This window comes from Verrucomicrobiota bacterium, assembly GCA_038744685.1.
Taxonomy (GTDB): Bacteria; Verrucomicrobiota; Verrucomicrobiia; order Opitutales; family Puniceicoccaceae; genus Puniceicoccus.
The window spans coordinates 1-56,527 of the sequence record JBCDMB010000006.1; the positions used below are offsets into that span (position 1 = coordinate 1).

A 56,527-nucleotide genomic window follows, 5' to 3' on the forward strand; every position below is an offset into this window, starting at 1 on the left:
GAATCCGCCTGACATCTCAGAAAGCATCCTCAGTTGGACGGGGGAGGAGTTTTTGAGAAACGGCCAGCCAGTTGATTTACCCTACCAGATCATCTCCGAACAAAATTCGGGTAGCGGAGGAACTTATGGCTCGTGGTACCTTAGTCCACTCGAGATGGACATAGAACCTGACGAAAACATGGTCGGAGTTATCGGGGACATAGTTCCATCCGTTAATCCTGACAGCGTAGTAAAACATTTTGTCACACCAAAGAGGTCCAATGAGCTGAATCAGGAGTATGTAATCTTGAAGGCAACAAAGGGCATTACGGCAGATATGATAACCCCTGGACATGCCAAACAAATCCTTGAGTGGGAAGGTGGTGAGGAGGTTCCCGGCGAGCCCTTGAAACGCAGGGTAAAGCGCGATGAAGCTGGTAAAACCGAGGTAAGGATCAAGGTGAAGCAAAGCGGCGGTGTTGCAGCGGAAGTGTATGTATGGACCGTATGGGCTAATGGGCAAAAAGTAGCGGATCATCCTATCCGAACAAGATCTGTTCCGGACATCATAACAGGAGATTTTACAGTTGGCCCCGGCGTCGAAGTTTTTGGGGGCTATGACTTCAATTTCTCGATTATTCCGAAAACGATTATCACGCACTCGGATGACGAGCGTCCCGATTTGAGTGGAGAAAATACCCACAACGGAACAGAAATTGAACCGCCGGGAACAGGAACAGAGCATTTCATTAAGGGTATGATTGCTCCTCTGGAAAACGGGGTTAGCCTAAAATGGGACGTAAGCCGTCGAGCTAGGGTTAAGATTCTTAATCCCCATCGGTACCCAGTGGAGAGATTAGATATTATCCCAGGATTCTTGTGGGATAACCAACCGATTGAAGAAGACATTCCTGTTACATTTCCAGACGATGAAAGAGTCGGAAATGACGACGGAGATACCGGTGATGAAGATAATAACCCCTATCAATCTACTGATAGATCGATGCTAGCTCATGGAATTGGGGAAATCAGCTCCTTCGATATTCCAGTCAATCCTTTCCGAAATTCAACAGGAAGTGATGGAGATACTTTTGAAATCAGATACCATTTCGGCGAATTTAGTAGACTCCTGATCGGCAGTGATTGGTATCGGATTTCTGACTACCTTGATTGGCGGATTCATTTCAAAATAGAAAAGGAAAACGGGGTCTGGATTGATGACGGTTCTACCAGGGCTTTAGACAATGAAGGGTTTTAAATATGGTTAATTTGAAAATCGTTTTCTTTGTCTTACTCCTTCTGAATGTGTGCCTTGGAGAAATATATCAGGTCCCGATTCGTTCTCGAGAAGATCTCAAGAACTCGCCTGATGAAAATCAACGACTCTTGTTTGAGGCCATGGATCGCGAATCGATTGAAGAGATCTATGATCGTGCAGTTATTCTCATAGACTCTGGGCAGTCAGGTCTGGTCGCATCATATCTCTATGACATATCTGACAATGTCATACAAGGGCTTGTCAGGGCACTCGGTGACAGAAGACAGTATCATGAAGTCCCTGGGATGATAGATTTTTACGATTTCATTTCATCTGTATCGTTTCGTGGAGGTTCAGAAAGTAAAATCCTCAGGTTAAGAACAATCAACGTTACCGAAGAAGCACTGGTTGAACTAACGGGAGTATCGCTAGAACCAGAATGGACTACAGAGAGGAAGCTTGCCGAATTCCGGGAATACTTAGCAAGAAGCGAAGAAGAATCTGCAGAGTATCCAGAGCAAACGTTTCAGGAACCAGTGACAGATTCGCTACCTTCTCCGACGGACGCCGAACGGGAGGCAGCAGTCGAAACAGATGTTGCCCCGGAAACAGATCGCGCCAAAGACAGGTACGTCTGGGTCATCGGAGGAATTATTCTCTTGGGGGCCTTTTTCATCCTATTCAAAGTCATCAGAGGCAAGTTCATGTCTTAACTCTTCCGGCACACTGTTTTGTCGAATCGCTCCTCTATTTTTTTCGCTCCTCGCAGCCCTGCCCTTGCCAGATCCGAATGGAGGATAACCTTGAACGAGCCAATCGAATGAATAGGAATATCCATGGATACGTTTTGGCGGCTAAAGAAGAATCTGGAAGCCTGTCCTGGTTGCTTACGAAGGCTTCGACGAACTCGGCGAACTTGGATTGCTGTGAGCGGGGTAGACGGTTCGCGTGCCGGAAAACCTTGTAGAGTCTGCACAGATGTTCGGTCTTTACTATTCACATAATCCTGACCCGAATCCGCACCTCCACGTCCCCGCCTGATCCCCACCCGGGCACCCCTTTCGATATTAGCGGCCTCCACTTTCGTCCAAAGACTTTATGTCCAATGCCGCCAGTCTCCTTCCTGCCAGTCTCAAGTTCCTTCGGAAGGGGCGGGGTTTGACATAAAGTTGTATTGGCCGAGTCATCGGCAAAAGTAGGGCGCCTTTTTCGGACTAAGCCGGGTTGAACCGTTATGCGCTTACTAGGTTCATGGGAAAGTCCGACTAACTCTTCAAGCGGTCCAGTTTGCCGGAGTCACGTCACTATTATTCAGGTTTCCTTGATGAAAGTCGCAATCAGGGCCGAATTTTTCACGTATGCGTCGATGTTAGAGCGACGGTGATCGATACAAGAGAGTTTGATACATTCCTTGATTCACCTGAGTTCTTTAATCAGAATAGCTTTATCGAAGATGGGCAGACGGTCTCAGTTCAAGATGCTAGGAACGGCTCGGAGTAGGGGCATCAATGCAATGCATGCGAAATGGCTATTATGTCTTAGTGCTCTGATCTTATTTGGCTGCGGAAATAACGGGCTGAGGGAACCGCAGACAGAGGTCGAAGGCACCATTGAAGAAACAACTGAAGTTCACGATGATCAAGTTGCTCTAGAAAGCCCAAATATTGATGTTCCTGAAATCGATCCTTTTTTTGCTGATGTCTTTGATTCGGCCGGCTACATGGAATCCAGGAATCGATTGCAGGTCATAGGAGAGGAATACCTTAGTCTTGTAGAGGATGATTTTGAGCGAGCTTCAAATGAATTGATTTATTACAGATCAGCGTTGTCTCGTGAGAATGAGCTTAGCAGCTGGCTGTTAGCTTCTAATATCGAGGACACGTTATCTACTTCGATTATCAAAAAGCTTGAATTGGGTGAGCTATCATTAGCTACGGCTCAATCTCTTATCGAGAGATATTTGGAACGGTTTTATTCGGTAGAGGGGCTTGCGGAAGCTTTCGATGAAGAATTAGGCATTCAACTGGACCATAGATTCAAGGCTGTGGAGACGGATATCTTAAAAAATCAAATTGGAATTAAGCAGCCCCGAGATGCAACGCTCCCACAGCGCTATGCAGCTCTTTTTCATCATGTAAGCGTGATCACAGGAGGTATAGATGAACAAGTTACTCTAGATTGGGCAGGAAACACCCATGGGATAGTAGTCCTGACGGACTTGTTTGATACTCACAAAAACACCGTTATGGCATCGATTTATTTAGAATATCTAAGTGGTGGAGGATCACCCATTGATCAAAACCGGCAGTCTCTTGAGAGCTTTCAAGAAGCGATCAGCACAAAGCTTAGTTCAACAAGACTCGTCGAGTTTAGTGGCCTTGGTTTTACCAAAATCACACCTCAAGATATGACTACTTTCCTTTTGGAAATATAACCGCGTCCCGAACCGCCCCCTGAACCGCCCCCGAGACCTCGGTTATCTTCAGTGGCCCTTGCTCCCGTTTCGCCACGCCTATTACTCTGCATTGCGGCGAGAGACTTTGAGCAGGCGGGTACGAGGGGCGGTCATTCCTTTATCCAACTTCCTGCTTCGCTATCTTCGAAAATCCATCCTCAAGGTCGCTGCCACTCGGCTCTTGATAGACCGCAAGGTCAAAGCGTGGAATTGCCGCAATCAAGTGATCAAAGATATCCGCTTGTATCGTTTCGTAGAGCTCCCAGTCGGTAGTATCCGTAAAGACATAAATCTCCAAAGGGAGGCCCTGGCCGTCGGGCGCCAATTGGCGAAAGAGGAACGTCATATCTTTACGAATACGTTCATCATTTCGCAAATACGCTTCACAGTAGGCACGGAAACAACCGATATTGGTCAACCGACGTCCGTTTACCGCCATTTCTCCGTCTACCTCATTCTTCGAGTTCCACTGATCGATCTCTTTAAGACGGTCGGCAAGGAACGGACGCAAAAGCTGGATTCGCTCCAAATCAGCCTGGAGTGTGGCGTCCACAAAGCGAATGCTGCGCATATCGATTCGAAGAGCCCGCTTGATCCGTCTCCCCCCGGACTCAGACATACCCCTCCAGTTGATAAACGACTTCGAGATAAGATCGTAGGCGGGAATGCTGGTAATCGTCTGGTCGAAATTCCGCACTTTCACAGTGGTCAACGAGACATCCATGACGTCGCCATTGGCATTGTTCGCTGGCATCTCGATCCAGTCACCCGGCCGAACCATATTGTTCACTGAGATCTGGATCCCAGCGACAAAGCCGAGAATTGCATCGCGGAAGATCAACATCAGGACCGCGGTTAGGGCACCCAAACCCGAAATGATGTAGATTGGTGTTTTTCCGAAGAGGACAGACACGACGAAGACCAAACCCATTAAATTCGCGATGAGCTTCGTCGCCTGAATAAAGCCTTTGATCGGCAAGCCTTGGGCCCTAGATGATTTTAAAACGAGGGCGTGAATCGCATTCAGGATTCCATCAAAAACAAATAGGGTGATGAAAATAAGATAAACGGATACCGCCGTTTTGATCCCGTCGAGGATGGCTCCCTCTTCAAAAAACAATGGTGCCATGAAATGAACGACCAGTGCCGGTAGCACGTGAGACATCCTCGTGATCGCTCCAGAATCCAGTAAAACATCGTCACGTTTTGTTTTCGTTCGATGAATCACACCGCGGAGAACTCGCGCGATTACTTTGCGGGCCACCCAGTTAACGAGGACAGAAACGGCAACGATAATGAGTAGCTTCGCTACCACCATTACAGTGCCGGAGGACTCGAGGTTCTCCACAATGGGTAGCTCTGCAACGAACAAAAGAGACGGGAACGGGGTCATCGGTGGGGAACTGACAAAGAGGCACGCTCGCTAGCGTCTTTACCCTTCAACACTCGACGCATTTGCTCGAAGGTCCTCAATCCGGATAAACCTCAGCGCCGCCTCGTGAGTCGCTTCTAGAACTACCGGAGGAGCTTTCCCTGCTTCAAAGGCTTCCTGCCAGCGGCTGGCGCAGACGCACCACCTGTCCCCTGGCTTGAGACCCGGGAAACCCATGTCCGGAAACGGAGTCGATAGGTCGTTTCCCCGCGAGCGGGTGAAATCCAAGAACTCATCAGTGATCACCGCGCAAACCGCATGAACACCGCCGTCCGACGGAGTCACATTGCAACTGCCATCCCGCAGAAATCCGGTCAACGGGTCCATACAACAGGGGATCAAGGCTTCCCCGAGCACGTTGCGACTGACCTCGGCGATCATCGGATTAACATCCCTTTCTCCTTAGGAAGAACTCTCCAAGTCTTCAGCTTCGACTTCCAGCCCAAGACCCGCTACCTCGGAAACTACCTTTTGGAACTGTCGATCATACCACAATTCCTCGAAAGGGATATTGGTATTAATCCGAATAAAATACTGCTCCCCGGTACCCAACACGTGGGATCGAAGTAGGTCTCTCACATAAGAGTAGGGAGTCGGAAACGCATTTCTGCGCTGTCCATATTGATAGGACTTACCGCCTACAAGATGCCAGTAGTGAACAAATTGCTCGTTTCCCTGGATCTCGAACGCCCTCCACTCCGAAGGCAAAAGTGCCTTGTTCTCGACTTCCTTCTCAACCTGATGCTCTTTATCCAACATCGTCCATCCGTTTTCCGTCCAACACCTATCAGGAGTGTGAGAGGATACTTCAAGGATCGATGCTTTCCCAGGAGACCAATAGGCAACATACACCTCGAAGAATTCGTCACCATCTCCACGGGTGTAGTTCCTGTAGACGAAATCTTCGAGGTTCAAAATCCTCGCAGCTCGATCCCTTATCGATTCTGTCGCACCCAACTCCTTGTTTGTGACGGTCCACCCATCCAACTGTTCGGGAACATAATCGCCGACGTGTGCCCCTCTCCCGGGCTCTGGTTCCAAATTGAAGGGATTGTAGAACTGAAAAAGGACCAGCAACGCCAAAACGACAAAGCCAATGTATGGGAAAATCTTTTTCATGAGGACTGGAATACGGAGCTACGAATACGAAAAACGTTTACCAAAGCGATGATGTGGATAAAACGTCAAAACACAGTATGAAAGCACCCGCCTTTTTTTCCATTCTTCTTTTCGCTTTTTTAGTCGGCTGTTCTAGCACGCCTACTCCGCCTGTTGACCCTTCTGATCTGTCCAATTCGATCCATCCCGCCGCCACGCCTTTTGGAAACAAAGTCATCCATCTGAATGTGCCGGATCGCCTTACGATGCTCCAAATGCGCCAAGCCATTTTGAACGCCGCTTTTGAGGACCGCTGGGTCGTCTTGGCAAATGGTATGGAAGGAGAGAGCGGCGTCGTGCAAGTGCACAAAAAGACCGTTTTCGCGGACACTGTTTTCACTTTCCTCTTCCAACCAACAACGATTGACGGCTATTCCGACTCCTATTCCCTCGATGCGGTAGGCACCCCCACAAAACGCTACACACCACCCTCCCGAATCGACTCGATCCGTAAGCAAATCAAAGAAAATTTGATGGGTCTGATGGCTGGTTATTGACCCTCCAGAGGTCTCTGTAAGGCTCTTTCCAGAAGAAGGGAAAGGTCACCTGGTCAATTCGGTTTGTCGTCGTAGAACTCAATCGTTCCATGCGTCACTTCCGAATTTTCAGGTAAGGGAAGATGGCTGCCAACTGTCTTGCTCCGAAACGCAAAAATGGTCCTGAGTTGCCTGCGGATGAGAGGGTGCACTAACCTCCCGAAAACTCCAAAAGGTAGTTCATACTCCACTTCATCTTTCATCCTGGTCCCGTGATCACACGCTTCGAACCGATGAGTGTGGAGCCATTTACGGTATGGGCCTTTCAACTGCTCATCGGCAAATTGGTAAGGTGGTTCCCAAGAGGTAATTCGGGATCTCCAGTGGTTGGGGACTCCGCCAATCTTGATGCGGTAATCGATAATTGTCCCTTCTTCCATCGCTATCGGGAGAGGGGTTAAGATTTGAAACCCCAAACCAGCTAGCGTGATCTTTTCCAGATTAGACGCATCCGAAAAAAACGGAAAAACCTCAGCGATCGGGAGGGGGATTACCGCGTCCGTAAAGAGAAATGGCATGGTTTTGCAAAGAAAAACCCGCCCGCCCTTCTCGGGCGAGCGGGCCTTAAAAACCAGGATGCTCAGTATTTTACAGAGCAGCCATAGGGCCTCGTCGTCCCATTCGGAATTGGCTCTCCGGCCATCGAGGCGTCAAGGGCGTTGGCAACGAAATTGTTGGCTTGAGAGGGATCCCTGCCGCGTGGTTGGTCGTCAATGGCACCCTGATAGACCAGCACCCCGTCAGGATTGATCACATACATGTGAGGAGTGGTCTCAGCCGAGTATAAGCGCCCGACATCGCCAGTTGAATCGATCAGAACGGCTGCAGGGGTGGCTTCGTAGTCAGCAGTGATCTCGTTTGCTTTCTCAGGCGGGTAGTAACCCTGTTTGCCTGGAGCAGATGAAACGATCGAGAGCCACACTACTCCCTTGTCGCCATACCGGTCTTGGAGACCCTGCATGTTGCCTGATTCGTAGTGGCGAACGACAAAAGGACACCCGTGGTTGAGCCATTCCAGCACCACGGTCTTTCCAGCAAAATCGGAAAGCGAATGCTGGACACCGTTAGTGTCCGTAAGAGTAAAATCCGGAGCCTTTTGCCCGGTGGCCACGCTCGCACTCAGCGAGCCTGCCAAAACGAAAGTTGCGAGTGCAATAATTGTGTTCTTCATTAGTCCATGTGGTTTAGAGGTTGAGAAATCCGTAGATCTGAACAGGAACTTGAATTCCGAACAAACTCAACCGGAACGCACCGATTACCGAACGCCATGGATACCGAAAAAAACTCAGACCCTATCTGGGACAAGATCCGCGTTGACGCCCAGGAGATTATCGATAACGAGCCCGTTCTTGCTCACCAAGTTCAGGAAATCGTCCTGGACCGGTCCAGTCTTGAAGAGGTCCTCAGCTATCGGCTCGCCGAAAAGCTCACGTTCCTGTCCCACTGGGAATTTCACCTCGAAGACGTTTTTCTCGAGGCAATGACCACCGACTCCCTCATCGGTGTTTCGATGCGAAAAGACATTGAGGCCATTTTTGACCGTGATCCTGCCTGCCGGAACCATATCACGCCGGTTCTCTACTACAAAGGATTCAAGGCGATCTGCTGCCACCGGGTGTCCAACTGGCTTTGGAAAAACGGTCGACACCAGTTGGCCCTGCACCTCCAAAGCCTGACATCAGAGTTCTTCAACGTTGATATTCATCCAGCAGCTGAAATCGGCTCGGGAATCCTTCTCGACCACGCAACCGGTTTCGTGGCGGGCGAAACCAGTCGCATCGCCGACAATGTCTCGATTTTGCACGCAGTGACCTTGGGAGGAACAGGGAAAGAGACCGGGGATCGCCACCCGAAGATCGGCCACGGCGTTCTCATCGGAGCAGGGGCAAAAATCCTCGGCAACATCTCTGTCGGCGAATGCTCACGGGTAGGTGCCAACAGCGTTGTCCTGGAGTCGGTTCCACCTCATGTGACCGTAGTGGGTGTCCCGGCCCGTGTTGTCGAAGTAGCTACAGGCGACGACCCTGCCCTCTTCATGGATCACGACGTCTTGTGCGACCATAAAGCCCGTGCTTAAGCGGCACTTGATTTTCTAAATGAATCGATCCAAAACCATACGATGCCGGAGAACATAATTATTCTTGGTTCAGGTTGCGCAGGCTTGACGGCTGCTGTCTATGCGGCCCGCGCTAATTTGAATCCTCTCGTTTTGGAGGGTGCCCAGCCAGGAGGCCAGCTGACGACCACGTCCGAAGTCGAAAACTTTCCCGGGTTTCCAGAAGGAGTAGACGGTTTCCAACTCATGGACAACATGCGGAAGCAAGCTGCTCGTTTCGGCACCCAGTTCGAGGTGGCTTCAATCGAAGAGGCCGATCTTGGCGACGAGACCATCACCCTGAATAGCACCAACAAATCGTGGGAGACCCGCTCACTCGTCATTGCAACTGGTGCCTCACCCAGGCTTCTCGGTGTCCCTGGCGAAGCAGAGATGTATGGCGGGAAAGGCGTGACCACTTGCGCGACCTGCGACGGCGCCTTCTATCGCGATATGGACGTTGTAGTGGTGGGAGGAGGAGACTCTGCCTGCGAGGAGGCTCTTTTCCTCACCAGATTTTGTTCCAAAGTCTATTTGATTCACCGTCGTGACGAGCTCCGAGCCTCTCCGATTATGGCGGAAAGAGCCATTCAGCACGAGAAGATCGAAATGGTGTGGAACACCGTTGTCGAAGAGATCCTACCGGACGAGGACGGCTTGGTCTCGGGTATCTCCGTTCGCAACACGGTTGGTGGAGAGACCGAACGGATCGATTGCAAAGGAGTATTTGTAGCCATCGGACACATTCCCAACACCTCTCCTTTCAAGGGAAAGCTCAAGATGGATGGCGAAGGATACCTCATTCCTAAAGCTCCCTCCCAAGTCCTGACCGAAGTCCCGAGAGTATACGTTGCGGGAGATTGTGCAGACCATGTCTACCGGCAGGCGATCACAGCCGCAGGAATGGGCTGCCAAGCAGCGATTGAGGCGGAAAGAGCCCTTGGCGAATTGTAAAAATTCGCCCCGGAAACGCTTTTGTTAAAATTAAGTTAAGGATGGTAATTTTTACGAATTTATGAAACAAGGCTGTCAAGGGAAGGGCTGTGGCTTGTTCCCTGCTCAGTAAATTCATCCGTGGTTCAGACCTCCAAGACAGCACGTCACAAGTCAAAACACCTCTCTATCGTGGTGTTTTTCTGGTTTCTCTCACTGCTAGCGTTTCTTTTTGTTTGCTCGCTTCATCTTGAGCATCGTTCGCAGTGGTATCTTGCGGGGGCCCTTCTCTTGGGTCTCTTTTTCTTCCGATCCGTCAAGCGAGGCCCCACCGTAAGGGTCATCTTCCTGTGTTTTGCTGTCTTCCTGGTTCTGCGGTACCTATTTTGGCGAAGTCTTCAGACGCTTGAATTCTATGATTGGTTGAGCTTTTCGATCGCGATCATCCTCTTCCTCGCTGAGGTGTATGGGATCCTCATTTTCCTCCTCGGGTCATTCGTCAATATCCGCCCGTTCGAGAGAAAGCCGGTTCCTCTCCCGCCAGAGGATCAGCTGCCTACGGTCGACGTCATGGTGCCTTCCTACAATGAAAGCGAAGAAATTTTGGAAGTCACGTTGATGGCGGCTCTCCAGATGCAATATCCGGAGCAAAAACGCAGAATTTACCTTCTCGATGACGGAGGAACTGACCAAAAATGCACGAGCGGAAGTGATGCATCCCGCGAACAGGCACTCACCCGAAGAGAGTCCCTTTTCCGTCTTTGCCAAAGACTCGGCGTCCAGTACATGACCAGGGAGCGAAACCAGCATGCGAAAGCCGGTAACATCAATGAGGCAATGAAAAAGACCTCGGGAGACCTCCTTCTCATTCTCGATGCTGACCACGTCCCGACTGAGAACTTTCTCGAGAACACAGTCGGGCTGTTCAATGAAGACGAAAAGCTGTTTCTCGTGCAGACTCCCCACTTTTTCGTCAACCCAGATCCAATTGAGAAAAATCTCAACACGTTCTATTCCGCCCCCAGTGAAAACGAAATGTTCTACAGAGTAGTCCAGCAAGGGTTGGACTATTGGAATTCATCCTTCTTTTGTGGGTCCGGTGCTCTCCTTCGCCGTAGTTTGGTGGAAGCTCAAGGGGGCATGTCGGGAGAAACGATCACCGAGGATGCAGAGACGGCTTTATCCCTTCACGGAAGGGGCTACAACAGTGCGTTCATATCAGAGCCCATGCTGTCTGGACTGCAACCAGAAACGATGGGTGGTTTTATCGGGCAGCGAATTCGCTGGGCTACCGGAATGGTTCAGATCTTCCTTCTCAAGCGACCGCTTTTGATGCGAGGTCTTTCCCTGCCTCAACGTCTCTGTTACGTCAACAGTTGTTCCTTTTGGTTCTTCCCGTTTGCCCGTCTAGTCTTCCTCCTGGCCCCAGTGGCCTTCCTTGTATTCGGACTCAAAATCTACGCCGCCAACTGGCAAACTTTCAGCGCGTACGCAGTACCTCACTTGGTGGCAGTCTTGACCGTCTCGAGTTATCTCTACGGAAGAGTGAGACGATCGTTTGTTTCTGAACTTTACGAGTTAATCCAGTCCGTCTACTGCCTCCCGGCGATCGTCAAAACAATGATCCGTCCTCGGGCTCCTGCTTTCCAGGTAACTCCGAAGGGTGAGTATCTCGACAGGACCTACATCTCGCCACTTTCCTTTCCCTTCTACATTTTATTTGTGATCAACATCACCGCGCTAATTTTTGGGACGATTCGCTACTTCAGCGTCTCCGAACAGACCACGGCGACGCTGATCACGATGGGTTTCGGATTTTTCAACACGGTGATCCTCCTCGCGGCAATTGGGGCTCTTCTTGAACGGCAACAGAGGCGTTCGAATCCAAGGATGCCTGTTAACCTCAACGCGAAACTACTCTTGGGAAATGAGAGTTTTGATTGCCGGATAGTCGATATCTCTCTTGGGGGATGCAGGATCCTCTTGAAACCAGCCTATGAAAGGGACCTCGAAAAGGCGAACAATGGACTGCTTCAGGTGACCGCTCCAGGGCGAAAGGTTCATTTCAGTTTTAATGTGGACCTTCGCATCCTTCGCTACGACGAAGATTCTGAACTTCTTTCTCTCGGAACCGAGTTCAACCACAAGGATCTTGAAGAAAGGAAACAAAAGGTCCGCTTCGTAACGGGAAGTAGCGATCGCTGGATGAATTTCCAGAAAAATCGCGAGTGCCGGTTGGGAGTTATTGGAAGTTTCCTTTTCCTTCTGGGAATTGGCGTCAAATACTCCCTTGCACACTTTGGACATCTCCTCGGGTCTCTCTTCGGAGGATCTAGGCCCAAATCAAGCATATCGCAGCCAGAGAACGTCTGATGGGTCTAGGTATCGATAGATTTGCCCGACCCTCACTAGTAGTTGCTCTTTGCTTTGCTGCCCACAGCTTCAGTCTTGCCCAGTCATCAACTCTCGACGAACTCCTGCGCGGACTCCGTGACGATCAGGGAACTTCTGAAGTCTCTCCGGCAGATGAAACTGGAACGCAAATGCCCCAGTTTCTCCGCGAGCCGCCGACCGAAAGGCCCGCTAGCCCCTCGGAAGAGGCGGAGCCGACTCAAGATTTAGCACCCTCCTCATCCTCGAATCCAACTACCTTGCCTGAGACAACGCAAGCAACAGCCTTTCCGGAAATCAACGAAACAACACCGAGTTTTGAGGAAGATGAAATCAATCCGTTCTTGATATCGAATCTGGATGAACTTCTCCAGAGACTCACTCCGGAGGCCGTCCAGACTCATCTTGTCTTTGCCGGTGCGGCATCGGAGTTGAATCAGGAACAGGTCACTCTCGGGGCGGCTATTGTGCAAGGAATCGGACTAAGGACTGACCTTAAGCCTATGCTAATCACATACGGTCCTCAGCTAGAGCCTGGTCGGTTCAACGTGCTAGTGGGAACCATTGATCAAGTAGGCTCGGTCATGGGAGCAAGACTTGTAGAAGAAATCGGTGAGAGTGGACTCTGCATGATTCCGATGCCAAACTACGAGAGCGAGCCTGTCTTGGTAATCACTGGAACCAGCCAGCGAGGGATCAACGAAGCAGTCCTTGCTCTTGGATTCGTCAATATGGATCTTCCGGCTGCAGACTTTGTCTCCATTCGTCGCATCCTCTTCCCAGAGACGCCTCCTTATTTTGGTCAGCCTCCTGTGAACCCAGGTGAGACCTATACATTTCTTCAGCTACAGCAGGTTGGCGCTCCGATTCGTCCGGTCCGGAATGGAGGCATCGGAATTCAGATCTACTTTCCGGCAGATGTTTTTGACCGTCCTGCTGCAAAGGTAAATCTATCCGTTCATTTTTCCGTAGGTCAAAATACACTCCGGAGCAGCAAAGCCATGGAGGTCCGTTTGAACGGAACTGAAGTTGTCCGTGCACCGTTTGGTGAGACCACGACGTCCGAATTTGGAGGGCGGTACCTTAACTTTTCAGTTCCGATCGGAAAATTCCAGTCTGGCCGCAACCTACTGGAAATTACGACAGATGCTGGTTCCTCCAGTGCGTTTTCGCTAGGTCCTACAGGTGTCGCGGCAAACGACCTTCTTGTCTTCACTGATTCGACGATTGAGATTCCGAGAGTCCCTAGAGGTGCTATTCTGCCAAACCTCCGCCTCACTAGCCGGACACTCTACCCGTTCGTAGGTCAACCGGACGGGTCAGAAATCAGTTTCCTTCTCACCAATAACGAAAAGGAAACTGTTGAAGCAGCGTGGATGATGATTGCAAAGCTCTCTCAAATTTCGAACACCTTCCTTTACGATGCAGAGGTGAGTTTCCGTGCTGCAAACCCTGATCGGCACCTTGTCGTAATCGGAAGCCAATCGGGAATTCCCACTACCCTCAGTGAACAAATTCCCCCCGCGAGCTTTTCGGAATTAGGATCAGGAGAGAGTGAAGACGAGGCTTTTGCTCAAGAAGAAAAAGGCCCGAACATTTTTCAGAGATTCTTTGCAAGTCTGGCAAACGAGTTTCGGAAGATTGAAATTAACGAACCAGCTGACGATGGACCGGAAGGAGCTCAGATTCAGGAAGCAAGAGAAGAGTCCATTGGACCGCGGGCTGTGATGACAAGTTTCCCCTCTCCTGAAACCACCGGGAGGTGGATACTCATAGTGACTGCTCGCAATGACGCTCTCCTCCTTGAGCGAGTCCGCCAGCTTATCCGTCTTCCCTATTGGTCACAAATAAATGGATACCTCTTTTCATGGAACGACACTCCAAATAGTGTCAGGGCCTTCTTGCCGGACAAGCGCTTCAGCGAAGTTTCGTTTCGAGAAACCATTGTTCCCATTCCGTGGGGTTACGGGGTGTCGCTGCGCATTTGGTACCTCTTTGCAGCAGTCGTATTTCTTGTTTTTGTCCTGATGACACTTTTAGTACTCAAGCATACGGACCAAACAATCGCTCAAAGACGCAAAGAGTAATCGAGTCGTTTGTCCAATGGTCCAAAGACGGCTGAAGAAACTCCTGACCCCTTTTTTGTGCCTTTTGGCAGCCAACACCGGGGCTCTGGCGCAGTCCGATTTTGAGGGATTTACCCTACCCTTTAACACTCGTGGCAAGATGGCTTGGAATGAATTCAAAGAGCGTTTTGTAGCACCAGATGGGAGGGTAATCGACGATGCCAACGGAGGGATCTCCCATTCGGAAGGACAAGGATATGGAATGCTGATCGCCGCAGAGCACCGTGATCTATCCACATTTTCTGTCATCTGGAATTGGACCCGGAAGAATCTCCAGACCCGGAAAGATGGGCTTTTCGCTTGGAAATGGGATCCGTCAATACCCGAAGATCCTGTCATAGACCAGAACAACGCTACTGACGGGGACATCCTCATTGCATGGGCACTTCTTAGGGGGGGAGAGCTTTGGAAGAATGATCGGCATATTGAGGAAGCCAAAGCGATCGCTCGAAAGGTTAGGACCACAATGATAGCAGACAGCCCCTACGGCCCTCTCCTTCTCCCCGGAGGAACCGGCTTTCAGCAGCCAGAGGGGACGATTATCAACTTAAGTTATTGGGTCTTTCCCGCATTCCTCGATATTCGTAGGATCGATCCTTCTCACCTTTGGGACGATCTCTACCTTTCGGGTTTGCGACTTCTCAAAGAGGCTCGCTTTGGCGATTGGGATCTACCACCGGATTGGCTATTAGTATCATCTGCGGGAACGCTGATCCTCCCGAAGCAGTTTGATCCGGTCTTCGGTTACAATGCAGTTAGGATTCCCCTCTACATGGAGTGGGCAGGAATAGGCGACGAATTTCTCTACCGACCTTTTGTTGGTTGGGCGACGAGCAAGGAAAGCATCTTCGAACTTCCCGACACCGTTAACCTTGTAACCAACGAACCGGGAGAGTTTACCGTGATTCCAGGAATGATCGCTATCTATCACCTCATCGCGCCGCGAGAGATCCCAGAGGCCCCTCGTGTTGATGGCGACTACACCTCCTATTACTCCGCTTCACTGCGTTTCCTTTCCCACCTCGCAGAAAAAGAGGGCCAAAAGTATTCTTTATTGCCTCACCCGTAATAATTTAGTAAAGAAATTTCACGATAAGATTGATGAGTACTGTTGCCGTTCACCGTCGGTGGTTAAACCGCCTCGCCCTTTTACTTTTTTCGGCGACGTCGCTCGGCTCCCAAGATTTTGAGGAACAAGGGCTCTTTCCCACTTCAATGGAAGAGATTTTGGTTACCGGACAACCTTCGGGAACTCCGACACGTGCTCCCGTTCAAGGGCAGACTCCTCAGCCAACATACTTTCTGCCAGACGCTCCTCCCGCCGAGAGGTCAGTTCCTCAGACAGTCGTTCCGACGCAGCAACCCCGCAGTCAGCCGCTCAACCAGGAGGGCATTCCAACTCAGGTCCTCTTACCGACCCCTGAACCGGTAGCCGAACCGATCCAATCCCCAACTACCCCAACCATTGTCTTCAGTGACACTCAAACGGGCCTGGTCGACGATACTATCGTGGCAGAAATTGGCATCGACCCAGGACAGCTCCTCGCTGACAAGCAGTACGACGAACTCGAGCCCTGGGTTTTGGAGAATCAGGATGTTGGCATGGCGAGTGCAATTGGGTGGTCTTACTACACCGAGGAAAATTATCCAAAAGCAATTGAGTGGTTTGAACAGACTCTGAGATGGGATGAAAACTTCAATGAAGCAGCTTATGGCCTTGCACTCTCTCTTTATAATGAAGGTTTCCTCCAACAAGCCGAGGCCGTTGCACGTTGGAAGCTGAATGCGTATCCAGGAATGGACAACATTCTTGGCGACATCTACATGACCCGAGCGATTTCTTCCTTCAGAGCAGAGCGCTACGACGAGACGCTGGACAATTTGGATAAGATCGTCCAATTCAGACCTCTGACCAGAGGTGAAGAGATTCTGGAAGCGTGGAGTTTTTACCACACTGGAGAAACCGTTAAAGCAGCCGGATTGTTCCAGACACTCTATGAAGAGCAGCGGGACCGAGTGGCAGCAGTTGGCCTTTACGCCTCCCTCTCCAGCACTCAGAACTGGAACCGGATTGAACGACTGGCTAATCAATATGGTGGACCACTCGCTGACATCTACGCGTTGTATACGAGTGACCGATACTATGACAGGAGGCTATACCTCAAGGCCAGCCAAGTGGCTACCCAGATTCCGGACGCTGACCAACCGTTTATTGAAAACATTGCGGCACCGAAGGTAACCATTTCCGCAGAATTCGTTGCTAGGGATGGAGACCCGGGGACCAGCGAGTTGGATCTGGCCTACGCGCCTTACGTAACAGGAACGGTCTTCTCGGATGAAGTGAACCGGGTGGATGTCAGTATAGGTTTGGTGAGCTTGGATGCGGGTCAACTTCCCGACTTTGCATTTGTGGGGCTGGTTCCCAACACTCCTACACCCTATTCCGTCGAACCAAAGACATCCTTCAACGGCATGATTGCTCCAATGATTGGCTACTACCGGGAAGATTGGATTTCACCCTATATCGAGCTTGGAATGACTCCTCTGGGCGGTCAGGTGGATAGTGAGTTTGTAGGGAGACTCGGTGTGCAGGGAATCTTTGAAACCGGAGTGTGGACCGCAGAACTCTTTCGCGAATCCATTACTGAATCCCTTCTCAGTTACACCGGATTCCGTGACCCCTACACTTCCCTTGAATGGGGTAGAGTGGTTGAAACGGGACTTCATGCGTCGATTCTCCACTTCTTTGGAGCAAACCAAGACCTGAGCCTCTTCGGCTTTATGGAAGTCGGGCAGTTGACCGGAGAGAACGTCGCCGACAACGAGAAAATCCGGCTCGACGTCGCCCTAAACCGAACCTTTAAACCTGATGGTTTCCACTACATTAACTTCGGACCTTCTTTCACCTTCTACAGCTACACAAACAACCTCAGTTTCTTTACATTCGGTCACGGAGGGTACTTTAGTCCGGAGTATTTGGCTCAGGGAATCATTAATCTTCAATTCATGACGGAAGAGGGGGAAGATTTTCTTCTGAAAGGTGAAGTCGGATTTGGTGGTCAGGCAAACGAACAGGAGGCTGCGCCTTTCTTTCCCCTTGACCCGGATGGGCGTGATTATTCTGGAACAAGCGATACTACAGGGATTCTCATCTCGAACCTTCAAGGGGTAATGTTTCTCACAGATTACTGGGCATTTGGAGGTGAAATTGCCTTCAACAAAACTCCCAGTTATGAGGAGTTTCGTGGAGGGGTCTTTACGACGATTTTCTTCGAACCCCGCGAAGGTCTGGTGGAGACCGACTTTCCTCGATATCAGTATTGAAGGAGATTCGATCTGGGTCCGACCACGCTCCTAATTAGCGAGGAAAAAAGACTACGCTTCTGCGGTTCTTGGCCAGTGGAACCACAGGCGAAAGACTTCACCCTCTACAATAGACCCTGCATAGCCGCTGGAGATCAACTCCTCCGTGGTCTCGATGCCGTAAGCATGAGAAACCGATTCCGCAAGGGAAGCCAGCCCAACTCCAGAACCTGATCCGACACCGTATTCGAAAACGCGTCCACTCGTGTTTCCTAAATCCGATGCCTTTTTCTTTGAGATAGGGTTCGAGAACATCCAGATCAAGTCCGAGCCGTCTTCAGATTCGACTACCTGAATAGCCAAAAGCTTCCCTTCGCCATGGTGGATCGCATTGTTGACAAGGTGGTAGAAAACGCGGTCGACCTCTGCGAATTCTATACAACGTTCGGCAACCGCACCCGTAAACGAAGTTTTAAAGGCAACTTCCATTTCGGCGTCAAATGCGCGGTAGACCGTTTTCTGCCACTTCTGCAGCAGTAAGTCTACCGAGTGGAGTTTTTCTAACTCATCTTTGTCGCGTCCAACGGGATCGAGATCGATGATCAAGGAGCGCATGATCTTCCGTTGATCCCGCGCCAGATAAAAAAGAGTCTGGAAATACTCCGGCTCTACTCCGGCAGAACCCACAAGAAAAAGAATCCCGTATAAGGATGCGAACGGACCATCCGCAAGTTCGCGGAACAAAGTCGTAAGCTTGGTATCCTGAGTCTCGCGCGCAGCCTGTTCATACTTTTCCAGCTCGCCACCCGCGACTAGGATCGGGCAGTTGACAGCAAATTTTTTTAAAGCCGATGCGGCCAAGGAATTTTCTTCCTCCGAAGCGTCCCTTTTAGCAGTGAGTTCCATCAACTCCCCTACCGATTGATAAATCGTCCGTATTGTCTCTTGCTCGTCTTCTCCGAAGTCGCGATCAAGGCGCCCATAGAATGCACCGCCCTTGTAGCGTTCGTGCAGTCGAGCGGGCAGTCTCGCTGGAACTAGTTTACGAATTGACTCCTCCGAGAGGAAGAGCGTGTCGGGATTTTTACTCATCTAGGAAAGAGCTACTTTCTTTTCGAAAGAGATGCAACCCGAACCCTCTACCGTAAGGGCACGCTTGGTTGATTCAAAAAACCATTGCTTCTCTACCTAGACGCCAAACACTCAATCCGATGAGTTTAACCGATAGTGGTTCATTCCCAGAGCGGATGAGCAAAGACCTGCTCCGTGAGTTGCCAATCGTCCACTTTCAGGGTCCCATCCAATTGATTCGCGAAGACTCTCAGGTAGCACCCGCGGTTGAGGCATTACGACTATCGAAAAGACTTGGGTTTGATACTGAAAGTAAACCAACTTTTCGTCGGGAAGACGAAGTCCGGCCTCCGGCACTCCTTCAACTTTTTGATGGATGCACAGCGTGGCTCTTTCAACTTCGTCAGATTACTGATCACAGGCCTGTCTTCGCGCTTCTTACCGATCCAAACATCCAAAAGGTAGGGGTGGCTCCACATGACGACATCAAGGGACTCAATCGGATTGCGGAGTTCGAAGCCGCAGGGTTTATCGATTTGAGCGTCGTTGCCAGTCAACGTGGGATTATCACCACCGGACTCCGTAATCTAGCGGGAATATTCCTCGATGGGCGCATTTCGAAAGCAGCGCAAGTGACCAATTGGGAGCAGAATCCACTAACGAAGAAACAGATTCTCTATGCTGCTACCGATGCCTGGGTTTCCCTCCGCGTTTATGAGGAGCTGGTGAATCGCGAGGGGAATGCTATCCCGGAAGCTCCTCTTGCACAGTAGTATTTAGTCTGCTCTTTCTATGCCTGATCCGATTTATCGCGCTGCCACGAGAGACGAGCTCAACATCGGGGTGGAGTGGGCACGAAAGGAAAATTGGAACCCAGGCTACAAGGACGCTGACGGTTATTGGGCTACAGATCCCTCTGGTTTTGTTTGCATGGAGATTTCCCACGAGGTTGTAGGATTCGGTTCCGTCGTCTCCTTTGGAGGGAAATTCGGGTTCATGGGATTCTACATTGTTCGCCCCGATTACCGCGGAAGAGGACTCGGGGGTCCTTTTTGGCGCTGGCGCAAAGCTCGCCTGATGGCCCGTCTGGATCCCGGAGCGACCATCGGTATGGACGGGGTTCCCGCTATGGAATCATTTTACGGCCGCGGTGGATTCGTAACCAATCACTACAATGTTCGAATGTCTGGAAAAGCCGCCTCTGCGACCCCCAATCCGAACATAAAGGATCTAGCTCTGATCTCTTGGGATGAGATTCTTAAATTAGATCAACAGGGTTTCAGCACCAACCGTGAGACTTTGCTTCGTTATTGGATCGATCTGCCTGAGAGCTTCTCCTTTGGGTATCAGTCCGAAGGAAAACTAGAGGGATTCGGAGTGATCAGGCCCGCTAGCGATGGCTTTCGCATCGGTCCTCTGTTCGCGGAAACAGCGAATATCGCTGAAAAGCTCCTTTTGTCTCTATGCGGAGCGGTCTCCGGAGAAAGGGTTTACGTGGACATGCCAGACATCAATCCGGAAGCGATTCCTATGGCAAAAAGACTAGGCATGAATGAAGTCTCCCGTTGCGCCAGGATGTACGCCGGTCCTCCACCAGACATTCCCTATGATAAAACCTTTGCGGTTGCCTCTTTGGAGCTCGGATAGCGCCTGTTCCGCGACCCAGCACATTGCTTCTTCGCATTGGAGGCTACCGCGGTCCAATTTGCGGGAAATGACAGTAACACCGAGGGAAACCGATGAACCTACCCCTACTGACAATCAGGTTCGCGGAGCATACCCCTGAGGCGTTTTACAGTGATTCTCTACCTTCTTGAGGAGCGCCACTTGTCGCGGTGTTTCCGAATCCAATCGAGGAGGGCTTTTTCAAAACCAATATCTTTCCCGCTCTTTTCGGACTCGATCCATTTGTGACGAAGAATCTCTTCCCGCTCCGCGAGGAATTCTTTGTAGAGGCTAGATTGGCCAGCGAAATCCACTGATGGTTTCTTTTTTGAAGACTTTTTCGGCGTCGGCATTCCCAACTGTTCAGAAGAAAGTCTAATCATTGCCAGCACGACTTGTCAATTTGAACCGATCCCAGATCGTCCGGGCCATTTCATAGAAAACCAATGAACACGCTAGGTCGGGATCACTGACAACTATCGGTACTCCGTGGTCACAACCCTCGCGGATCCTCGGATCCAACGGCACCTGACCGAGAAAATTGGTTTCAAGGTGTTTCGCAGTTCGCTCTCCTCCCCCTTTCCCAAAAAGATACTGTCTTTCTCCCGATTTTTCGTCGAGTAAATAGCTCATATTTTCAGCAACGCCAATCAAGGGAACACTCACCTTTTCAAACATCATCGCCCCTCTTCTAGCGACGGTCACAGCTGCCAGCTGAGGCGTCGTGACGACGACTGCACCCTCCAGGGGAACAGTCTGCACGAGGGAGAGCTGGGCATCCCCTGTTCCCGGTGGTAAGTCCACAAACAACACTTCCAACTCACCCCAGTCTACATTACTCGCGAATTGCTGAATGGTCTTCATTACCATCGGTCCGCGCCAGATCACTGGAATATCCTCCTCTACCAAGAAACCCATCGACATGACTCGCACACCGAAATTCTCGAGAGGTTGGATCAAACCATTTTCTACTTCCGGCCTTTGGTTCAATCCGATCATCAAGGGGATGGAAGGCCCATAAATATCGCAATCCATGATCCCTACCGATGAGGGCTTTCCCTCTTCCCGCAGAATGCGATCCATCGCGCAGGCAAGGTTGGTCGTAAAGGTGGATTTACCGACCCCTCCCTTACCGCTAGCCACCGCGATCGCGATACGCACTTTCTGCATTGCGCTTCCTGCCTCTTCCTCCTGAGAGGTCTCCTCGGAACCAGCCTTGGATTTAACAGCAACGGTAACCTTTGCCTCCGAGACTCCTTCGATCGCATCGACAGCATTTTCGACATCGGCCTTCAGCTTGGGAGCGACCGCCGGATCTGAACTCGTCAACGCGAGGGAAACCAGAACTACACTCCCTTCAACTGCGATATTCTTAACGATTCCAAAGGAAACGATGTCTCTGGTGAAACCCGGATAGGGAACCTTGGCCAAGGCCTCCCGAACGACTTCTTCATTGATTTCCGACACGTTCGATCAGGAAAAGAAACCCCGGTAAGTTTGGCAAAGGGATTCGGATGAAAACTACGGACCAGTCTTTCACCAAAGGTAGGGCGCTGGCTCCGGCAAGCCGCGCTGGTTGAAGTAGAAACGGGGATCTACTTTCAAAATGCCCGGCTTGCCGGAGCCTGCGCCCTACCCCATCAAAAACTTACACCCCACACGCCTCATAAAGAGCCTCCAAAAGGGGTTCCAGCCCTTCCCCTAGTTCCGCACAAATTGGGAAAACCGGAAGATCCACTGCCTCTTTCAGCCTTTCTACGTTTTCAGTGGCCGCAGGTAAGTCCATCTTATTTGCCGCAACCATCATTGGTTTTGCCACCATGTCCTTACGGTACAGTTCAAGCTCTTTCTGCAACACCTGAAAATCCTCCAATGGATCACGACCATCAGAGCCTCCGCTATCCAGAACCACCAACAATATCCGGCAGCGCTCCACATGGCGCAAAAATCGATGCCCCAATCCGCGATTGTCCGCCGCCCCCTCGATTAGACCCGGGATATCGGCTATCGTAATTTTCTGGAACCCAAAGTTCTCGTTTTCCTCCGTCATACCGACCGAAGGATCCACCGTGGTAAAGGGATACGGAGCACTTTTCGGCGAGGCGTTGGTCAGACGGGAGAGAAGCGTCGATTTCCCAGCATTGGGAAAGCCGATCAATCCCACATCTGCTATGGTTTTCAGGGAAAAAACAAAGTCGCCAGCCTGTCCCGGTTTCCCCTCAGTAAATTCACGGGGAGCCTGATTGGTAGCGGTCTTGAAATGAATATTTCCCAAACCACCCTTACCGCCCCGCAGCAGAGTCACCTCGACTCCATCCTCCAGTAGCTCGCAGACCGTCTTGCCTCGCTCGTTGACTACCTCGGTTCCGATCGGAACGATTAGGACGACACTCTCACCGTTCTTCCCGTTTTTCTGACTTCCTTTTCCGCTCTCTCCGCTCTTGGCCTTCCACTGAGGCCGGAATCGATAAGTCCGCAAGTCACTCACGTTTCGATCAGAACGCAGAATCAAATCACCACCATTCCCTCCGTCGCCTCCGTCCGGACCGCCCTTCGGCACATACTTCGCCCGACGAAAGCTCGCGCAGCCGTGACCGCCGTTTCCTGCACGGAGACTCACTCTGATTTGATCGTAAAACATGGAAGCCGAAAGTTTGACGGTTTCGATGAGCAATTCTACCCTAATCTTCTATGGATACATTCACTGCAATCGAGAGCCGCCGCGCCATCAAACACTTCGACCCGGAACACCACATGCCCGAGGCGGATGAGAAGCGTCTACTAGAGCTAACTCTACAGTCTCCCACTGCTTTCAACATCCAGCACTGGAGATTTGTCCTAGCGAAAGACCCGGAGCTACGAAAACAGATTCGAGCAGTGGCATGGGATCAGGCTCAAGTGACAGACGCATCCCTGTTGATCATCATTTGCGGCAATGTCAACGGGTGGAAGGAGGACCCAAACCAGTATTGGGTGAATGCCCCACAGGAAGTGCAGGACTTTTTGGTTCCCGCGATTGGGCAATACTATGAAGGCCGCGAAGACGTCCAGAGAGACGAGATTATGCGGTCAGCCGGCATTGCCGGACAGACTCTCATGCTCGCTGCGAAAGCGATGGGCTACGACAGCTGTCCAATGGACGGATTTGATTTTGAGGCGGTCGGAAAGTTGATCGGCCTCCCGGAAGGTCACCAGATCGCCTTTATGGTCGCTGTTGGAAAAGGCACTAAGGACGCGTGGCCAAAGCCAGGGCAACTCCCGTATGACGAGGTCGTGTTGGACAACGGGTTCTGATTTGTCAGTCCAAGTCCCCGGTTCGCAGAACCGAGGCCACAGAGCCCTCGATCTCTGTAGTCAACGGTTTCTCCCCATAGCCTCGAAACTCTGTTTCGGGGAGAGTATTGGTACCTAAAAAGTCCCCCGAGATTTTTTACTCAGGCCTGTAAGAACAAGGGTGACTACCCAAGACCTTAACCAGCTACCAATCCAACGGTGGAGGCGGAGCCAATCCAACAAAAATAACCAACCCGTCACCCCCCGGATTCGTCGTTGCGTCTGTGTTGAACGGTGGCTTCCAGTTATTGATCACCCAGACGTTGCCCGCCGCGTCGATTTGAACGCTCGTTGATCGCATCATCGGCGTAAAGTTAGGTGCAGCACCGGGACCGAAGAGCGGATCTCCGTTGGAAAGGGTCACTGGCTCCCCTTCGGAAGGAAGCGTGTAGCCGGTTTCCGGAGTAATCGGATCGCCGAAGGACAGCCCTTCAGGCCAGCCCGCTGGATTGGCTCCGCAGATCTGCGAGAGCCTAGCCTCATCAAAGACATTATTGACCGCAATCGGACCGAAATTGGAAACCCAGATATTACCGCTACCATCGACGGCAAGCCCCCACGGGCCGAAAATACCTCCTCCGGAAAACTGCCCGAGTTCGTTCCCATCTGTATCAAAAGCAAAAACCTCGTCCGTTCCCTGGGAGGAAAACCATACATTTCCCGCGTAGTCCACTATGACCACTTTCAAGGTGCTCGCTTCCGACTTATCGAACTCCTTCAGGAATGTTTGCTGAAGCGAATCGCCCACCAGGTCGTAGCGCGCGAGGCTCACCGGATTGGTTCCGGCCAACCCGCCGGAGAAGGTAACCCATGCGGCATCTCCATCAGGTACCGGTGCGATCCCGAACGGTGCGTCCTTGGGGTCCGTAATTGAAAAAATTTGGTCATTCGGATCCCCATCGCGAAAGACCCACACCCCGCTCCCGTTCGGGTAGTTTGCTTCATTGGTCGCATCACCGAAACTCGCCATCCAGATGTTGCCGTTTACATCGGGCTCGATTGCCTGGACCCGGTAAGGCCCGAAATATCCACTGGGTGCCGACAAAGCAGTTCCGTCTGGAGCAAAGTGAGAGACACTCCCGGTTTGGGCTCCGTTTGGATCGGACGGAGTTTGGGACGGATAATACAAGTCCGTGTCACCGATCACCGGTGTAGTCCAACCAAAATTGCCGAACCAAGCGTTGTCGTTTTGATCGACACTAGTCCCCCAGCCAACCCCAAGAAGACCGCCGGTTCCTATAGGAGAGAGTGGAGTACCGTTCGTTCCGTCAGAGGGAGACCCATCCGGTTTGAGGACGACGTTCAGGTTCGTCGAGTTGGGCGTCCCCTGCGTCACGTTATTGCCCACCCAAGCATACCCGCGGGAATCCCAGTCCACATTGGCCACTCCACCAAAGGGAATATTAGGATCTCCCGTGTTGTTGACCTTCACGGCGATCGTCCACTGAACCGGTGCAGCGGAAAGAGTCGGCGTCAATCCTCGACCCGTCCTCGAAAGATCGTAAATCGTCTCTGCATTCTTTGCCGGCTGGCGAGCAAGGTTCGCAAACGCTTCGGCTGTATCCATCGCTGCACGTCCAAACTCATCGGTCGCGGTATCCAGAAATTGCTGTAGTATCGTGCCACGCCGCACGCAGCCGTTCATCAAGTTATTGAGTGAACGCGTGAGGCGCAGTGAATTCGTCTGATCGGAATTGGGCGGGTTCAACAACACATCAGAGATTCCTCCTGACACAGGGTTCACAATGTTTCCATACATCTGCGAGGCGATCTGGAGGCGGAAGGGATTTCCAGCTATCTGTCCGGTTCGATAAAACTGTGCCATTGTATAGGCTGATGCTACAGTAGTCAGCTCGTTGATAACCGCAGTCGCCGGAAGCTCCTCTCCGAGGATCGCCAGCATCCGAAGTCCCGGTCTAAGTGTTGCGGACAAAAAGAAGATGCTGTTCGAAGTATCTTTCCCTATGTCGAACTGAAACTGTCCACTCGAATCGGTTGTAGTTGTCGCAAGGGCAATCGGAGTAAACTCTGACGCCTCAAACAAGGTCACTTCAACGTCCCTGACAAAACGGTTCGGACCTGCGACATCGAGAGTGCCGTCAAGTGTCGAGGCATTTCCGTGTGACGCGAGCAAGATGGCAATTCCGAAGACTGCCGACGACAAGATTAAGTGAATAGGGTTTTCCATTTCTTCAGATCGTTTCAAATATTAGAGAAACTGTAATCTAGTCTTCATCCGAACTATGCCTGGACCGTCTCCAGCGGGAAAGACCTGCCGCTCCCAAAGCCAGCAATCCCAGTCCCTTTGCAGCGTCAGCGGGCTCTGGAACAGCAGTGCCGCCGGATAGAATTGGTTCGTCTGCCACATCATTCCACGCCCAGCTCTGGATCGTTACCGATGTACTTTCCGTAGGGAAATTCGGAAACTCAAACAAGACTTCCGCACGTCCATAAAAAGTATCCCCGCCCGAGTTAAACCGGAAACCGAAGACTCCCGTGCTGTTCGCTGAAAAGTACGTTCCGTTGAGGAAAGTAGTGGTTGGGGTCGCATAAAACTTTCCAAAGGAGTTCGGACCAAACGCATAATTGGTGAGAGTCGGGCCAATAATAAAGCTGGGATTTCCTGCAAAGTTGACCACCTGATTCGATATTGTCGTAGCAATAAGCTCGAATCCATTGGCCGTTATATTCCCAACCACAGCGCTGCGAAATAAGGAAGTCGCCGAGTCGACATAAGCGGCTATTTCGGTCTCTGACGTCGCCCCACCGTCGATATTCCAAGGTGTTGTATCAGAACCTCCAACGGAAAAAGCGGAGATGGGAGTGTTAACAGTCTGAATCGCGCCGTTAGAGGTTGCGGCAGCACCGAGAAGAGAGGCCATGCCCAGAAACGGGAGGGGTTTGGGGAGGTAAGACGATGGTATATCATTCATGAGATAGAGGTTAATGGTTGGTCAAAGTAGAGTAAAGAAAAGAACCACTTACCATCGCTTGAAAGGATTCACTTCAGCTCGAAAGAAGATCTAGCGACGAGGATTAAGGAAAACATGAAGTCGACAAGCCATTTTCAATTCGGGGGTTCCAACGCACGAATAGCTTCACGCCTCGTGGTAAAGAACCCGATCACCACTCCAAAAAGCAGGCCAAAAATGTGAGCAGGAAGAGAAATCAAGTTCTCCGGCTGAAGAATTTGGAACACGACCTGGCCGAAAAGAAGAACTCCTACAACCACTCGACACTGGAGGCGCTTTACGCCCCAAAAAAGAACGATCCAGTACGTGCAATCAAACCTCACCTTACCCGCGACGACTACCAGATAACCCATCAATCCAAATACAATCGCACTTGCTCCCACCACGCCCGTATCTTCGATCAAAGCGTGGAAAAGAGCACCTCCGATTCCGCAGAGGACCACAAACAGAAAGTAGCCAAGTGATCCCATCTTTCGGTTTACGAAGTTACCGAGAACAAGCATCAAAAACAGGTTACCAACCATATGATATAAGTTCACATGAACCAGCCACCCGATCGGGACAAAAAGGAGCTCCACTAAAAGAAAAACAAAGTAATTGGTAGCGAGAACTGCTAAGGTGACTATCGAAGAGAGGGCTAGAAAAACGGTATTCATCCAAGGATAAGCCACCTCTTGCTCGTTGACAGAGCTGTCGATGCAACGAAATGGCAATAGGATCACAGGTCTTCCCCTAGATGATCGTTAGCGCTGTGATCCCGAAGCAGGCCCAAGTGTTTACCCAGAACGTAGGTTTTTCAGCAAGCCACTGGTGAACGTGGAAGTATCCCATCCAAAGAGTGAAGGAAAGAACTCCGTAAAACAGAATCGCCGTGATACCCGCACCGAGAAAAACTTGAAAACTTGTCTGGAGGAGGGCCATTAGGCCCGCACAGTAAGACGCATCGCTCGATCTGTAGTAACAAGTAGTAAGTCTGGCACCGACCATTACTTCGATCAGAAACAACAGAAAATTCACTTTGATCGTCGTAAATCCGACTAATTCCAACAGCAAGATGAAACCGTTTTGGACGAACCCATTGCGTTTGACGTAGCCCTTTTGCCCCCTTACCACCGACCATAAAACTGGAAAGAGAACTGCTTAACCGCCCACCGAATGGAAGAAACGCTTACCTACAACGAAAGAATCAGGATCGGATTCGAAAAGATCGACAAGGATCTCGACTTCCTCGTGGGCTGTTTTCGTGACATGCTTATTGGACTCGGTGAAACGGAAATCGCCCACCATCTCCCTTGGATCGGTAAAGCACCCACCGATGAGAAAAGCCATCTGGATCCGGGTGTCATTCAGGCGACTTCGATCGCCTTTCAGCTGCTCAATATGGTAGAGGAGAACGTATCCAACCAGATGCGGCGTCTTTACGAGAGATCCAATGGACCCTTGCATGAGTCCGGACTGTGGGGGTTCTACCTTCGAAAGTTAAAGGAGGATGGTTGGACTGCCGATCAGGTGGCCGACGCACTCCCCTATCTTAGGATCGAGCCAGTGCTCACTGCTCATCCTACTGAATCCAAAAGGGTCACCATCCTAGAGCAATATCGCGAACTGTATGTTTTGATCGTGCGGCTAGAGAACAGCATGTGGACCCCCAATGAGCGGATTGGGATCGAAAACCAAATCAAGAACGCTATGGAGCGAATCTGGCGCACTGGAGAAACCCTGCTGGCCAAACCCAGTGTCGCAGCAGAACGCGCCGGCCAACTTCACTATTTTAACAACGTCTTTCCGAAAGTTCTCCCTCAGATTGATCGCCACCTTGAGGAGGCGTGGTTGGCCAACGGCTGGGACCCAAACCTGATTGGAAACTCATCGAATCGTCCTCGCCTCCGCTTCGGCACGTGGGTAGGCGGCGACCGTGACGGGCATCCTCTCGTTACCGCAAAGGTAACCCGGGAATCACTCCTCGACTACCGAACAAACGCGCTCGCCCTCCAGGAGTCCAAACTCTCCCAGCTACGGGCGCGACTAAGCCTATCCGATCGGTTACAAAAACCACCGGAAAGTTTTTCAGATCGGTTGATTGCGATGGCCTCTCAGATCGGCGACGAGGCAACTACCCTCCTTGACCGGAATCCCCACGAGCCGTGGCGACAATACATTAGCCTCCTGATCGCCCAGCTACCTCCCCCTGACTTTGATCCCTCTGACTCCAAGTATCCAGCGAGTCGATTCTATCGTTACTCGTTCGACCTGAGCGCCGACCTCCGCGCCCTTCGGGACTCACTCGTTGAAATTGGTGCGGAACGAGTCGCCCGCATGGACGTCGATCCAATTTTGAGAAACATTGAAGTTTTTGGATTTCACTTTGCCGCCCTTGATGTCCGGCAAAACAGCGTTTTTCATGAGAAAGCCATCGACCAAATCCTCAATCGGGCTGGGATGGAAGATCATGGTTACAGCGAGTGGCCGGAGGAGAAGCGCCTTGAATTTCTCGAAGCCCAACTGGAGTCTCCTTTTCCTCTCCTCCCTGTCGGCGAAACACCGGGAAAGGAGGCTGAGGCGGTCATCGCCGCCTATCGGGAGATCGCCCGCTACATTGACCGTCACGGTGATGAAGGCATCGGATCCTTCATTCTCAGCATGACGCGATCTGCATCGGATCTTCTTGCCGTATACTTTCTAGCCCGGGAAGCCAATCTCCTCCGAAAGCTGGACTTTGGAGTCATCTGCCTGGTCCCAGTAGTCCCTCTTTTGGAGACTCTGGAAGACCTACAAAACGGACCAGGTATTCTTGAGACGTTTCTTTCCCATCCAGTCACTCGCAACTCTCTACAGTGGACCTACCGAAGAGGCGGTCTCCTGGCAAAAAAAGGAGCCCTTCGAGACACGGAAGCGGTCTGCGATTTCACCTCTCTTCGCCTTCCGGTTCAACAGGTCATGATCGGCTACAGCGATAGCAACAAAGATAGCGGCATTTTAGCGAGCCAATGGGGTCTTCATGTTGCTCAACAGAACATAACCGAAGTCGCTCGAAAGATGGGCTACCGAATCCGCTTCTTCCATGGTAGAGGAGGAACGATCAGCCGGGGAGCCGGACCCACAAACCGCTTTCTCGAAGCTTTGCCTCCGACTGCACTCAGTTTCGACCTCCGTCTCACCGAGCAGGGAGAAACCATCGCTCAAAAATTTGCGAACGACCTGACCGCTAGCCACAATCTCGACCTTCTGATCTCGGGCACCTGTTACCACTCTCTAACCGGCCCAAGGAGAAACCTTCCAGAGTCCGATATTGTAGAAGCGGTCCACTCCCTATCGGATGCAGCCAGCAAAGTCTATCGGGGTCTCTTGAAAGAAGATGGCTTCATGGATTTTTACACCGGTGCAACCCCACTCGACGCTCTGGAGAAAAGTAGTATTGGGTCGCGTCCAGCCCGCCGAACCGGAGTGCGCTCTCTGGAAGATCTAAGGGCGATTCCTTGGGTCTTCAGTTGGTCCCAATCGAGGTTCTTTTTGCCGGGCTGGTACGGTTTTGGATCCGGAGTGTCACAATTGAGCGAAGAAGAGTTTGAGAAAATTCGAAACGGACTCTCGTCGTGGCCTTTTCTTCGCTACGTTCTTACCAACATTGAGACTTCGCTATCGGCAGCAAGCAGCGACATCATGGAGGCCTATGCGGATATGGTTCCCGATTCTCAAATCCGGACAAAGTTTATGACGCTCATCCTCAACGAGCTGGAACTGACTCACCAAACCATGACCCGCTTATTTGGGAGTGAGCAAAAAGATCGTCGTCCCCGACTGGATAAGACGGTTTTGCCACGAAGCCAAGCTCTGGAACCTTTGCATCACGAACAGATTCGACTCCTTCGAAAACTGCGTGCAGGAATTAACGACCCTGAGGAAGAAGCCGCACTCACTACAAGGCTTCTCCTGACCATAAATGCAATCTCGTCTGGCCTGCGCACTACCGGATAACGCAGATTAGTATTACACTTTTCTTTGGGCTAAAATGTCGAGCAGCGTTTCGTTATCATGGTGAGACATCTCCAGCCAATCGTTTTTCAAGGCAAGAAGACCGAAGACGATGCCGAAGACGAAACCACCAATGTGAGCCCAGAAAGCAACTCCACTCTCAGATCCACTAACCACCCCGTATACATCGGTCGCGAACCAAAACCCAATTAACCAGTAAGCCTTGATGCCCGTGCTACCCCAGATGGATATAAACCAGTAGAAACTGTGGATTCGATTTACCGGGTAGAGGGCAACGAAAATTCCTAAAACCGTGTAGATGGCACCACTGGCCCCTACCGCAGGCCTCCCATCGAAAAGCAAATGAATAGCAGCCAAGAAAAGCGCCCCTCCAAAGAAAATGCCCAGGTATTTAATGTTCCCAAACTTCGCACAGATCGCGTTCCCAAAAACCCAAAGAAACACCATGTTTAAAAGGAGATGGAGTAGCCCTGCGTGAAGCAATGAACTGAAAAGAAGCTCAAGGGGATTCCAGCTCTCCAGAACAATTCCCTCAAGAAAACGGTCGAAGCCCGCCAAACTCCCGACAAAAGCCACCCCGCATAAACCGGTAATTACGAAGTTGGTAATCGGCCAAACCGGATAAAGCAACTCTACTCTATGGGGAATAATCATGAATAAAGGATCAGGCTCACTCCCTTGGGTTACGCGATTCGGATCGTTAGTTTCCTGGTTTCTCGACCAGCAGGAGACTTTGATCTAGTCCCCTGAAGACACAACAGTCCCAATAGGTTCGCCGCAGACTGCCCTCTTGATACTGCCCTCATCCTGCATGGAAAAAACGAGAATGGGCATCTTATTGTCCAGGCATAACGAAAAAGCGGTCGAGTCCATGACCTTCAACCGCTTCCTTAACGCATCGACAAAATCCACCTGATCATACTTCTTGGCATCCGGAAATTCCTTTGGGTCCTTATCGTAGACTCCATCCACATTCGTCGCCTTCAGAATGATATCCGCCCCCATCTCACTTGCCCGTAGCGCCGCTGTCGTGTCTGTTGAGAAGTAAGGGTTACCCGTTCCTGCAACAAAGATGACTATGCGGCCCTTTTCCAGGTGCCTTTTTGCCCGCCGCAAGATGAATGGCTCCGCAATCTTTTCGACTGGAATCGCACTTTGAACGCGAACCGGCACACCCACCTTCTCGATCACATCCATAAAAGCCAACCCGTTGATCACTGTAGAAAGCATACCCATATAGTCTCCGGTAGTACGATCCACCCCACGACTTTCTCCTTTCAGTCCGCGGAAAATGTTACCGCCTCCCACAACTATACCGATTTGCACGCCGAGTTCATGCACTTCTTTGAGCTGGCGAGCGACCGATTCGAGAACCGGAGGATCAAAAGGCTCTCCCGTTTCCCGGTTTAAAAGAGCTTCACCGCTCAGCTTAATGACGACCCGCTTGTACTTCGGTTTCAATTCCTTCATAAGGCAATAACCCGATGGACGGGTCAATAGCCAATACAAAGTTTCACGTTAGGTGAGGTTGCCGAACGCACTCGTCATCTCGTTCTTCTAATTCTTCATTTCTAGCTTGATCTACCTTCAAATGACCCTTCTATTCCTCCCCTTTGCCGCGTCCCGTTCGTCTAGCCAGGCCTAGGACACTGGGTTTTCATCCCAGCAACAGGGGTTCGAATCCCCTACGGGACGCCAAATCATTTTTCACTCCGCAGGGAGGGTCAACAAAGGGTGTTGGCTCCGCTCTTTCTCCAGGAAGAAGAGCCCCACGGATCCGTTCGCGATTCTCGCATCGGCGTACCCTGAAGTGCTGCCAAAAACGCAGCGGGCATTTGTCGTCGCCAGGCCTGAGATTTTTCCCTGATTGCTTTTCGTTGCTACCTCGTAAGGGTAGTTCCGTCTAGCATGGTCATTCTTTCGAACATGAGAATCGGCAAGCGGTTAATCGCCGGATTCGGGTGCATTCTCGTGACGATCGTATTGCTAGCCGTTTTGGCCATCTTCCAGATCAATCGCCTCGCGCAGCAGACGAGACTCATCTTTGAACATCCCTTCACGGTAATGACCGAAATCGCCGAAACGGAAGTGCGTATACTCGAGATGCACCGAGAGATGAAAGATCTGGTTGCCTATCCGACCATTGAAGAGAAAATTGCCTCGGGCGAAAAGGTTCAACGACTGGAAGCACGAGTTCTCTTCCTTCTTGAAAGAGTGCGCGAACGCTTTTTGGGGGATTTAAGCGAGATCGATGCTCTACGGGCTGCGGTGCTGGATTGGAGACCCATTCGCGACGAGGTCATCTATCTAAACGTCGAAAAGGAAGACCCTGTTGCCGCCGAAATAACCCGAGGAAAAGGCGCTCGGCACGTCGTTTTGATTCAGGAGAAGCTAGCTTCTGTGCGCAACTTCGCCCAAGAGAAGGCAGCCCAGGCCAAACAACGCGCGAATCAATTGAAACAAAGGTCCGTCATTGTTACTCTGCTTGCGATGATCACGGTCTTCGTGATTGCCTTGGCCCTAGCACTGCGCATCACCCGAAGTATCACTGACCCTCTTTCCCAGCTAGACCATTCTATTGCCCGAGTATCGGAAGGAGACTACAAAAGCCAAATCCGAAGCACTTCGAAAGATGAACTCGGGCGCCTGACCCGATCGTTCAACGAGATGACCACTCGAATCGATGAGCAGAATCGGGTGATTGCCGAGAAGAATCGGGAGAATGAGTCACTTCTTCTCAATGTTCTCCCTGAGGGAATAGCCGGTAGACTCAAAAAGGGAGAGCAACGCATCGCGGATTTCTTTCCAGAGGTCTCTGTTCTCTTTGCAGATATCGTTGGCTTCACTCCGATGACGAGAGAGTCAACCCCACAAAATGTCGTCGAGTTTCTCGACGAGTTGTTCTCAGCCTTTGACTCCATTGCCCAAAAATACGGCGTCGAGAAAATCAAAACCATAGGAGACGCCTACATGGCCGTTTCTGGACTTAGCCAGCCGAACGATTCGCCGACTGAAGCACTTGTCTTTGTAGGACTAGAGCTCATCGACGCTACAGAATTAATCAACGAGAAGTATGGCACCGAGGTATCTCTCCGCGTTGGGATCCATAGCGGTCCCGTTGTCGCTGGAGTAATTGGCAAGTCGAAGTTCATCTACGATCTGTGGGGAGATACGGTCAATATCGCGAACCGAATGGAATCGCATGGCATCGCTGGGCGAGTGCAGACCTCAGATACGGTTAAACAAAAGGTCGAAAGTGCTTTTTCGTTCGAACCGAGGAGAGGAATCGAGATCAAAGGGAGAGGCAAACAAGACGTGTGGCTGGTGATAGGGCCCAAACCGAAGTTTGGTTAGCACTGCTTCCAGCGTAACCGAACAGCAGTTTGATTAATGAAAAAAAACCTCTTGGTCTCCTTTAGAGCACTTTTCGATTAGGTTGAACCGTCAGGTGGGATTTAAAATGAGAGCAGCGCACTTGTCCCGCCGTAGCTTCTCAGCGAAGGAGGAAGGCGGCTTGGTGTGTAGCGGGCTAAAGCCCGTGAACACCAAGCTAACGCAGCGAACTCTCAGTTTAACCCCATCCGGAGGACTGGCTGCTTTTGAGCCCCAACAGCGTTCGAGCGACGCTCACGCACTTCTAGTGCGCAGCGCGTCGCTCCGCCTCGTTGAGGCGCAAAAGCAGCTCAGCCTGATGGTTCAAACTAATCGAAAAGTGCTCTAATCGACCGATTCCGGCAAAAGGCGAAGGGTAGAGAATTGCTTCTGACCCCACTCTTCCTCCGTCCAGACTTTGAGAGTGTCCAGGGAAATCTCTTTCAGTTGAACCTCTTCGTTCTCGCCAAGATCAGACTGCCAACCAATCACGGCACGTGTGGCGAGTCGGTAACTCCTCCACGAGGCTCTTTGCCGATTTATTCGTAAACCTGACAAAACCATCGCCTTTCCTGCTGCCATCTCGTCAGGAGTAAACCCTTCCCTAGACAGCCTTCGGAAAACGCTTTGCAGTTGATCGACCAGAAACTCTGTCTGATTTCTTTCACATCCCGCAACAACGCCAAACACTCCGGCGGAGAGACCCACCACCTGACGGGCATAACAAAAATAAGCCAGTCCATGACTTTCCCGAATCTCCTCAAAAAGAGGTCCGGACAATCCGTTCAAACTCGCTAAAGCCAATCTACCTAAGAGCGACTGTATGCCGTCTGTCTCAGGCCCAGTTCGGAGAGCGTGCACTACGATCGCCTGTGCCCGATCATGCTCCTCTCTTCGATCCAAGGAACCGACATGGGATCGATCATTGTTCAAAAAGGGGGTCTTGTTCTCTCTCCTGCCGAGAGAAAAATGACGGCCGACGATTCTACAAACAGACTCCACATCAAATTCACCGCTGATCGCCATAGCGGTGTGCCCCCGTCTGATAATTCTCTCTCCTAATGATTTCAATTGGCAGAAAGACACCTGCTGAAGATCTTCCTCGCGCCCATCCGGCGAATCGGCAAGGGAAGATCCAGCCAACAGATACTGTCGCATTTGGCGAAAAGCTTTTGACGAAGGATCGTCCCTCTCCTCCTGAATCAATGAAGTCCGAACGTTTCTCTCCCTGTCCAAAAGCCCGGGATCCTCGATAATCGAGACCAGCAACTGAGACAGGAATGCCAATGAGTCACACACAACCTCAGGCCTGACTGAAAAACGCAAACCACAAACTACGTCTCCACAGAAGGATGATAAGCCACCACCCCATCCTCCAAACTTCTCTGCAACCTCAATGTCGCTGACAACTCCCGCTCCCGAACGAATGTAGTCCATGAGCAACGCGGAATACCCCAACTGCCCCGGTGCTTCCCAAAATTCCGGTCCCGTGAAAGCAATACAGACACTTGCAAACCCTCTTTCTGGAAGCAGATCGAGAATGAGACCTTCGGGGACACCTGAAACAAAGCTCATCTATCTGCCGAACTCAGCTGCCCGACCACTGCTTTCGCCGTGTTCACTACTCCCCCCACAAAATTCCGGAAGTCTTCCTGTTTCAGACTGCGCAATTCCTCCATTTCAACCGAGGAATCCAAAACCTCTCCAAAGAGTCGATAGCCGTCGCCTATCCATTCTGCCAAACCATCGATCGACTCGATCCTGCTCATCATACGGAAAGCCAAACGATCTCTTCCATCAGTGAACCAATCGTCGATTGAATCACCGCGGGCAATTTGCTCAAACTCAGCAAGGATCGTTTTTTCCACCTTGCCTAGGTTCTCGCGATCCGCCGTCCAAGACAAAACCAACACTGAGCAGCCCCCAACCGGAAAGATGAAACCATCGACTTGGTGAACGAGTGAGTTCTCCAGCCGGAGCACCCGATTGAGGAGACTGCTCTCCCCACCGACGAGCGATTCGAGAAGAACTTCTGCCTGAAGAGCGGTTCTCGGAGTGTCGATTTTCAGAGGAAAGATCAGGCTGCCTCGGCTCCCTTCCCAACTACCGGTCAGTCGAACCTGAGCCGCTCCCTGCTCTCCGGACCATCGTGCAGGATCTCGCAGAGACTTGTTTTTCCGAGGCACCAAAAACTTCGCCCGAAGCCGTAGTTCCTCCGAAATATCACCTGCGAGAAGGAGAAAACACTCCCCCGAAAAGTAGTTTTCACGGTGAAAAGATCGAAGCGCGTGCAAATCCAAATTTAAAAATGAGGGCTCCAAGCCGATCACCGGATAGCGACAAGTGTCCGAAGGAAAAGCAGCTCGCATCATCTCCTCAAAAAGATGATTCTCGGGATCATCCCGCGTCATAGCGATCTCCCGAAGGATAACCTCCCTTTCAGATTCGAATCCATGATCCGAAAGAGCCGGGTGCCAAACGAAATCGGCCAAGAGATCAAGCCCCTCGACTGCATTTTCTGCCGGTAATTCAATATGGTAGACGGTCCGATCGTAAGAGGTGTAGGCGTTTAAATATCCTCCAAGCAACTCCGCTTGGCGATTGATCATGGCCGCAGAGCGGGATTCTGTTCCCTTAAAAACCATATGCTCAAGAAAATGAGCCAGTCCGCTCCCTACCCAACCATCCTTCTCAGCGCAGCTACCCGCTCCGATCCAGATCTGTAGGGAAACCACTCCAACGCCCGGCCTGTTCACCTCGACGACAGGCACTGTATCCTGCTCCGCTATACCCACGAACTACGCCGACAAAAAACCACTGCAAAGGTAGAAACTGATTTCGCGACAATTACGGCTTCTCAGGAAGAAAAGGTTCTTCAAAAGCCTCGAAGAAATCGTATCCACTCTCAAAGTCCTCGATCCTATCTTCATCGGTCTTGCCAAGAACCCCGTAATCCACGAGTTCAAAGACGATCGTTCCAAAGTCACGGCACGTTTCGATGTTCCAGTGGTCAAAAACCGCCTTGGTCATTGGGCCATATTGTTCCAACGCATAAGCTCGGATTCCATCCAGCAACTTTTCACCCGAGATATGTTGCCTTGTCTTGATTTCACCACGCTCTTTCAGCGAGGTCAGCGTGTAGTCCAGACCCTGCCGAACGAAAAGGTAGGCATTGGGGTGGAACCTACCGTTCTCCGCGCAGATACGGTCAACCACTTCACTGAACTCTGGTTTTTGCATTTTTGGCAAGATTGCTTGGCTCCCGGCCAAATCTCAAACGTGAAATACCGAACTTGCGCCAAGCCGCAATTGCGACGATACGTATCTCATGAAAAGATCCCACTTTTCTTCGCGAAAAACAGATCTGCGCAAAGCCTCCAGCGGTTTCACTCTCCTGGAAGTGCTGATGGCGATCGCCCTTCTCGCCCTTCTAGTCGGTGTCGTTCTCACCAATGTGGAAGGCCTCTTCAGCGGGGGTCAGGAAAAGGTAGCGACCATTTTTGTTGAACAGACCGCCCGCACTGGACTTGCCGCATACCGGCTCGATACGGGCAACTATCCTTCAGGAGGTGAAGGTCTACAAGTTCTAGTCGACAAGCCTGCGGGGGAAGAAGATTGGAGAGGTCCGTACCTCGATGATATCCCCGAAGATCCTTGGGGAAACCCTTACCGTTACCAATTCCCGGGAACCAGAAGCAGCAAAGGCTACGATGTATGGTCCACCGGCCCCGATGGAACCGACGGGACAAGCGACGATATCGGTAACTGGTAGGAGAAAAGCACCGACCAATTCCGATCCCGCGAAGCTGGAGACCGCTAATATTCTCTAATCAACGCTGATCCGCCACCAATGTCTGACAGCACAGACCACAAACCAACAAGATACCCCAATCCGGAACATACTCTTTCAGGATAAACCGTTTCCATTCTAGCCCATCCAAACCCCTCAAAGATGCCTCTGTTTGATAAGCGCCCATAAGAGAGGATAAGCGGTTCCGGCTATGCCGTTGGAAACACCGGAATCTAACCTACCCCCTCTTCTTGCGGCTCTCCTTACCGAATTCGTCTGGCGATAGAGTTCGGATCCCTTCACTTTTTCTTATTCTTTGGCTCTGGGGGCGGAGGCTTTCTCCGCTCGTATTCCTGTCTAAAATTCTCTGCCTCTACGAAGCTGCCCATACCGTTTGCGATATCGGCGGCCTCCTGCAGGACAGAGAGCTGCAGAATCAAAGGAGCGTTTGGAGAATCCGCCATCGCGGAAAGAAGTCGCATCGCACTGGTCGTATCTCCAAGCTTCGCAAACTCCCCGGCGATACCTACGACCACAGCAATCTCGTCAGGTGCAACACTTATCGAATGGCGGAAGGGAGCCAGCAGATCGAGTGCTTCCACCGCCCGGCCATCCTCCCTGAGCAGGCGAGCAGTCTTTAAACCAATCGCAAACCCAGGTGCTTCCAAAAATTTCCTTTTTCCGTAGTCCGCCGCTGCACTCTCACCTTCTTCACCGAGGATACGATTCATTTCCCGAATGACCGCGTATTGGGAAAATGGATTCGTAATGGAAATCGAAGAAAGTTGGTCTTCGAGAGGAACCGCAAACGGCCGGTAAAGCGGATCGCCCAGCACTATCGTCTGCCAACTTAAGAAACGAATACTCTGGAGAGCGGCGTCCGCGAGAGTGTTTCCATTCAACAGACTGGCAAGGAAGATTACCGGGTTGTGCGTTCCTTCCAAGTAGGGCTCGAACACATTCCCGACGGTCGCCGCAACGCCTCGATCAACCAAACCACCCGACCATCCTACATCACGGTCTTGTAGCGTCGTGGCTGAAAAGCTGTGAATGTGAAAGGCAATTGCCCCGGGAGGAACGGCTACATCGAGATCCTTCCAAGCCCCTTCGATTGATCGAGCATACCAGCCAAAGTAAAGAGCGGGAGCGTCAAACCGAGCCGACGCCTTTATCGTCGGCTTTCCTCGGTCGATATCGAGATCGTAATTGGATTGCTCGATGAGGTTGCCCACTTCTTCGAGCCACTCATCTCCGTTTTTGTGAGGACCGCCGATATCTACATACGCTCGACCCCAAAGACCGGTTTCCTCAGCCTCGATAGCAGAATCAATCATTCTGCGGGCGGTCGTAAAAGACGGCCCATCAATCCGAGAGACCTTGATGATTTTTTCGAGAGAGAAAGCAGACGGGTTGAATCTCCCGAAGATCGGATTTCTCGTAGGACCTGCCATGCGGTAAGCGTCCCCTGCAAGTAGAGCCAGCTCTGAGTCCACGGAAGCCCGAGTCGTCTGGAATGGTTTCGGTAAACGCCTTGTGTCCCGTTCAGCAAAAAAAAGATCCTCGTGCGCCACCCGCAGTGGCACTCCTTTGCAGAGAACCAAGGCTCCAATCTTATGACCAAATACAATCGCGTTTCGCCGAGTGAAATCATCACGTCCGGACCGAAAAGTCGCTCTTATCCAACCATCTTCGACCAGGCGATCCTGCAACGGGTCCCAGATCTCTCCAATGAAATCCATTCCGGAAAGGGTTTCCTTCTCAGGCATTGGAAGGGCGACAATATTCTCTTCCGGGATCCCCCTTCGTTCTGCGTAATACTCTGCAAGCTCTACCGATTTCGAGTTCGATGAGTTTGCCACAATCACTACAGACTCCGGATCTATGGCAGAAGCTGAACCTGAAAAACCAAAGGCGCACAGGTGCAAAGCGAAGAGCACAAACGGAGTTCGAACAGTGCGGACCATTCGATCACCCTTTCCGAATCCCGGGAAACGGACAAGCGGAAACAGGAAAAGCCTACGGCGATGTTTCAAGCCGCATCAAGGTGCGCCGGTATCGCAAAACTCCCTGAGTGACGGCGTCAGCCAAACGGTTGAGAAAGGCTGGTTGTTTCAAGAGTAGAGCGGTCTGCGAATTCGACAGGAATCCCAATTCGAGAAGAGCACCCGGAGAATCCAGGTCTTCTAAAACCGTGAAGCGAGCCCGCTTCAGACCTCTATCCGGAAGACCTGTCCCTTTCACCATCTCGCTCTGGATGTAGAAACCGAGCAAGGCATTCCAGTGATCATTTGCATTCCCGGGGTAGCCCCGCCTGTCCACAGGTTCCACATTTGTTCTCCCCGAAGATGGATCACCACGAAGGGTATAAACAAAAGTCTCTACTCCTCTTACCGACGGGTTTGCTGCGTTAAAGTGAATGCTGAGAAAAATGTCTGCCTGGAGACGGTTCGACGATTCCGGTCGATCGTCCAATGGAATGAAACGATCGTCTCTTCTCGACAGCCGAACCTCAAATCCCTCAGCGGAGAGTCTTTGCGCAATCAATCGAGATACCGCGAGCGCCAAATCCTTCTCCTGAATACCCATCGCGGAATTTACCGCTCCGGGATCCTTCCCTCCATGTCCGGGATCGATTACTACCTTCCGGTAGCCCGGTGAATTACCGACGACCCTTGGCATGAGGATTGGCTTTAGCAAACGTTCCCAATCATCGGTTGAAAGATAAAGCCCTCCCCGGCTCTGCCATACAGGGTTTCCCAGGAAGATCTTTAATCCGTTCAGCCACATGATCCTCGAAGCCGCTTTAAAGTCGAGCACGACCCATTCACCCTTCAAACGTACTTCCCTCTCGCTTTCCCCAGGCCCCATCTTCAGGCCAAGGTCCTTAGCAATTTTTGACAGCCCGATGAACTCGGGTCTGTCCGGTTCCTGAGCGGTAACCAAACACGCCAGAAACAGGAGACCAATCACGATTCCGGGAACTTTACCCGGGCGAACCATCACTCGACTTCTTCGGAACTAAATCGCCTTTTCCGGCGGCTTGACGGAAGAGGCGAAAGAGTCACCGAAATGTTTCGTCCCGCCAAGCGTGGGTCATTGTCAGCGGCCGCCATCGTATCGAGGTCGTCAATCGCTCTTTTGATCGTTTCAAAGCCCAAGTCGGTGTGTTCCATTTCCCGTCCTCGGAACATGAGAGTCAGCTTGAGCTTGTTCCCCTTATCGAGGAAATCCTCAGCACGGCGAATCTTGGTCAGGTAATCATGGGTATCGATTTTAACCCTGAACTTTACCTCTTTGAGTTTCTGCGAGGTGCTCTTCGACTCTTTCTGCTTCTTGCTCTGTTCGTACATGTATTTCCCGAAGTCGAGAATACGGCAGACCGGAGGACGCGAATTCGGTGCTACTTCAACGAGATCGAGCCCAACGCTCTTCGCCAAATCGAGGGCATCTTTCGTCGGCATGACACCAATCATTTTTCCCTCTGGACCAATTACCCGGATTTCGGGGACGCGAATTCGATCGTTTCGCCTCGGGCCGGTTTGAACCGAACGCCGATGCCGGCTGGAAGATGGGATCCTGCCCATTCAGGAAGCCGGGGTCATAGAAAACAAGCCTGCACCCGGACCGATCCGGGCGGAGGCAAGAGAGCAAGGAGCTGCACAAGATATCATTGACCTTCCACCTTGCGTTGACCGTTCGATCAGTTCAAACCCAAATTCTCCCCTTCTCAAAAAACTGAGGACTCCTCTTACGATCTGTTTTTTCTTTCCCTGGGCACTAGTTTTGCTCTCAATTCAGGCGTGGTAAGGATGCGAAAAAAGGGCCCGGAGCCCGAGGAGTTCCAAATGGCTCCGATGATCGACATGGTCTTTCTACTTCTCGTTTTCTTCATGACGGTCAGCACCCTCGCCCAAGCCCAGAAAAGAGTCCCTCTGGATCTCCCCGAGAGTCTAGAGGCAGAGGTCCCCGACGATCTTTCCAACCGGACTCCGATCTCAGTGAAAGCCGATGGCACCGTGTACTGGGGTGCGACGGAAACTGAGCTGGAGGTCGTGACAGAACGGCTCGAATCTCTCCTTTCCGACGAGCCTGAGCTGCAGATCCAGCTGCGAGCCGATCGGACTACCCCTTTTTCCGAGGTGAAGAAAGTTCTCGAGGCTTGTGCGGAAGCAGGTGCCTACGAAGTAATCTACTCGACCTATGAGTCGGGCTCTTGAGTCATGGCCCGCCTGAAGAAAAAGAAGCAGCCGAAACCGGAGATCCAAATCGCTCCGATGATCGATTGTGTCTTTCTCCTTCTGATCTACTTCATGGTATCGGCAACCTTGGAAAAACAGGAAGCTGATCTGTCCTTTCAGTTGCCTGGAACCATTGAGCAAACGGAAGCACTCGAAATTCCGGATGAACAGATTATCGAGATTCGTGAAGACGGGCAGGTCATCGTCAATGATTTCGCCTACGATTCACCCGATGCAATTCAGCTGATCGAGCTGACGGCGATGCTCACACGTTTCAAGGAAACCTCCTCAGCGAACCAAGTTGAAGCGATCGTCACCATTTCCCCTGCCGATTTGGCTCTACACGAAACGATCGTCCGCGTCATGGACGCTTGTGCGATCGCTGGAATTGACTCCGTTAACTTTGCGTTAGGGGATACGGAGACCTAGAGGGCGGGCTCAACCCTCAAGAGTCGGGGCTCAAGCCGATTTGAGGAACCTACCGGTCATCTTCCACACGAAAGATTGGCTCAGCACCTTCTTCTCGAGCTCGGGTATTTTCCTGTGTGATTTGATCACGCAAAGAACCTCCGGTCTCATCTCCCTCTGCTGCGTCGATTAGCGGATCCGCTTTAATTCCGTATTCAGAGTTCGACGCACAACCCAAAGCGAAAAGAGCAAAGATGAAAGTAAGAAGAACGCCACGCATCATGGATCAGAGAATGGCTGCTCTGTCCTGAGTACGCAAGCTTGAGAAGTCGAAGCGACTTCGTCGATAAAAGCGTATCAAAACAGAAGACTGGTCACCGAAACATTGAACTGAAAATCACTCTCCCGAGTATCGTCACGTCGAAAAATCACTCTGGTCTCTAACTCCCATGCGTTACCCACACGTCGACGCCACCCGTAAGACTGTTTCGTGATCTTCTGGCTCTGGCCATTGTAACGCATCTCAAACAAGAATCGGTTTTTTCGATTAAAGGCGATCGAAGCATCCCAAAGTAGTTGATTGACCTGGCGTTGCAGTGACTGGAAATACCAGCGGCTATCCCAACGGTCACCGTCTCGCAACGCGAGTCCAGGAACCAGTTCCGTTAGCGTTAAACGATTGGTATCCAAACGGGTAAACAAGTCGAACGAGACCCAGCTTGCTGGCTTAGCGGAAGCGACCACCATTGAGTTGTTGGGTCGGCTCGACCCTTCACTTCGCCCTTCGATCCAATCTTGGTAAACCGAAATTGCACCCAAGGCACGCAACTGACCCGGTTCCCCGTAGGTTCCCGCAAGAATCCGATTCTCCCAACCAACTCGAAGGATCTGCTCCGCACCGGGATCGGACCGGTAGATCAGGTTGGTAAAGCCAAGGGGATCGACTCCGCTAGTATAAACGTCCGGCTGGATCTGCGGTATCTCGTCAACTGCCAATCCGGAAAGTGGCAAGTATCGATACCCCAAGACAGGCCTCGTCTGGTGCAATAGTCCATCGACGTTCCAAACTCTACTCTTCGTATCCCACCGTCGGTTGAAATCGAGGCCTGCATCGAAACCTACCTCAAATAGGGTCGAGGATCCTTCTGAGCCGGTTGTGCTGCCAGAAAAGTTTTCATACACCCGTTGCCTCACTCCCGCTACGGGTTCAATCGTCACCCAGGAAGCAGTTGGTAAAACCGTGCTCAGCCGATAAGCCGCTTCCAGTCGATCGGCTTCGGCCTCGGTGGAGTTGTCTGAGTCTGCCCTGCGAAGCCGACCGTAGCCAAGCCAACCCTCCTGGACGATATCCGTTTTGCCCAGTGGGAGAGGATTGAGAGCCACCGAAACGGAAGGGATCGCCTCGATTGACTCCGTCATATCGAGAGTCCGGAACCGACCGAGGGCCGAGAATGAAAACGGTCCGAACGGAACAAAAACCTCGGAGAAGGAATCCGGAGCGAAATAGCGACTTTCGAGACCGGGCCGAAAATCTCGTAAGACCTCGGTATCAGACCGAGCCTCAAACTGATTCACGAAACTCCACGAGCCACGACGGTTTCCCAAACCCTGCGCCAAGGCATACCCCCGGGAAGAACCGATTGGATCTCCGAACCGGTCCACTCCTCTCAAACTCGATCCTCCCCGGTCCGAAATATATCCGCTGAATAACGATCCGCTCGTGTAATACTCTCCGCTTTCTGAAGACCGCTGCCACGAAAAATTAGGGGACAACATGACGCCTCTTTTGCTGTAGAGGGAGACTTCCGGCATGAGGTAAAATGTGGGAGATACACTGAAACCGAGACCGATTTCGGCATAGGTCCCCAGGTTATCGCTAAAACCACCCCCAAGATCGAAGCGAATTCCCAGGTCCCAGTCACGAAGCCATGCGCGAGGAAGGTAAAGGATAGGAACAGGACCCACTCCGAGCGTCACTCCGTAGAGTGAAATATATTCTTTACCTCGCGCATGACGGATTTCTCGGGCCGAAATCCGCGGTCCCCAGTCAGACGGCTCACTCAGGTAGACGGTAGCATCCGTCAAGGTTGCTCCAACGACATCACCGCTGACTGAGTCCGCTTCTAGAAGGAAGACTCCACTCCCTGCGGCAACACCCTCGGCAGCCAATGATCCTTCCTCAGTGGCCACGACATCAAGTTTCTCGGCAATCATTCGACCCCTTGGAAATCGAGCAGCCACCCTACCATCGGCCTGAATCGAACGATCAGCGATCCCGAGACTTCCCCGATGGGCCTCGAGAATAAAAGGAGCGTCGCCGTAAGATCTCGGCCACCAGGCCTCAAAAAAGTCCCCTCTGCCCTGCAAGTCTGGATCGACAAATTCGGCCTCCAGGTTGTCCAGAACCATACCACCGCGGAGGAGGATCAGCCCTTCTCCACGATTCCAGACGACCTCACCTGCTTCCATTCGATAGGGACCGTAGGCCGCCTCGACCGGACCCGTTGCAGAGATTGTATCCGTCGAGAAATCATAATCCATTGTCCCGGATGAGAGAAACCGAAGTGGTCCCGATGGCAGCTCTGGCTCATCCGAAGCCGAAAGAGAACCAAGGGCACCTCCGACCACCAAAAGAGAGCACAAGACAAAACGAATTCGTATCCATTCTGTGGAGATCGCGAAAATTATCTGAAGAAAAACGACCTTGGCGCCAAGACCAGACTCTCCCCTTCGCGAAGGGGAATGTATTGAAGTGCCAATCATTCCGTGTCTATAGTTCAACCATTGCGCGCAATGCGCTCCAACCCTAAAGCTATCGATATGGCAGATTATTCTCTCCCGAAAAAGGCTCTCTCCCGCATTCTCAACGCTGCCGAAACCGCTCCTCACGACATACTTGGAATGCACGCTGCTAGCAGTAAGGGAGAAAAAGGAGTGGTAGTGAGGGCCTTTCTCCAAAATGCCGATTCTTGTCAGGCAGTCATTGTCGAGAACTCAGGGGAAGAGGTTCGTTTCCCACTCAAAAAGATCGACGAGAACGGCTTTTTTGAGGGTTTCTCAAAAGACATCACTGAAGTCACTCCCTACCGGCTGCGGACCGAGCAACCGAACGGTGAGGTTCGGCAATTTTTCGATCCCTATGCCTTCCTTCCCACCCTTGGAGAACAGGATCTCTACCTTTTCAACGAAGGCAACGAGCACTTCATCTACAACAAGCTCGGCGCCCATGTAAAAATTATCGAAGGGGTCCCCGGCGTGTCCTTCGCGGTCTGGGCACCAAGTGCTAGACGCGTCTCCGTCGTGGGCGATTTCAATCAATGGGATGGACGCTACCATCCCATGCGGGCCCTTGGAAGTTCCGGTGTATGGGAACTGTTCATTCCCGGTCTCAGCGAAGGAACTACCTATAAGTTTGAGGTTCACGGAGCCGACGAAGGACTCACCCTTAAGACCGATCCATACGGAACCCGCTTTGAGCCCCCGCCTCACAACGCTTCGATCGTTTGCGAAACGAGGGGCTTCAAATGGACGGATCACGAGTGGGTGAACTCTCGGTCGGATAAAAATTGGAGGCAGGAACCTATCTCGATTTACGAGGTTCATCCGGGTTCGTGGAAGAGGGTAGCGGAAGATGGAAACCGGCCTCTCACCTATCGAGAGATGGCCACCGAGCTGGCTGACTACGTCAAGGAAGAGGGCTTTACACACGTTGAGTTTCTCCCCCTCGCAGAACATCCGTTCTCCGGTTCCTGGGGTTACCAAGTCACCGGCTTTTTCGCTCCAACTCATCGTTTTGGTCCGCCAGAGGATTTCCAGTTCTTGGTCAATACATTCCACGAAAAGGGAATTGGAGTGATTGTAGATTGGGTTCCGGGACACTTCCCCAAGGACAGTTTCGGACTCGCTCGCTTTGATGGCAGCGCCCTTTACGAACACGCAGATCCAAGGCAAGGCGAACACCGCGACTGGGGGACTCTGATTTTCAACTACGGACGCCATGAAGTTCGAGCTTTTCTCATCGCCTCTGCCCTCTCATGGTTTGACCGGTTTCATATTGACGGCCTCCGCGTCGATGCAGTCGCCTCCATGCTTTACCTCGACTATTCGCGCGAGGAAGGTGAATGGATTCCCAACCAATATGGAGGTCGGGAGAACATCGAGGCGATCGAGTTTCTGCGACAGGTCAATGACCTCATCCACAACTACTATCCTGGAGCCATGACAATCGCGGAGGAATCGACCGCATTCGGCGGAGTGTCCCAACCGACCTCTGACTACGGCCTAGGATTCGACTTCAAGTGGAACATGGGCTGGATGCACGACACGCTTAGCTACTTTTCCAAGGATCCAATCCATCGGAAATATCATCAGAACGAGCTTACCTTTGGGATGCTCTACAACTATTCCGAACATTTCGTCCTCACCTTTTCCCACGACGAAGTAGTCCACGGAAAACAATCGATGCTCCTCAAAATGGGCATGTGGCACATCCCGGAGAAAGCCGCCAATCTGAGGGCGCTTTATGCATTGATGTGGGCATGGCCTGGCAAGAAAACCCTGTTTATGGGTTGCGAATTTGGACAGTCATCTGAGTGGCGCTACGACTCCTCCCTCGATTGGCATCTGCTCGAGTACCAGGATCACTATGGTATTCGTGATCTGGTCCGGGATTTGAACCACCTCTACCAGACGGACCGCACCCTTGCGGAAACCGACCACAAACCAGAGGCCTTCCAGTGGATCAACTGCGACGATTCGGCAAACAGTGTGCTGAGTTTTGTTCGTCTTTCGGATAAGGAGCAGGGTTCTTACCTTGTGGTTGGGAATTTTACTCCCGTAGAAAGGCCCGGTTACAGAGTTGGAGTGCCTTACCCTGGCTTTTGGCAGGAATGCCTAAACTCCAATGCTTCCGAGTACGGTGGCACAGGAGCTGGAAACAACGGTGGAACCCACTCGGAAGCGATACCGTGGGATGGACGCCCGCACAGTATCGGAGTCAATCTACCGCCTCTCTCCGTCACCTATTTCCGATTGAATTAGCGCAAAAGCTATTGACACTAGCGCCGAAAAATTGATCCTTTCCCGTTTTTCGCCATGAAAGTCGTCTCTTCCATCAAGTCCCTGAAGCACCGTCATCCTGACTGCCAAGTGGTTCGTCGGCGCGGTCGCATCTACGTTATTTGCAAGACCAACCCTCGCTTCAAAGCCCGCCAGGGTTGATTTACCAAAGAGAACAAGACCGATGAAAAAAGACATCCATCCCGACTACGGTCCTACTTGCTTTGTCGACGTTTCGACCGGTAATCGCTTCCTCACTCAGTCGACCGTTAAGGCTGACAAGACTGAGGACATTGATGGCGTATCGCACAAGATGATTATCTGTGACATCACTTCTGACTCTCACCCGGTTTTCACCGGTGAGAAACGGTTTGTCGACACGGCCGGGCGGGTTGAAAAATTCCAGAAGAAATTCAGCCGCGGTCGGCGCGGGTAGTCTTCCGCCGGTAAAGATGTGGCGGAGATTTAATCCTCCGTTACGAGCGGGACAGGGTCTTATTCATCGACGATGGAGTCCGTCTGAAATTCTAGGTGATCGAGGCGTAAAGCCTCATCCTACAAAATGACTCTGTAGAAGAGGGTTCATCCCTCGAGAAAAGAGCCGCGCCAACAGTCCTCGGTGGTTGGCCTTATAAGCAACCGCGTCGCTAAGTGCTCAAGGGTGGGATACTCTCAAAACCCAAAGCTGACCGAAGCACCCCAATACAAGAAATCAGTGTATCCGCTGTCTTCCCGTCCTGAGTAACGCACTCCCAACGAGGCGCTGGAGGCCACGTTGATTTCATAGATCAGATCTAAATAGGTCAAAAAATACACGTAACTGTTTCTCGGCTCTCCCGGAACCTGATCGCTATTGGCATCATTCTCCTGTGCGGCACCCGCATACAATCCTCCCCTGAGAAAACTCCTTTCCGCAACCTTCACTCGATGGGACAAGGATGCCTCGACGAGAAACTGCTCAAAGGTGAAGTTATAAAAGGCAAACAAACCGGGTTGCAGGGGTAAATCTGCAAAGACCCCGAGGAAAGGCTCCTTCTCACGATTCGGAGTCGCACCCTCATCTGGATACCAGTAGTAGGTGAATCCCGCCGTAGCTGCAAAAATCGGTGAAAGCGGCACACTGTATCCGGCGTAAATATTCACCTCATCAGAGGCATCTCCTCCAATATCCTGGCTGGCCCAAACTCCAATATAGACATCTCCGGAACCAAGAGGGTGCCCTGCTTCAAGACTGGGTTGAAACGACTCGTCTCCCTGTTTCTCCCCTCGGAATACATACTCGGATTCAAACGAAAGAATAGTGGAAAGGGACAGGTTCTGCAAAGGATCGTCCTGGCCATGGAGCGGGATGAACCCAAGGAAAATCAAAAGAAAAAACCACCGAAACAACGTCAAACTTCGAACTTCCAACATCCAACTTCCAACACCACCTCGACGCTCAACGTTCAAAAGTCGACGTTCGACGCCAGCCATCCTTGTTCCTACCTCCATCTCCTACTCTGTCTCCCGCGATTGAATTCGTATCGCGTTCAGGTTGGCTTGACGCGACCAATCCATGACCTGGGTAACGATCCGCAGCGGCGTTTCCTCATGTGCTGCCAGCAGGACTTTTCGGTCAGGATTAGCCTGACCAGCCAACCGTAGGGCAGTTTGCAAACTGTCAGCATCGACCGCCTGCTCGTTGAGGAAGAAATCACCGTTTTGGTCGACCACTAAACGCAGGTCACCACGAGATTCGCTCGTTCCAGCGGTCTCAATCTCAGGAAGCTCGAGGTTAAGCACCTTTTGATCCCTAAACTGCATAGTCATTAGGAAAAAGAAGATTAAGACCATCAGAACGTCGACCAAAGGAACGATGTTGATCTCGGCCCTTCGCTTCCTTGTGCGGGAACGAAGGCTCATTGAACCTCTCCCGAAGACGGCTTCGCAACCAGATGCTCGACGACAACTTCGAGACGCGCTGCATGGGTATCCACGCGACGATTGAAATACGCCGAAGCCACTAGAGCAGGGATTGCAATAGCAAGCCCAAGGATAGTCGTCGTTAAGGCCAAGGAGATTCCCGCCACGAACTGCTCTGGGTTGGGGATCCCTGGCTGCTCCGAAAACGTCGCAAATACCTCCACCAATCCAGTAACCGTGCCAAGAAGGCCGACTAAAGGAGCCGCGCTAACCACGAAGTCGAGGATGAAAAGCCCACGCTCCAAACGGGTGACCTGCAGCTTGGCGAAAGCTTGGAAGGTCTCTGGAGTCGGCGAATGTTTCAGATAAAACCGAACCAGCTCCGCAGCGATTGACCGATCATTTTCCCGAAGCTCCGGCAATTTCCCCTCAAAGAGCGAGGCCTTCTGATAGCTCGGAACAACCGCAGCTTCCCGGAGGACAATTAACCTCTCGACGATAATAACACCCGCCAGAATGGAAAAGGCGCCGAGAGGATAAAGAAAGTAACCAGCTTCTTGGAGGAACGATAGCATCCGACAGCGATCATCGATTTCACACGGCTACCGTCAATGGGAAACAGTGGAGACTGGCCCCTCGGTCGATCGGTTCCTCGTTTTTCGGTTCCTGTCTTTCAACAATAGACGTTTAGCGTTCAAAGTTCACTATCCCGGAACCGGGATAGTTTACCTCCAGCCACTAAACGTAAGGTAATGCCTCAGCGACTGCGTCGACTCCCTTCTCGTTCTCGAGAAGCTCTGCAATCGCATCCCATCGGCCTTCAATCAATCCATCTCGAGCCGACGCGGGGATATGCCCATCGTACACCTTGTCACCCGCATGAACCGTTAGGTTTTCCACGTGAAGGGTGATTGGAGTCTGATGATCTTTTTCAAGCATTTCCGAAATCTCGAAGAGACCCGCCCTATTGAGCGTCATACATGGCATTCCGAGCGTAATTGAATTTCCAAAGAAAATTTCCGCAAAACTCTCTGCCAATACGCCCCGAAAACCAAAGCGATAGAGCGACTGCGGAGCGTGTTCACGGGAGCTCCCACACCCAAAGTTCGCCCCAGAGACGAGGATGGATGCATCCCCGTAGCGTTCATCGTTCAATATGTGGTCTTTGTCCCTACCATCCTCATGTTTTCGAACATCATAGAACGCGTAGTCTCCAAGACCGTCAAAAGTAACGCACTTCATGAAGCGAGCCGGAATGATCCGGTCCGTATCAATATCGTCACCCATGACGTGAACGCCCAACCCGTGGATTTTGGAAATTTTTTCTAGTGCCATCTTCTTATCCTCCTAAGCTGCTGACTGACTGATTTCAAATAGCTCTCGAGCGTCAGTAATCTCTCCAGTTACTGCTGCTGCGATTACCATTATTGGGCTCATGAGCATGGTTCTCCCGGTCGGACTTCCCTGCCTTCCCTTGAAGTTACGATTGCTGGAGCTCGCGCACAGTTGATTCCCAATCAGCTTATCGGGGTTCATAGCCAAGCACATAGAACACCCTGCCCCTCTCCATTCGAAACCTGCGTCTGAAAAGATTTTGTTGAGTCCCTTCTTCTCGGCGATCGAGGCTACCACCTGCGAGCCGGGAACAACGATCGCCTTCACCCCTTTAGCGACTTTTCGGCCTTTCAGGTAATGGGCCGCTTCCTCCAAATCTGACAACCGTCCGTTGGTGCAGCTACCGAGGAAAGCCACGTCGATAGGAGTTCCCGCAATCGGCGCACCGGGCACCAGTGACATGTGCTCAATAGCTTCTTCGGCCGTGCCACGGTCTTTTTCGGGAAGCTCTGATGGAATTGGAATATTCTGATCCACGAAAATCGCCTGCCCCGGAGTGATTCCCCAAGTCACGGTTGGCAAAATATCTTCACCACGAATATTGACGACATCGTCGTAAACACAGTCTGGATCAGAACGAACCGACTTCCAACGCTCGACTGCGGACTCCCAATCCTTAGGGGCGTAGGGCCGGCCCTTCAGGTACTCGAAAGTAGTCTCATCCGGATTTACATATCCGCATCGAGCACCGCCCTCGATCGACATGTTGCAAACCGTCATTCGCTCTTCCTGAGTAAAGTTATCAAAGACATCTCCACCGTATTCGTAGGCGAAGCCAATTCCCCCATTCACTCCTAGAATGCGGATGATGTGCAAGATCACGTCCTTCGCGTAAACCCCGGGGGAAAGTTGACCATCAACGTTGATCCGGCGCACTTTCAGCTTGGACATGGCAAGGGTCTGGGTAGCCAGAACGTCACGCACTTGGCTTGTTCCGATTCCAAATGCGATCGCTCCGAAAGCACCGTGGGTCGACGTATGCGAATCCCCACAGGCAATCGTCATTCCCGGCTGAGTGATTCCCTGCTCTGGACCTATAATGTGAACGATACCCTGTTTGCCAGAATCCGTATCAAAGAAAGTAATGTTGTTCTCACGACAGTTCTTCCGCAGCTCCTTTATCATCGCATCAGCGAGATCGTCGGAATAGGGTTCCATTCGTTCATCAGTGGGAACGATATGATCCACAGTTGCGAATGTGCGGTGTGGGTAGCGGACGGGGAGGTCAAGATCCTTGAGCATGCCGAAGGCCTGAGGACTTGTGACCTCGTGGATCAAGTGGGTGCCGATGAGAAGTTGGGAGCGTCCGTCGGAAAGTTTACCAACCTCGTGGGCGTCCCACACTTTTTCGAAAAGACTTTTGGGTGTGTGTATCATGAGAACCCTGAAACCTGACCCAATTGAGACAGTTTTGCAACTCAGATTCGCCAGAGCCACGAGCAGACTAAAGCCATGTTCAATGAATTCGTAAGCTATTCACCAATAATTACTTAAAAACTATACTAGGGATCTCGAATCGACTATTCGTCAATCAATGCTAGTGCAAAAGACAAGGTGGCCGCCTTCCGGGCAGCATTTTCGATCACCGCGCTCAAAAATTCAAAGCGAGAGACCGTCTCCTTGTGTGTGACAGTTATTCGAATACGGTCTCCCGGTTTCACCATCGACTTGAACCGCGCGTCGGTGATCCTCGAGAGCACTGGCGTCTTCCCTTCGATATCTTGACCACTCTCCTCAAGGCGGTGAACCAGCAAAACGGCCGCAGCCTGAAAGGAAGCTTCGCAAATCAAAACACCGGGCATGATTGGGTTTCCCGGATAATGGCCGGCGAAGTGTGGCTCCTCAGCACGGATCTCTCGTTCGGCAATGATCTTTCCTTCTTCAATGCCAACAATCTCGTCTATAAATAAAAAAGGCGGACGGTGGGGGATGCGGCGTTTGATCTCTTCAGTTGAAAGCATGTCCGTATTCTTCGGTTTTTTTGAAAAATGCAAAGACAGGAATGCTTAGCTGCCAAAAAAGCTAAACCAGCCTACTCCTCTGCAGTCGCCCGAGAAAGCTCCTCTAACGAAAAAGGTTTTTTCAACCTTCCCGTGAATCCGAACTCTTCCGGGTGATTCATGACCTTCGCGGTGTCCTCCCCCGAGCTGATGAACAGCTTTGCTCCAGTCTCAAACTTACGGATTTCTACTGCGGTTTCCACTCCGCCAAGGCCACCGGGAACGCGAAGGTCGAGAACGACGAGAGAAAACGGGTCTCCCTCTTTCACCGATTCTTCAAAAAGACGAATGGTTTCCCGCCCATCGACAGTCGCCGAAACCTCCCAGCCCAAATAGTCCAACATTTCCTCGACGATCTGCAGGACCAATGGATCATCATCGAGAACCAGTGCACGCCCGGCAGCACCATGGCCAAGACTCCTAGGTAGGCGGGAGCGCGGATCGATCTTCTCCAAACCCGGAAGCCGCACGAGAAAAGTGGTCCCTCCGCCTTCTCCCGAATTCAAAGTGATCTCACCTCCGATTCGATCCAGCCATTTCCTGGCAGACGAAAGCCCAATCCCAGAACCTTTCTTTCGGGTCGAAAACCCAGGTTCGAAAATGCGCGAAGCGATTTCTTCTGAGATTCCCGGCCCATCGTCCTCAATCGTGACCCGCAAAATCGTCGCATCGTCCTTCCGTCGGTTAGGTCCCTCCCTCTCAAAATGCACCCGGATACTTCCACCGCCCGGCATAGACTGGACGGCATTTGTGAAAAGATTGTTGAACAACTGCCGCAAAGGAACCACTTCAGCACGAACCAGTGGCAGCTTGTCCTCGTAAGTAAGACGCAACGAAAAACCCTCCGGAGGAATGCAAATGCCAATCGAAGTTCCAACTACATCGAGAACCGACAAATCCTGAGGTACGTGTCTCTCATTTGGCCGCAATGCCATTTCAGCCAAACTCGAGGCACCTTGTAGGATGTTTTCCACTGCACCCAAAGACTCGATTACTGGAACATTACCTTCCGCCCGGCGACGTGCCAGCGATAGATGTCCAAGAGCCCCAGTTAAGATATTTTTGAGGTCGTGGATGAACACACTGCTTTCATTTAGTCCCTGCCCTTCGGAAGGAAAGTCGTCCTGAGAAGACGTCATATTTCTAATCACATTTTACCACGAAGTATCCGCGCAAAGTTTTACCTTCTCCCAAGATCTCTTACCAGTGGTTTTTTCTCAAAATGTCCTACTGGGTGTAACTAAACCCACGGGGTAGTATGGAAAACACACTACTCCACTGGTGCGGACTCAAGTCCGCTCTCCATCGTGATGGTCTTGAGGAGCGCGGACTTGAGTCCGCATCAGTATCATTAGCCCGATACCCCGCGCTTTTAGTTACACCCGTCCTATTGGAAGTTCTCTCCTCTTTTGACGTTGATTCACAAAGGAAGAAAAAATGAGGAGTTTCGTCTAAGCCAGAGCTTGAAGCCTCCTCATGGGTTCGGCTTACTAAGCCTTTATGTCAGAACCAAACTCCACGCCATTTACTAGCGTTACTATGGACGAGATCATCGCCCTCTGTAGGCGTCGCGGATTCGTTTTCCAATCTTCCGAGATCTACGGCGGTATCAACGGCTTTTTTGACTATGGACCCATGGGCGTCGAACTCCGGAAGAATATCAAGGATGCATGGTGGCAGGATATGGTTCACCGCCGCGACGATATCGTTGGAGTCGATTGTTCGATCATCATGCACCCAAGAGTCTGGCAGGCGTCTGGCCATGTGGATGGATTCTCCGATCCGATGGTGGACTGCAAAGAAACCAAAATGCGATTTCGCGCGGACCAATTCTTCTTTGCGCCCGTCTTGGTCGAAGGGGAAACCATCGGTTACGTGTCGGTGTTGGAAGACGCTGGAATGGCAGATGAAGCGGGACAGAAAGCGAATGAGTTGAAACGAAAACTCTCTAAAGCAGGTGAGCTTGCTCCACTTTCTTTAAAACCTTACACGGAAGCAGATCCTGCCGAATACGATTTAATCCCATCACCTGCGACGGGAAAACCGGGCAGCCTAACACCGCCGAGGGATTTTAACCTCATGTTCGAGACGAACGTCGGCGCAATTCGCGATGATTCGTCGCGCGCCTATCTTCGCCCGGAGACAGCACAGGGAATCTTCGTGGAATTCAAAAATGTCGTAGATACCGGTCGTGTTAAAGTGCCCTTCGGAATCGCTCAAGTAGGACGATCCTTTCGAAACGAAATTACGCCGCGTAACTTCATTTTCCGCTCTCGGGAGTTTGAACAGATGGAGATGGAATACTTTATTTCTCCCGACGAAGAGGAATGGCCCAAAGTCCATCGGGAATGGATCGATTGGTGCCGCGAGTGGCTACTTTCCATTGGCCTGACAGCCGAAAAGATCGGCGAAGACGTTCACCCGAAAGAGAAGCTGGCCCACTACTCCAGAGCCTGCACCGATCTCACTTTCGAATTTCCGTTCGGCGTTCAGGAACTGTGGGGTATCGCCGCTCGCGGAAACTTCGATCTCACCCAGCATCAGGAGCACTCCGGCAAATCGATGGAGTATTTCGACGAAGCTCGAAAGGAGAAATATATTCCTCATGTCATTGAACCTGCCGTCGGAGTGGACCGTATTTTCCTCGCAGTTCTTTGTTCCGCCTACACGATCGACGAAGTTGGCGGAGAAAAGAGAACCGTGTTGAAGTTCCATCCGCGACTCGCACCGATCAAAGCTGCGATTCTTCCCCTGGTTAAGAATAAGCCGGAAATTGTCGCTAAAGCTCGCGGTCTCTATGAACGGCTCCAAAGGCGTTTTCCCGTTTACTTCGATGCTGCAGGTGCCATCGGACGGCGCTACCGGCGTCAAGACGAGGCGGGCACGCCTTTCTGTCTGACCATCGACTTCGACACGATCGAGAAAGATGGATTGGTTACCATTCGGGATCGAGACACTTGCGAACAGGAGAGGGTGGAAGAGAACGAAGCGATTGAGCGAATTTCGCAGGCAGTCTACGGGAGATGACTGGCCTTGAGAGCCACTTGGAGTCCACCTCCTCCAAGACGAGACTCGACAAGCTGCTTCGGCTCCTCATCTATAAGGACCGTGCCAGCTGCATTTGAGGAAAACACTCCAGCCGTCGAAATAGTACACCGGGGCGAGGAGGTATTTTCTCTGGTTTCTGATTTAGCCAATCAGATCTTGGCACACGGAGAGGTCGATCCCGACCTTGTGGTCATCGGAATTGCAGACGGTGGAATCGCGCTTGGCAATCTTGTCCGTCTTCTCCTTGAAAAACAGACTGGAAACTCATTTCCATACGGGATCATAGAAACCTCCTTCCACCGGGATGATATTGGCCGCAGACCGATACCAATGGTGGTTCAATCGACGGAGATTCCAGTAAACATCGATGGAAGGCCCATTCTCCTCGTCGACGATGTGATCGCTTCAGGAAGAACGATTCGGGCCTCAATGAACGAAATTTTTGATCAGGGTCGCCCAGACAGTATCCGACTCGCCATCCTCTTCGATCGAGGCGGGCGAAACATCCCGGTTCAGCCCGATTTTCTCGCCAAAAAGATTTCGGTTGCCGATGATCGATCTCTGGTAGTTCAGATCAACGAGGAAGACCCTTCCCGCCACCAGATTGAGCTCCATC

The 56,527-nt window shown here is 51.5% G+C and carries 53 protein-coding genes and 1 tRNA gene (1 of these 54 cut by a window edge); 24 read left to right on the top strand and 30 right to left on the bottom strand.

The window, feature by feature from the left end:
- From AAGJ81_05280 to AAGJ81_05290, 3 genes are all read left to right on the top strand, one after another.
- Positions 1–1,237 (top strand): hypothetical protein (locus tag AAGJ81_05280; GenBank protein ID MEM0965542.1); only part of this gene is annotated, 1,237 nt, incomplete at its 5' end.
- Positions 1,238–1,377: 140 nt separating this feature from the next.
- Complete coding sequence (locus tag AAGJ81_05285) at positions 1,378–1,950, top strand: hypothetical protein (GenBank protein ID MEM0965543.1); 573 nt, start codon at positions 1,378–1,380, stop codon at positions 1,948–1,950.
- A gap of 800 nt (positions 1,951–2,750) precedes the next feature.
- Positions 2,751–3,671 (top strand): hypothetical protein, encoded by a 921-nt coding sequence (locus AAGJ81_05290; protein ID MEM0965544.1) that lies wholly within the window; start codon positions 2,751–2,753, stop codon positions 3,669–3,671.
- Between the two features lie 139 nt (positions 3,672–3,810).
- Here the strand turns inward: AAGJ81_05290 and AAGJ81_05295 are convergent, their stop codons facing one another.
- The 3 genes from AAGJ81_05295 to AAGJ81_05305 are packed head-to-tail and all read right to left on the bottom strand — an operon-like array spanning position 3,811 to position 6,243.
- Positions 3,811–5,085 carry a mechanosensitive ion channel family protein gene (locus tag AAGJ81_05295; GenBank protein MEM0965545.1) on the bottom strand — a complete coding sequence of 425 codons (1,275 nt, stop codon included), beginning with the start codon at positions 5,083–5,085 and terminating at the stop codon, positions 3,811–3,813.
- Positions 5,086–5,124: 39 nt separating this feature from the next.
- Positions 5,125–5,505, bottom strand: a complete 381-nt coding sequence (locus tag AAGJ81_05300) for a DUF2237 domain-containing protein (protein ID MEM0965546.1) — start codon at positions 5,503–5,505, stop codon at positions 5,125–5,127.
- Between the two features lie 21 nt (positions 5,506–5,526).
- The gene (locus tag AAGJ81_05305; protein ID MEM0965547.1) at positions 5,527–6,243 is read right to left on the bottom strand and encodes an exosortase-associated EpsI family protein; all 717 of its coding nucleotides are present in this window, start codon (positions 6,241–6,243) and stop codon (positions 5,527–5,529) included.
- 77 nt (positions 6,244–6,320) lie between these two features.
- Here AAGJ81_05305 and AAGJ81_05310 point away from each other — a divergent pair, with 77 nt between their 5' ends.
- Entirely contained in the window at positions 6,321–6,779 is a 459-nt protein-coding gene (locus tag AAGJ81_05310; GenBank protein ID MEM0965548.1) for a hypothetical protein, read from the top strand.
- Positions 6,780–6,832: 53 nt separating this feature from the next.
- On the opposite strand, the gene AAGJ81_05315 is transcribed toward AAGJ81_05310, so the two are convergent.
- Together AAGJ81_05315 and AAGJ81_05320 are read right to left on the bottom strand one after the other, a co-directional pair.
- Positions 6,833–7,336 carry an SRPBCC family protein gene (locus AAGJ81_05315; GenBank protein MEM0965549.1) on the bottom strand — a complete coding sequence of 168 codons (504 nt, stop codon included), beginning with the start codon at positions 7,334–7,336 and terminating at the stop codon, positions 6,833–6,835.
- A gap of 62 nt (positions 7,337–7,398) precedes the next feature.
- Entirely contained in the window at positions 7,399–7,989 is a 591-nt protein-coding gene (locus tag AAGJ81_05320; GenBank protein ID MEM0965550.1) for a thioredoxin family protein, read from the bottom strand.
- 96 nt (positions 7,990–8,085) lie between these two features.
- Here AAGJ81_05320 and cysE point away from each other — a divergent pair, with 96 nt between their 5' ends.
- The 6 genes from cysE to AAGJ81_05350 all read left to right on the top strand — a co-directional run bounded on the left by cysE (position 8,086) and on the right by AAGJ81_05350 (position 17,687).
- Positions 8,086–8,895: a serine O-acetyltransferase gene (cysE, locus tag AAGJ81_05325; protein ID MEM0965551.1), complete on the top strand. Its 810-nt coding sequence runs from the start codon at positions 8,086–8,088 to the stop codon at positions 8,893–8,895.
- Positions 8,896–8,937: 42 nt separating this feature from the next.
- Positions 8,938–9,867: a thioredoxin-disulfide reductase gene (trxB, locus tag AAGJ81_05330; protein ID MEM0965552.1), complete on the top strand. Its 930-nt coding sequence runs from the start codon at positions 8,938–8,940 to the stop codon at positions 9,865–9,867.
- 171 nt (positions 9,868–10,038) lie between these two features.
- Complete coding sequence (gene bcsA / locus AAGJ81_05335) at positions 10,039–12,219, top strand: UDP-forming cellulose synthase catalytic subunit (protein MEM0965553.1); 2,181 nt, start codon at positions 10,039–10,041, stop codon at positions 12,217–12,219.
- The gene (locus AAGJ81_05340; GenBank protein MEM0965554.1) at positions 12,219–14,324 is read left to right on the top strand and encodes a cellulose biosynthesis cyclic di-GMP-binding regulatory protein BcsB; all 2,106 of its coding nucleotides are present in this window, start codon (positions 12,219–12,221) and stop codon (positions 14,322–14,324) included. The genes bcsA and AAGJ81_05340 overlap by 1 nt, the downstream gene beginning before the upstream one ends.
- A 16-nt stretch (positions 14,325–14,340) precedes the next feature.
- Entirely contained in the window at positions 14,341–15,432 is a 1,092-nt protein-coding gene (locus AAGJ81_05345; protein ID MEM0965555.1) for a glycosyl hydrolase family 8, read from the top strand.
- Positions 15,433–15,464: 32 nt separating this feature from the next.
- Positions 15,465–17,687 (top strand): cellulose synthase subunit BcsC-related outer membrane protein, encoded by a 2,223-nt coding sequence (locus AAGJ81_05350; protein ID MEM0965556.1) that lies wholly within the window; start codon positions 15,465–15,467, stop codon positions 17,685–17,687.
- 51 nt (positions 17,688–17,738) lie between these two features.
- Here the strand turns inward: AAGJ81_05350 and AAGJ81_05355 are convergent, their stop codons facing one another.
- A complete protein-coding gene (locus AAGJ81_05355; GenBank protein MEM0965557.1) occupies positions 17,739–18,758 on the bottom strand; it encodes a hypothetical protein in 1,020 nt (339 codons plus the stop codon).
- A gap of 119 nt (positions 18,759–18,877) precedes the next feature.
- Here AAGJ81_05355 and AAGJ81_05360 point away from each other — a divergent pair, with 119 nt between their 5' ends.
- Positions 18,878–19,510 carry a 3'-5' exonuclease gene (locus tag AAGJ81_05360; protein MEM0965558.1) on the top strand — a complete coding sequence of 211 codons (633 nt, stop codon included), beginning with the start codon at positions 18,878–18,880 and terminating at the stop codon, positions 19,508–19,510.
- 19 nt (positions 19,511–19,529) lie between these two features.
- Complete coding sequence (locus tag AAGJ81_05365) at positions 19,530–20,384, top strand: GNAT family N-acetyltransferase (GenBank protein MEM0965559.1); 855 nt, start codon at positions 19,530–19,532, stop codon at positions 20,382–20,384.
- Positions 20,385–20,542: 158 nt separating this feature from the next.
- Here AAGJ81_05365 and AAGJ81_05370 read toward each other — a convergent pair whose 3' ends face one another.
- From AAGJ81_05370 to obgE, 3 genes are all read right to left on the bottom strand, one after another.
- Positions 20,543–20,755, bottom strand: coding sequence for a hypothetical protein (locus AAGJ81_05370; protein ID MEM0965560.1), 213 nt, complete (start codon positions 20,753–20,755; stop codon positions 20,543–20,545).
- Between the two features lie 22 nt (positions 20,756–20,777).
- A complete protein-coding gene (locus AAGJ81_05375; GenBank protein ID MEM0965561.1) occupies positions 20,778–21,869 on the bottom strand; it encodes an Mrp/NBP35 family ATP-binding protein in 1,092 nt (363 codons plus the stop codon).
- A 181-nt stretch (positions 21,870–22,050) separates the two neighbouring features.
- On the bottom strand, positions 22,051–23,043 hold the full coding sequence (obgE, locus tag AAGJ81_05380; GenBank protein MEM0965562.1) for a GTPase ObgE: 993 nt from the start codon (positions 23,041–23,043) through the stop codon (positions 22,051–22,053).
- Positions 23,044–23,093: 50 nt separating this feature from the next.
- Here obgE and AAGJ81_05385 point away from each other — a divergent pair, with 50 nt between their 5' ends.
- Entirely contained in the window at positions 23,094–23,696 is a 603-nt protein-coding gene (locus AAGJ81_05385; GenBank protein ID MEM0965563.1) for a nitroreductase family protein, read from the top strand.
- 184 nt (positions 23,697–23,880) lie between these two features.
- On the opposite strand, the gene AAGJ81_05390 is transcribed toward AAGJ81_05385, so the two are convergent.
- From AAGJ81_05390 to AAGJ81_05405, 4 genes are all read right to left on the bottom strand, one after another.
- Positions 23,881–25,923, bottom strand: coding sequence for a hypothetical protein (locus AAGJ81_05390; GenBank protein MEM0965564.1), 2,043 nt, complete (start codon positions 25,921–25,923; stop codon positions 23,881–23,883).
- Between the two features lie 37 nt (positions 25,924–25,960).
- Positions 25,961–26,668 carry a hypothetical protein gene (locus AAGJ81_05395; protein MEM0965565.1) on the bottom strand — a complete coding sequence of 236 codons (708 nt, stop codon included), beginning with the start codon at positions 26,666–26,668 and terminating at the stop codon, positions 25,961–25,963.
- 134 nt (positions 26,669–26,802) lie between these two features.
- Positions 26,803–27,429, bottom strand: coding sequence for a rhomboid family intramembrane serine protease (locus AAGJ81_05400; protein MEM0965566.1), 627 nt, complete (start codon positions 27,427–27,429; stop codon positions 26,803–26,805).
- Between the two features lie 10 nt (positions 27,430–27,439).
- Positions 27,440–27,820: a hypothetical protein gene (locus AAGJ81_05405; protein ID MEM0965567.1), complete on the bottom strand. Its 381-nt coding sequence runs from the start codon at positions 27,818–27,820 to the stop codon at positions 27,440–27,442.
- A gap of 42 nt (positions 27,821–27,862) precedes the next feature.
- On the opposite strand from AAGJ81_05405, the gene AAGJ81_05410 reads away from it, so the two are divergent.
- The gene (locus AAGJ81_05410; GenBank protein MEM0965568.1) at positions 27,863–30,682 is read left to right on the top strand and encodes a phosphoenolpyruvate carboxylase; all 2,820 of its coding nucleotides are present in this window, start codon (positions 27,863–27,865) and stop codon (positions 30,680–30,682) included.
- 12 nt (positions 30,683–30,694) lie between these two features.
- Here AAGJ81_05410 and AAGJ81_05415 read toward each other — a convergent pair whose 3' ends face one another.
- Positions 30,695–31,354 carry a rhomboid family intramembrane serine protease gene (locus AAGJ81_05415; protein MEM0965569.1) on the bottom strand — a complete coding sequence of 220 codons (660 nt, stop codon included), beginning with the start codon at positions 31,352–31,354 and terminating at the stop codon, positions 30,695–30,697.
- Positions 31,355–31,438: 84 nt separating this feature from the next.
- Positions 31,439–32,170 (bottom strand): UMP kinase, encoded by a 732-nt coding sequence (pyrH, locus tag AAGJ81_05420; protein MEM0965570.1) that lies wholly within the window; start codon positions 32,168–32,170, stop codon positions 31,439–31,441.
- A gap of 150 nt (positions 32,171–32,320) precedes the next feature.
- Between pyrH and AAGJ81_05425 the strand changes: the two genes are divergently transcribed.
- Both AAGJ81_05425 and AAGJ81_05430 read left to right on the top strand, forming a co-directional pair.
- Positions 32,321–32,398 (top strand) — tRNA-Glu (locus AAGJ81_05425).
- Positions 32,399–32,626: 228 nt separating this feature from the next.
- Positions 32,627–34,054: an adenylate/guanylate cyclase domain-containing protein gene (locus AAGJ81_05430; GenBank protein MEM0965571.1), complete on the top strand. Its 1,428-nt coding sequence runs from the start codon at positions 32,627–32,629 to the stop codon at positions 34,052–34,054.
- Between the two features lie 363 nt (positions 34,055–34,417).
- Here AAGJ81_05430 and AAGJ81_05435 read toward each other — a convergent pair whose 3' ends face one another.
- Genes AAGJ81_05435 through AAGJ81_05445 form a run of 3 tightly spaced genes read right to left on the bottom strand, consistent with a single transcriptional unit; the run spans position 34,418 to position 37,312 of the window.
- On the bottom strand, positions 34,418–35,647 hold the full coding sequence (locus AAGJ81_05435; protein MEM0965572.1) for an insulinase family protein: 1,230 nt from the start codon (positions 35,645–35,647) through the stop codon (positions 34,418–34,420).
- Positions 35,644–36,867, bottom strand: a complete 1,224-nt coding sequence (locus tag AAGJ81_05440; GenBank protein MEM0965573.1) for a pitrilysin family protein — start codon at positions 36,865–36,867, stop codon at positions 35,644–35,646. Before AAGJ81_05440 ends, AAGJ81_05435 begins: the two co-directional genes overlap by 4 nt.
- 52 nt (positions 36,868–36,919) lie before the next feature.
- Positions 36,920–37,312: a Minf_1886 family protein gene (locus tag AAGJ81_05445; GenBank protein MEM0965574.1), complete on the bottom strand. Its 393-nt coding sequence runs from the start codon at positions 37,310–37,312 to the stop codon at positions 36,920–36,922.
- An 88-nt stretch (positions 37,313–37,400) separates the two neighbouring features.
- Here AAGJ81_05445 and gspG point away from each other — a divergent pair, with 88 nt between their 5' ends.
- Positions 37,401–37,844: a type II secretion system major pseudopilin GspG gene (gspG, locus tag AAGJ81_05450; protein MEM0965575.1), complete on the top strand. Its 444-nt coding sequence runs from the start codon at positions 37,401–37,403 to the stop codon at positions 37,842–37,844.
- Positions 37,845–38,161: 317 nt separating this feature from the next.
- Here gspG and AAGJ81_05455 read toward each other — a convergent pair whose 3' ends face one another.
- Genes AAGJ81_05455 through infC form a run of 3 tightly spaced genes read right to left on the bottom strand, consistent with a single transcriptional unit; the run spans position 38,162 to position 41,446 of the window.
- Positions 38,162–39,826, bottom strand: coding sequence for a TIGR03790 family protein (locus AAGJ81_05455; protein MEM0965576.1), 1,665 nt, complete (start codon positions 39,824–39,826; stop codon positions 38,162–38,164).
- A 52-nt stretch (positions 39,827–39,878) separates the two neighbouring features.
- Positions 39,879–40,862: an N-acetylmuramoyl-L-alanine amidase gene (locus AAGJ81_05460; protein ID MEM0965577.1), complete on the bottom strand. Its 984-nt coding sequence runs from the start codon at positions 40,860–40,862 to the stop codon at positions 39,879–39,881.
- Positions 40,862–41,446, bottom strand: a complete 585-nt coding sequence (gene infC, locus AAGJ81_05465) for a translation initiation factor IF-3 (protein MEM0965578.1) — start codon at positions 41,444–41,446, stop codon at positions 40,862–40,864. Before infC ends, AAGJ81_05460 begins: the two co-directional genes overlap by 1 nt.
- A 225-nt stretch (positions 41,447–41,671) precedes the next feature.
- On the opposite strand from infC, the gene AAGJ81_05470 reads away from it, so the two are divergent.
- Positions 41,672–42,079, top strand: a complete 408-nt coding sequence (locus AAGJ81_05470) for a biopolymer transporter ExbD (GenBank protein MEM0965579.1) — start codon at positions 41,672–41,674, stop codon at positions 42,077–42,079.
- Between the two features lie 3 nt (positions 42,080–42,082).
- Positions 42,083–42,529: a biopolymer transporter ExbD gene (locus tag AAGJ81_05475; protein ID MEM0965580.1), complete on the top strand. Its 447-nt coding sequence runs from the start codon at positions 42,083–42,085 to the stop codon at positions 42,527–42,529.
- Positions 42,530–42,578: 49 nt separating this feature from the next.
- Here the strand turns inward: AAGJ81_05475 and AAGJ81_05480 are convergent, their stop codons facing one another.
- Positions 42,579–42,791: a hypothetical protein gene (locus AAGJ81_05480; protein MEM0965581.1), complete on the bottom strand. Its 213-nt coding sequence runs from the start codon at positions 42,789–42,791 to the stop codon at positions 42,579–42,581.
- 74 nt (positions 42,792–42,865) lie between these two features.
- Positions 42,866–45,271, bottom strand: a complete 2,406-nt coding sequence (locus tag AAGJ81_05485; GenBank protein MEM0965582.1) for a hypothetical protein — start codon at positions 45,269–45,271, stop codon at positions 42,866–42,868.
- A gap of 30 nt (positions 45,272–45,301) precedes the next feature.
- Between AAGJ81_05485 and glgB the strand changes: the two genes are divergently transcribed.
- The 3 genes from glgB to AAGJ81_05500 are packed head-to-tail and all read left to right on the top strand — an operon-like array spanning position 45,302 to position 48,002.
- The gene (glgB, locus tag AAGJ81_05490; protein ID MEM0965583.1) at positions 45,302–47,548 is read left to right on the top strand and encodes a 1,4-alpha-glucan branching protein GlgB; all 2,247 of its coding nucleotides are present in this window, start codon (positions 45,302–45,304) and stop codon (positions 47,546–47,548) included.
- 54 nt (positions 47,549–47,602) lie between these two features.
- Positions 47,603–47,728 (top strand): type B 50S ribosomal protein L36, encoded by a 126-nt coding sequence (ykgO, locus tag AAGJ81_05495; protein ID MEM0965584.1) that lies wholly within the window; start codon positions 47,603–47,605, stop codon positions 47,726–47,728.
- 22 nt (positions 47,729–47,750) lie between these two features.
- Entirely contained in the window at positions 47,751–48,002 is a 252-nt protein-coding gene (locus AAGJ81_05500; protein MEM0965585.1) for a type B 50S ribosomal protein L31, read from the top strand.
- 236 nt (positions 48,003–48,238) lie between these two features.
- Here the strand turns inward: AAGJ81_05500 and AAGJ81_05505 are convergent, their stop codons facing one another.
- The 7 genes from AAGJ81_05505 to AAGJ81_05535 form a co-directional block, all read right to left on the bottom strand.
- The gene (locus AAGJ81_05505) at positions 48,239–49,039 is read right to left on the bottom strand and encodes a TorF family putative porin (GenBank protein ID MEM0965586.1); all 801 of its coding nucleotides are present in this window, start codon (positions 49,037–49,039) and stop codon (positions 48,239–48,241) included.
- A gap of 21 nt (positions 49,040–49,060) precedes the next feature.
- A complete protein-coding gene (locus tag AAGJ81_05510; GenBank protein MEM0965587.1) occupies positions 49,061–49,468 on the bottom strand; it encodes a biopolymer transporter ExbD in 408 nt (135 codons plus the stop codon).
- Positions 49,465–50,043, bottom strand: a complete 579-nt coding sequence (locus AAGJ81_05515) for a MotA/TolQ/ExbB proton channel family protein (GenBank protein MEM0965588.1) — start codon at positions 50,041–50,043, stop codon at positions 49,465–49,467. The genes AAGJ81_05510 and AAGJ81_05515 overlap by 4 nt, the downstream gene beginning before the upstream one ends.
- Positions 50,044–50,206: 163 nt before the next feature.
- Positions 50,207–50,803, bottom strand: coding sequence for a 3-isopropylmalate dehydratase small subunit (gene leuD, locus AAGJ81_05520; protein ID MEM0965589.1), 597 nt, complete (start codon positions 50,801–50,803; stop codon positions 50,207–50,209).
- A gap of 12 nt (positions 50,804–50,815) precedes the next feature.
- The gene (gene leuC, locus AAGJ81_05525) at positions 50,816–52,240 is read right to left on the bottom strand and encodes a 3-isopropylmalate dehydratase large subunit (GenBank protein MEM0965590.1); all 1,425 of its coding nucleotides are present in this window, start codon (positions 52,238–52,240) and stop codon (positions 50,816–50,818) included.
- Positions 52,241–52,383: 143 nt separating this feature from the next.
- On the bottom strand, positions 52,384–52,824 hold the full coding sequence (locus tag AAGJ81_05530; GenBank protein MEM0965591.1) for a 3-hydroxyacyl-ACP dehydratase FabZ family protein: 441 nt from the start codon (positions 52,822–52,824) through the stop codon (positions 52,384–52,386).
- Positions 52,825–52,895: 71 nt separating this feature from the next.
- The gene (locus AAGJ81_05535) at positions 52,896–54,002 is read right to left on the bottom strand and encodes a hybrid sensor histidine kinase/response regulator (protein MEM0965592.1); all 1,107 of its coding nucleotides are present in this window, start codon (positions 54,000–54,002) and stop codon (positions 52,896–52,898) included.
- Between the two features lie 361 nt (positions 54,003–54,363).
- Here AAGJ81_05535 and AAGJ81_05540 point away from each other — a divergent pair, with 361 nt between their 5' ends.
- A complete protein-coding gene (locus AAGJ81_05540) occupies positions 54,364–55,890 on the top strand; it encodes a glycine--tRNA ligase (GenBank protein ID MEM0965593.1) in 1,527 nt (508 codons plus the stop codon).
- An 81-nt stretch (positions 55,891–55,971) separates the two neighbouring features.
- Positions 55,972–56,527, top strand: the 5' portion of a protein-coding gene (pyrR, locus tag AAGJ81_05545) for a bifunctional pyr operon transcriptional regulator/uracil phosphoribosyltransferase PyrR (GenBank protein MEM0965594.1). The gene runs 8 nt beyond the window's last position; only the first 556 of its 564 coding nucleotides appear in the window; the start codon lies at positions 55,972–55,974; its stop codon lies off the right edge, out of view.

What these genes read in the sequence shown, in the direction of transcription:
- AAGJ81_05285 (MEM0965543.1), top strand. Translation starts at nt 1,378, where the DNA reads ATGGATCGCGAATCGATTGAAGAGATCTATGATCGTGCAGTTATTCTC.
- AAGJ81_05290 (MEM0965544.1), top strand. Translation starts at nt 2,751, where the DNA reads ATGCATGCGAAATGGCTATTATGTCTTAGTGCTCTGATCTTATTTGGC.
- AAGJ81_05295 (MEM0965545.1), bottom strand. Translation starts at nt 5,085, where the DNA reads ATGACCCCGTTCCCGTCTCTTTTGTTCGTTGCAGAGCTACCCATTGTG.
- AAGJ81_05300 (MEM0965546.1), bottom strand. Translation starts at nt 5,505, where the DNA reads ATGATCGCCGAGGTCAGTCGCAACGTGCTCGGGGAAGCCTTGATCCCC.
- AAGJ81_05305 (MEM0965547.1), bottom strand. Translation starts at nt 6,243, where the DNA reads ATGAAAAAGATTTTCCCATACATTGGCTTTGTCGTTTTGGCGTTGCTG.
- AAGJ81_05310 (MEM0965548.1), top strand. Translation starts at nt 6,321, where the DNA reads ATGAAAGCACCCGCCTTTTTTTCCATTCTTCTTTTCGCTTTTTTAGTC.
- AAGJ81_05315 (MEM0965549.1), bottom strand. Translation starts at nt 7,336, where the DNA reads ATGCCATTTCTCTTTACGGACGCGGTAATCCCCCTCCCGATCGCTGAG.
- AAGJ81_05320 (MEM0965550.1), bottom strand. Translation starts at nt 7,989, where the DNA reads ATGAAGAACACAATTATTGCACTCGCAACTTTCGTTTTGGCAGGCTCG.
- cysE (MEM0965551.1), top strand. Translation starts at nt 8,086, where the DNA reads ATGGATACCGAAAAAAACTCAGACCCTATCTGGGACAAGATCCGCGTT.
- trxB (MEM0965552.1), top strand. Translation starts at nt 8,938, where the DNA reads ATGCCGGAGAACATAATTATTCTTGGTTCAGGTTGCGCAGGCTTGACG.
- AAGJ81_05340 (MEM0965554.1), top strand. Translation starts at nt 12,219, where the DNA reads ATGGGTCTAGGTATCGATAGATTTGCCCGACCCTCACTAGTAGTTGCT.
- AAGJ81_05345 (MEM0965555.1), top strand. Translation starts at nt 14,341, where the DNA reads ATGGTCCAAAGACGGCTGAAGAAACTCCTGACCCCTTTTTTGTGCCTT.
- AAGJ81_05350 (MEM0965556.1), top strand. Translation starts at nt 15,465, where the DNA reads ATGAGTACTGTTGCCGTTCACCGTCGGTGGTTAAACCGCCTCGCCCTT.
- AAGJ81_05355 (MEM0965557.1), bottom strand. Translation starts at nt 18,758, where the DNA reads ATGAGTAAAAATCCCGACACGCTCTTCCTCTCGGAGGAGTCAATTCGT.
- AAGJ81_05360 (MEM0965558.1), top strand. Translation starts at nt 18,878, where the DNA reads ATGAGTTTAACCGATAGTGGTTCATTCCCAGAGCGGATGAGCAAAGAC.
- AAGJ81_05365 (MEM0965559.1), top strand. Translation starts at nt 19,530, where the DNA reads ATGCCTGATCCGATTTATCGCGCTGCCACGAGAGACGAGCTCAACATC.
- AAGJ81_05370 (MEM0965560.1), bottom strand. Translation starts at nt 20,755, where the DNA reads ATGCCGACGCCGAAAAAGTCTTCAAAAAAGAAACCATCAGTGGATTTC.
- obgE (MEM0965562.1), bottom strand. Translation starts at nt 23,043, where the DNA reads ATGTTTTACGATCAAATCAGAGTGAGTCTCCGTGCAGGAAACGGCGGT.
- AAGJ81_05385 (MEM0965563.1), top strand. Translation starts at nt 23,094, where the DNA reads ATGGATACATTCACTGCAATCGAGAGCCGCCGCGCCATCAAACACTTC.
- AAGJ81_05390 (MEM0965564.1), bottom strand. Translation starts at nt 25,923, where the DNA reads ATGGAAAACCCTATTCACTTAATCTTGTCGTCGGCAGTCTTCGGAATT.
- AAGJ81_05395 (MEM0965565.1), bottom strand. Translation starts at nt 26,668, where the DNA reads ATGAATGATATACCATCGTCTTACCTCCCCAAACCCCTCCCGTTTCTG.
- AAGJ81_05410 (MEM0965568.1), top strand. Translation starts at nt 27,863, where the DNA reads ATGGAAGAAACGCTTACCTACAACGAAAGAATCAGGATCGGATTCGAA.
- AAGJ81_05415 (MEM0965569.1), bottom strand. Translation starts at nt 31,354, where the DNA reads ATGATTATTCCCCATAGAGTAGAGTTGCTTTATCCGGTTTGGCCGATT.
- pyrH (MEM0965570.1), bottom strand. Translation starts at nt 32,170, where the DNA reads ATGAAGGAATTGAAACCGAAGTACAAGCGGGTCGTCATTAAGCTGAGC.
- AAGJ81_05430 (MEM0965571.1), top strand. Translation starts at nt 32,627, where the DNA reads ATGAGAATCGGCAAGCGGTTAATCGCCGGATTCGGGTGCATTCTCGTG.
- AAGJ81_05435 (MEM0965572.1), bottom strand. Translation starts at nt 35,647, where the DNA reads ATGAGCTTTGTTTCAGGTGTCCCCGAAGGTCTCATTCTCGATCTGCTT.
- AAGJ81_05445 (MEM0965574.1), bottom strand. Translation starts at nt 37,312, where the DNA reads ATGCAAAAACCAGAGTTCAGTGAAGTGGTTGACCGTATCTGCGCGGAG.
- gspG (MEM0965575.1), top strand. Translation starts at nt 37,401, where the DNA reads ATGAAAAGATCCCACTTTTCTTCGCGAAAAACAGATCTGCGCAAAGCC.
- AAGJ81_05455 (MEM0965576.1), bottom strand. Translation starts at nt 39,826, where the DNA reads ATGGTCCGCACTGTTCGAACTCCGTTTGTGCTCTTCGCTTTGCACCTG.
- AAGJ81_05460 (MEM0965577.1), bottom strand. Translation starts at nt 40,862, where the DNA reads ATGGTTCGCCCGGGTAAAGTTCCCGGAATCGTGATTGGTCTCCTGTTT.
- infC (MEM0965578.1), bottom strand. Translation starts at nt 41,446, where the DNA reads ATGGGCAGGATCCCATCTTCCAGCCGGCATCGGCGTTCGGTTCAAACC.
- AAGJ81_05470 (MEM0965579.1), top strand. Translation starts at nt 41,672, where the DNA reads ATGCGAAAAAAGGGCCCGGAGCCCGAGGAGTTCCAAATGGCTCCGATG.
- AAGJ81_05475 (MEM0965580.1), top strand. Translation starts at nt 42,083, where the DNA reads ATGGCCCGCCTGAAGAAAAAGAAGCAGCCGAAACCGGAGATCCAAATC.
- AAGJ81_05480 (MEM0965581.1), bottom strand. Translation starts at nt 42,791, where the DNA reads ATGATGCGTGGCGTTCTTCTTACTTTCATCTTTGCTCTTTTCGCTTTG.
- AAGJ81_05485 (MEM0965582.1), bottom strand. Translation starts at nt 45,271, where the DNA reads ATGATTGGCACTTCAATACATTCCCCTTCGCGAAGGGGAGAGTCTGGT.
- glgB (MEM0965583.1), top strand. Translation starts at nt 45,302, where the DNA reads ATGCGCTCCAACCCTAAAGCTATCGATATGGCAGATTATTCTCTCCCG.
- ykgO (MEM0965584.1), top strand. Translation starts at nt 47,603, where the DNA reads ATGAAAGTCGTCTCTTCCATCAAGTCCCTGAAGCACCGTCATCCTGAC.
- AAGJ81_05500 (MEM0965585.1), top strand. Translation starts at nt 47,751, where the DNA reads ATGAAAAAAGACATCCATCCCGACTACGGTCCTACTTGCTTTGTCGAC.
- AAGJ81_05505 (MEM0965586.1), bottom strand. Translation starts at nt 49,039, where the DNA reads ATGGCTGGCGTCGAACGTCGACTTTTGAACGTTGAGCGTCGAGGTGGT.
- AAGJ81_05510 (MEM0965587.1), bottom strand. Translation starts at nt 49,468, where the DNA reads ATGAGCCTTCGTTCCCGCACAAGGAAGCGAAGGGCCGAGATCAACATC.
- AAGJ81_05515 (MEM0965588.1), bottom strand. Translation starts at nt 50,043, where the DNA reads ATGCTATCGTTCCTCCAAGAAGCTGGTTACTTTCTTTATCCTCTCGGC.
- leuD (MEM0965589.1), bottom strand. Translation starts at nt 50,803, where the DNA reads ATGGCACTAGAAAAAATTTCCAAAATCCACGGGTTGGGCGTTCACGTC.
- leuC (MEM0965590.1), bottom strand. Translation starts at nt 52,240, where the DNA reads ATGATACACACACCCAAAAGTCTTTTCGAAAAAGTGTGGGACGCCCAC.
- AAGJ81_05530 (MEM0965591.1), bottom strand. Translation starts at nt 52,824, where the DNA reads ATGCTTTCAACTGAAGAGATCAAACGCCGCATCCCCCACCGTCCGCCT.
- AAGJ81_05535 (MEM0965592.1), bottom strand. Translation starts at nt 54,002, where the DNA reads ATGACGTCTTCTCAGGACGACTTTCCTTCCGAAGGGCAGGGACTAAAT.
- AAGJ81_05540 (MEM0965593.1), top strand. Translation starts at nt 54,364, where the DNA reads ATGTCAGAACCAAACTCCACGCCATTTACTAGCGTTACTATGGACGAG.